Source organism: Bartonella sp. AA78NXGY (assembly GCF_042197005.1).
In the GTDB taxonomy this organism is placed as follows: domain Bacteria; phylum Pseudomonadota; class Alphaproteobacteria; order Rhizobiales; family Rhizobiaceae; genus Bartonella.
This window is the reverse complement of record NZ_JBHIRI010000005.1, coordinates 1-57,671: the sequence shown is the minus strand read 5'-3', so window position 1 is coordinate 57,671 and position 57,671 is coordinate 1. Positions and strand designations below refer to the sequence as shown.

The window sequence follows — 57,671 nt, the reverse complement described above, 5'->3', positions numbered from 1 at the left end:
ATGACATTCGATGCTGGTACAGGGATCTTGCTTTTTGAAATATTGATGCGGAACAAAGCATTGATTGAAACAAATCAAGGTTATCTTCAATTTGATTTGGAGCGTCTTGAAAAAGTAATAATATTGATGATAGCAGATATAGAAGCACTTGAAGCATTAGATGGTGACGCTTATTTGGCAGGAGCTAAAGATTATATCCAAAATAATCTTGGTAAGCCGCAAACTTCACAGTCACGATTTAATTTTTCAACATCATCTTATGCACAGCGAGTGATTAGAGGATTAAATCATTGAGTTTTATAAAAGGACGATTATTATTATTTACTTTTGCCATTCTAGCATTGTTTTCCATAAGTTGGTTATTATCTAAGAATTTGGTTAGCAATATACCCGTCATGCATGCGGTTGGACTTAGGTTGTTTGCCACCGCTGCCACCTTATGGCTGATTGCAATATTTCGTGAGAAAGCTGTTTTCAGATCCCTACCATTGCTTTCCATGATACCTTCTTTTTTAATTCTCTCAGTGTTAGGATTTTCGCTGTATTTTGTATGCAGCTTTGGTGCATTAAAATCGCTCAAAGCCAGTGATTTAACCATGGTGCTCGCTACTATTCCAGGAATTACTTATATATTAGGTGCATTGACAAATGTCCTTAAATTCTCATGGCTGAAGCTTAGTGGAGTGATAATTGTCAGTGTAGCAGCTGTAGTATTCAATATAAATAGTGGAGAAGGTGGATATTATAACCTGATAGGAGTAGTGCTTGCCTTAACAGCAGCACTTTCTTATTCTGCTTATGGCTTATTGTCTAAACGTTATCTTAAAAATCTACCTTTGCTCACCTCACTGGCTTGGATCACGACAATTTCTGCAGCATCATTTATGCCATTATTTATTTTTGATCCTGCCCCACTCTTCTATCTTAAGTTAGAAGATATATTTAAAATATTGATTTTAGGAACTGTTTGCTCGGCACCAGTTTACGTATTATATCAAAAAGTTTTAGCCGAAGGAGGCGTATTATACGCCAACACTATCGGCGTATTATCCCCTTTTGCAGTGATTGCATGTGAATGGATAATCGGCTCGAGCCCTTCTCTCAATATGATCAAAATAATTGCTATGATTGTAGTTGTTATAGGGATGACACTCTTATTTATAGATGCATCAAAGGTATCTACATGGCAACATAAACGCCATTCTCAAAACTCCAAATTTAATGAGGAAACAAAATGAAAAAACTCGCGTTAGTTTGCCAGCGCAATGCAAAATTACCATTTATATTTGAAGCAGCACAAGCAGCTAATATCGAATTAGTAATGATCTATGATACCGCTGAAAGCGTTCCCTCTCAACACCCTGCAGCAGTAACTTCAACTTGGCAACTTCCTGTTTTTGATAACCCAGAGGCAGCTCTAGACACTTTTGCAACAGGAGCAAAAGAACGCAATATTTCTGGGGTTATGACCCTTCGCGAAGAAGCCATCCTATGGACAGCTTTGGCTGCAAAAAAAATCAATACTCCAAGTATTGAACCAGAAGTAGCAGCATTAACCAGAAATAAATATCTCATGCGTCAAACTTTCGCTAAAGCAGGCTTAAGAACACCAGGATTCTTTTATATAGATCATCCAGAAGACCTATCAAAAACACAAGCCTTGGATTATCCAGTCGTTATTAAACCCGTCTCTGGATGGGCAAGTGCAGGCGTCATGTTAGCTAAAAATTCCGCTGAACTTCCTGATCTCATTAAAGCCGTATGGAATGTTCAGCATAAAGACATGGCACGTTTTAATGATAAAAGTAAACCTGTAGGCTTAGTCGTAGAACAGTATTTGCCAGGAAAAGAGTTTGTCGTAGAATGCTTTGTTGATACAGCAGGTGTACACGTTCTATCCGTTGGAGACAAGGGACAGCCTGAGGGACCATGGTTTGAAGAAACAATTTATCGTCAACGATGTGATATAGATGATCCTTTAATTATTGCTTTATGTGAGGCTGCATGCTCTGGAGTTAAAGCTCTTGGTATAAATATGGGTGCTGCCCATGTAGAGCTACGCCTAGATGCTAATAATTTACCTTATATCATTGAGATAGGCGCTCGTATAGGTGGATCAGGTGTTTCCCATTTTATTGTTGAGCAAGGCACAGGAATTTCATTTGCAAAACTATGTATGAATGCCGCTTTAGCTGAAAAAAACTTAGACCTTCCCGATATACTCCCAGCTAAAAAAGTGGCGGCAAATTATATTATTCCTCTTCATGGGTATGGACGGTTTTCTGGATTTTCAGGTCTAGATAAGGTTGCACAGCATCCTCAAACCGCCAGAACTATCATTTTCTTTGAAACCAATCACATTTCACCACCTCCACCAGCATTTGGTGGATATCCTGGTTTTATTTTCTCTGTTCATAACTCAAACGAAGAAGCACGCAATTACCACAAATGGCTCGATGACACCTTAAGCATCGTATGGCAAAACATTGATTTATAATGATAATTTATCTTTATTCATATTGAATAATAACCCCGATATTGTAGGATTTTCTCATTTTAATCTGTTTATCAGATGGACAAATTTTTTAAAGCATTTGAGAAATGCTATAGCAGATAAAAATAAATCAAGGTGATCCTTTCATATTTATTAAAACACATGATACCATTATTAAAAGAAGCAATTAAAATTCTGCACAAACAATGGTTTTAATTCCGATAGTAGAACAAGACTTCGAAAATCACATTTATTATTTTTAAAAAGATTGCTTAAAAATGATAGCGCAATCCACCAGAAAAACGAACTCCAGAAAAACCAGCCTTGGTTAACCTATGCTGATAGCTAAGATCACTGTGAAGTGTAACTTTAGAAGAAAACTGTGAATTGACACCCAAGCCAACTTCTAAGGAAGAACCAAAAGAACTCAACTGAAAAACATCTTTAAAATAAACAAATTGTTCTTTACCAAAACAATGAGCAAGATGAATATTTCCATAAAAAGAAATGATACGATCCTTTTCAGAGGCTGTAAATGTTTTACTTAAACGCCCACCAACACGCATAAACCATTGATCTATTTTTTTCATCTCAACATCAAATCCATCAATATCACGAAACTTATCAAATTGAAGATGTTGATAAATAAGCTGAAGTTGCGGATCAAAAATAAGATCTTTATATCCTGTCATAGACACTTTACCAGCAGAAAACGACACGTTCAAAGGATTTGCTTTTAATGTCGCCGTCTTACCCCAAACACGGCTACGCACATCCCCTTTAAACAAACCATAAGATAAAAAACTATCTATATAAAAATCAGTGTAATGTTTCACACTAGCATATGCCGTAAATGACCATTTATTAAATGTACTCTTTTGACTTTGTTCCACGTTATGAGGTTGTAAGGAAAGCTTTCCATAGGTTCCCATAATCCCAAAAGATGTCGTACTATATGCACGCTCTATTGTTTTGAGCAAAATATCTGTTTTTATAGCGTTATAATCAACATGACCATCGTACCCATATTTAAGTGTAGAAAGATCTGAGACATAACGATAACTCCCACCATAACCGTGAACAGATAAAGCAAAGTTCCCTTCAACTTTTAATAATTTACGAGGAATAGACCGCCTAACTTGCAACTGCTTTTGTTGATGACTCATATCCATGAGTCCAATATGAAATAAAGCATTTGGTAACAAAAGATAGGTCGGAACTTGTGGAACAACCTCTCTGACCTTTAACTCAGAAAGGGGAATAGCAGACACCTCTAAAGCAGGCTGAATATATTTACTTTCAAGGCGGAAATCCCAAAAATCTCCATCTCCTTCAACCAATCTTTGAGAAGTTTGTGCATTTCCAAGAGCAGAAGCTGGACCATAAGCATGAAGATAATATTGGTAAGGCAAACCCTCTAATGCAATATAAGCACGATTTAACTGAAAAGAATCCTCTGCCGCTTTTCCAGAAACCTGAATAAGTGAAATACTATGAGCATTTTCACCGGTTGCTATCTCACCCTGATTTCCTGAAACAAATTGCACATAAACTGTCGTTTTTCCAGAAACATCACCATGTATCAAAAGCCGATCAGTTTTTTTATTATCGAGCAAACCATCACTACTGAGATGTGTATTGAGATAAATATCTGCCCTATCTTGTGCACTATAAACTTCTTTTTCTCCCTTCCCAATATGAAGTGTCTGATACTCCTGAAACATTGGAGTCTCAAAAGCAATAAAACTATCAGAAACTTTCACAAATGAAATAGACGAACTTGTACGGTTTGCAACTTGCAAATCGATCTCTCTTCTTTTTGTCAAAAACCATTTTGATCCCCCTGTTAAATAAAGCTCAGCAATAGAATCATCGGCAACACGAGTCCCTCCTATCAATGAAGAAGAATTAGCCAAAACCGCTACACTTCCCCCCTTTTTAGCTGTTAATAATAAGTCACCAAAAATTTTTGTACCTTCTGTTACTCCAATATAAATACGACTGTTATGACTATGAACAGCTGTCCCATCTGGAACCTCAAAAATCGTCCTTTTCAAAAAGACAAGCCCCTGTTCATATGCATCATTTTCCTCATCCCTCTCAAAATACATACCATGTTTGTTACCTATTGCTTTAATTGTTGAATCTTCAATATTAACCCGCGAAATTAAAATATTTCCTTCCCTGCCGTTATTGGATGGCGTGTTAGAATCTTGTCCAACTGTTAAAACATGAACATCCGTAGAAATAATATTCGTATTTTTTACATAAACAGAACCCTGATGTTTTACATTGAAAACTGTATGTGTAATTTTTTCATTTGTATTTTCTTTGTCTTCTGTTTTTTGATATTTTGAAGCAATGGTAACACCATCTAAAGTCGCACTCCCCCCTCTCCCCACATAAAGCGCAGCAGCATCATTCACATCAATAAATCCACTTTTCATCTGAATACCCGCATCAGCCCTAACGAAAAGAGCACTCTCTTGACCGATACCCAAACCTTCCACTTTAATTTTTGTATTCGTTAACGTAACAGATGCTCCTCGCTTCTCTGCATAAGCAGCAATCTGAGAAGCCTCAATTGTTCCACGATTAACCTCAATCATTCCACTATCAGCTTTAAGACCTATTGATACATTTTTTAAAGCTGAATCGCTCAAAACAATTTTTCCCCCTCGTGATACAAAAACACCATAAATATCTTCTATACCCGCATTAGCTTCAACCTCTACACGCGTTGCCTGAATAACTGTATTTGGCTCCTGCACTACTATAGCAGCAGGTAACATGAGAGAACGATCCTCCCCATTCTTTTCTTTAACAGGCGCCGTGAATTTATATACTTTATCACTAATTGTATGCTTTGAACCATCACTGCATTCATAAGGTAATTTGTTTTTGTCACATGACAGTGATGTATATGAATGAGAATGTGCCTCAATATTTATATTTAACAAAAAAGAAAAAATAGCTGCTGTAAAAACGCACGAATACAAGTGATTGTTAGATACCTTGATTATCATTGTTTTTCAAAACTTTCTTTTTTCAACAAAAACAAAAAATGCTGGCAAAAAAATAAACCACAAATTAAACACAACAAGAATAAAACAAACAAAATTATTTTATTTTTTTTATGATAAAATCATAGCATTCAATAATATGTTTTGTGTTTTATGTAAAGAAAGAACAAAAAGTTTAAAAATACCATTTAGGATGAAAATCCCTTTAAAGAATGCATCTCAAAAACCGCTGGAAACTGCAATTACAAAAGGCCAAAAAACCAATCTTAAAAAAACGTGAAAAAATGCGAATTTTGAAGAGATATAATATTCAATTTATCTCACCACCGAAAAATAAAAATACAACAAAATGAGAATAACTTCTAAGATTAAACGATTAAAACGTTTTAATAAAACACAGCACAAAAAGATACAGTATACGAAATCTATAACCGCATCATCTCTTCAACTACAACAAAAAAACAAGAAATTGCACACTAATGTATAAGCTAATGTACACAATTTCTATATTAAAAATGCTAGATATCTAACAAAGAAATTTGAATAAATAAAAAACTTCTCCTAATACCCTATCATCAATGATTTGAATTAATAAATGTAATATTTTAGATCTTTTGATAAAATCTAAAACACAGTAAAACACTCACCATTCTGAACTTAAAAAACACCAAAATAAAATTTCATCAAAATTAGCTCTATGAAAGCTATCTGTTTATTATCGTTAAAGAAGATATTTTAGCAAAGCTATTATTTGACATTCTTTATATGGAATAAATTTCTCTAAACAACAACTCACTATCCTCCGCTAGCATCATCTGACAACAACACTATTGCCAATCTCGTAGCTGATGAATATAACTACATTAGAGAAAAAGAGCTATATCTCTCTTCTCCCGTTTAATATTTTTATTTAATTATTGCTTTAAAAATTAATGTTCTACTGGTGATGATCACTTGTGCAAAGCTTTTTTTATTTTCTGGCGCTTTTTATCATTTTCAAAACGTAACATCAAATCTCGCTCTTGTTGTGTCGAATTGGTTACACCAAAAGTATCATTGTCCATAACCTGCTGATACCCTGCTACCATTAAATTGACTAAAAATGAATCACTTCGCGGCGTTGATGAAAAATAGATTCCCTTTGAATCTTGTAATTTGTACCGATAACCTGCTTTAGTCATGCACTCATAAACTGCTGCAAAATCACTTGCACGCGAATCCATATTTTTAGAAGAAGCGTAGATTGGTTTCCAACCACATTTTGACAGTGCTTGTTGGACCATAGACTTACTGACACCAGACTTTTCCCATAATTCTAACGTCGATGGGGGAGGTTTGCTAATACACCCAGCAGAGCTTAATAAAATTATAGCAATCAATAATTTCAATGTTTTTTTCATTTCCCCCTCCGTCAATATTTACGATAGAAAGACTGATAAGTCTTCTAATATTTTCTCACACGCAAGATGACTTTTGTTAGCATATAGATATTGAAGAAACAATCCCACCCCCCATGCAAAAACAAGAATGGAAGGATTTTTGATTACAGCAGCCTCAATACTTAAGGTTGACATTCAGGTTGTTCTTTATGCTCTTGACAATGAGGACTATTCAAACGCCTCTCTACACTTCGCTGAGGAATAACTGCATCAGGCTGACAAATTGGAAGATTTTTATATTTCTCACACCACTTCATTCTTCCCAATTTATCTTGGAAACCTGCTTGGATCATACATGCATTCACAGACTCCTCAGCATTGAATTTCTCATCAGTACTTGTTTCTGTATCAAGACGACCATCAAGATGCTGTATTCCACATTCTAACAGAGCTTTTTTGATCTCAAGCTGATCAGCACCGGATTTTTCCCATGCATCTACAGCTGTTCGAGAAGGCTGCTCAGGGTAGCATCCAGCCATAACAAATAAGGTTATCCCGCTTAATAATTTTAAAATCTGCTTCATTTTCCTATCCTTGAGTAATTTTGATATTACGAAACAATCTATAAATTATTTTACATACTGTTTTTTATTTCCAAAACAATGATGAACATTATCAACCTATATTATTTTATCTTTCCGAAGATTATGCCATAATTATTATATCAAAAATACGGTAAAATTATTACTAAAATCATCTATCTATCAACGATATGCTTATAATTATTATCAATATTTTGATTACAACCAAAATAGATATTTTATATTATTGCGCCAACAGTTGTGGTACCCATAAATAAATAGCATTGACATGCTGAATTAAGCCCCCCGCGTACGGGTATGAGAAACATGAAGGTAGGGATTGTGATCGTCACAAACAGCAAGACTTAAGGTTTGCATTCAGGTGCATTTTTATATTTTTTACAAAAAGGGCTGTTCAAGCGCTTCTTGACACTGCGCCTCGGGATGACAGCGCCTGAACGACAAATCGGCAAGTTTTCGGCTCTAAAAGTATAACATGGCCCACCCGCTCTTGCTACCTCTTCATCTTTATAGCGGAAACCTGATTGAAGCATGCAAGCATAAATTGTTGCTTTTGCATTGATGCTCTGCTTTCTATTTTCTGGATCGACATCATAAGGAGTTGGCATACCACATTCTAACAAGCCTTTTCCTATCTCTGTAAAATCTGTTCCTGGCTTTTCCCACGCACTCAAATACCCTCCAGGAGTTTTATTAAACTGACATCCGGCTATACTCAATAGAGTTATCGCACTTAATAATTTTAAAGTTTGTTTCATTTTTTACTCCATGATTTAATTCAAGGCTTTTGTTCTAAATGAAACGTGCCATAAAACTTTTGGCATTTATAATCCACATCTCCAAGACAGGTATGGGAATTTATGGGATTTGTAGCCACTCTCTACCATTCTATCAAAAAGTTACTACCAGCAGGTATTGTCTCGTAGGTATAGCCATTACCGCCAATCCATCGGCTTACAAAGTCATATCTATACCCATCAAAAAACCTGTTTCATGCGTCTGTGAATGGCTGCTATGATGGTCTGTCATGCCAACAATCGTCATACTTTCCCCCATTACATTGATATCTTGACCAGAAATCAGATGAGAAGCAATAATCGTAGCATCTCATTGTACATCCATATCAACATTGCCTGTTGCCTAAAGGATAGAGAGAATTGTTGTTGTGTGTGTTCAGAGCTATTGGAAGATTTCTCGTGTAAAAAGCCACTTTCCGATGATTTTTTTTGCTGGTTGTAGTGTTCTTGAGCGCCTTTTATGGTAATATCAAATAATTTTTCACCGAAATACAGTTGCGGAGTGCATTTTGTCCGCCTCCACTTGTGATAAAAATTACTCTTGTATCAATATTAAAAAAATAAGTTTGATCCTTCCTCTTGTGAGAGCAATAAGAATCGTAAAACTGTCACACGTTCATTGTTCTCTTTAATTTACTCTTCTATGAGATTTTATTGTAATACCTTGCTGCTGTTTATTAAAGTTTTTGTAAAAACAATGATACAATGCCTCATGTAACTTTGTTATCCACTATTTTCTACCAACGCCAATCCTCTTTGAGAAAAAATACATAAAGAACTTTATCTTCGCTTCTAAAAGCAATAGTAATTTTCTAAAGAGCTTAAAAAACAATTCTTATAATAACTTCTTTCGTGAAACAGAACTTCATTAATACGTTTAGAAAAATATATCTGCCTATAATCATGTATCTGGTAAAATCTATTTGCACTGTTAGGCATTTTAACCTGAAAGACTTATATTGATGGCACAGCTCACCATCAAAAAAACGCCTAATATTTATATGATTTTGTCGTTACCGTAAGCAATGGCTCACAAAAACTTCCAAAGCAAAATAATAACGAGCAGATTTTTTCAATCTAGATTGTTCTAACCTTTAGAGAAAACAATCAAACACCTGTTCTCCTGATGACATCAGCTATTTGTTTTGAGTTTTTTCTCTATTCACATTTTATTCAGCTTCTTTTGCTTAAAATTATAAAGTTTAAGTGCATAGAAACAAATAACAAGCCAAGCAATCCAAATAACACCTATAATTAAAACTGGTCGTGTCTCATCAAAGTACCATAGGAGAATAAAAATAAAAACCATAAATAAAATAGAAAAAATCGACCCTATTGGCCAAAATGGAATGGGAAATTTTAAACCATTCTGTGCTTCTTTAGGCATCTTAATTCGCATAGAAAATTGTGAAAGTAGAATCATCATCCAAACAAAAACTGTCGCAAATGTTGCCATTGCGGCAATAAGAAAAAAAAGCTTTTCATGATAAAAATAATTAAGGACAGCACCAAGAAGAAAGATACCGAAGATCATCAAAATAACAAAAACTGGTATACCATTTTTTGATAAATATTGAAACTTTTTTAAAGCATAACCTTCCTGCGATAAACCATGGATCATACGACAAGCACCATACATTCCACTATTCATTGCTGAAATAGCCGCTGTAACAACAACAATATTTAAAATATTTGCTGCATATGAAATCCCAAGATTTTCAAAAATGGATACAAAAGGGCTATCCATGAGACCAATCTCATTCCAAGGATAAAGAGACATTAAAATAGCTAACGTCATGACGTAAAAAAGCAAAATACGAACTGGAGTAGAATTAATTGCCTTTGAAATCGTTTGATGAGGGTTTTGAACTTCCATGACTGCCATGCCAATGATTTCTATGCCACCAAAAGCAAAAACAACAACACTAAAGCAAGCTAAAAAACCAAACCAACCATTGGGAAAAAGTCCACCATTTTTCCATAAATTATGAACAGTAACGGTAGAAAAATCTGTACCTTCACCCCACCCCCAAAAAATAATTGCTATTCCTAAAATAATCATCGCAATGATAGCGATAACTTTAATAGAAGATAGCCAAAACTCTAGTTCACCATAGACTTCTACAGCAGCTAAATTAATACCTGTGATGATTAATGTAATACTCAGTGCCCATACCCAAGGAGCAACATCAGGATACCAAAACCCCATATAAGTCGCAAAAGCTGTAATATCAGCCAAACCAACAAGAATCATCTCAAATACATATGTCCATCCCGTTAAAAAACCTGCTAATGGTGATATGTAATTTGCCGCATAACGAGCAAAAGAACCAGGCAATGGATTATGAAGTATCATCTCTCCTAGAGCCCGCATAACCATAAAAATAGCTAAACCAGCAATACAATAGGCAATCAAAACACTGGGACCCGCAAGCTTAATTGCCTGTGCAGACCCATAAAAAAGACCTGTTCCAATAGCAGAACCAAGAGCTAAAAAAATAACTTGGCGCTTACTCATCCCTCTTTTCAGTTCATTTATTGCCATTTCTTTCCTTACTTTTTGAAATGCTGACAATCCACACCACGATAACAGCTCTATGAGAAATAAAGCCTCATGTTTCTTTCACAAATATATTTCAAAAAACATCGAAGACCAGCCAGTCCAACACTTTGCTCTAAACAATGAAAAAATACTTTTATTGCGAATTATTCAGCTTTTATAGCCTGCAATTTCGTATTATTTTATTCAAATAAAGTGATAATGAATTTTTTCATAATTGTCATTTAATTCATTTCGTATTCTCTAGTTTTTTTACAGAGAAAATTAACCTTAATGTAATCTAAACTTTAGGCTTCTATTTCGGTGCACTGAAATAGAAGCCTAAAAATTCATAACAAACACATTAACTATGCATACAATTAATTTTTTGTTACTTTAAGCAAACTTTCTTTGAGCCCATAAAACAAACTTTTTACGCCAATTGAATAGCTCAATTAATGATAATACGAATCTCGCAAGTTTTCAAAAGCATGAGAAAATCTATCTACAACCCATCTTTTAAGGACTCCAGCTGCCTTAACGACAAGCTTTCCAATGAAAAAAAAATATACGATAAAAAGAGCATCTTTGATTATTGGTCCGATGATAGCGTTCTCATTACCTCTGGGAATTTGCCCTGAGATAGCAATAAAATCTTTGTTTTTCGCTGAAATAAGAGGCTCTTTCTCTTGGGCCACTATCATAATGAAAACTTCCTCTGGAAAGCTAGCTCTCCTAAAATTTGCATGAATCTCAAGAATTTGAGAGAAAAAAAGAAGTGTTATTAAAACACATAATTTAGCACTTTTAAACATTCTTTTCTCCTTTTTTATTTTAAATATCAAAAATGAACTATAAAATTCATAAAGTATTAAAAATAAGAAGAATATAAAATAAAAATTTTATTTTTACTTGATACAATACATATATCATAATTTATATTTATAAAAATACAATATCACGAATATATAATTCGTATATATTATTTAACTTATATTAAAATTTCTGATATAAATCAGAAAATATAGGTGCTTTAATTTTATAGTTTCTATAAAATAACAAAATATCTAGTTAACTACAAAAATCAGATATATACAGTAATAAATATATAATTTATTAAAGTAATAAATATATAATTTATTAAATAATTCAAATATAGCATTTCTCCTCTATATTTTCATATGAGGAATTTTCATATGAGGAAGTTTCAAAATTCAATATCCCCCCTTCAGCATTGACCTTAAAACAAATACTATTGAAAACTTAATGAAGGAAAAATTGTTTCTGGTAAAACAGATAATAAGTGCCCTTCACGCACAAGTATATGTGCTTGATGAAGATCTGGAGCCAGATAGCGATCTTCCTTAAGAGAAGCAACATTTTTTCGTAGACATTCCATAACAGATTGCAAAAAAGTACTTGTTTTTAAAGGTGCACGATATTCAATTCCTTGTGCTGCAACAAGCGTTTCAATGCCAATAAGTGTAAAAAGATTTTCGCTCATTACCAATAACCGACGCGCTCCATGGCAAGCCATTGAAACATGATCTTCTTGATTGGCAGAAGTTGGGGTTGAATCAACGGAAGCAGGATGGGCCATTTGCTTATTTTCAGACATTAAAGCTGCCGCTGTTACTTCAGCAATCATAAAACCTGAATTAAGACCCGCATTATGTGCTAAAAAGGCTGGAAGTCCATAAGAAACTGCTGGATCAACCATAAGAGCAATACGCCGTTGAGAAATAGATCCTATTTCACATAAAGCAAGAGCAATCTGATCAGCAGCAAACGCTACAGGTTCAGCATGAAAATTCCCACCTGATACAACTTCACCATTCCTTAAAATCAATGGATTATCTGTAACAGCATTTGCTTCAATAATCAGTGTTTTTGCTGCTGCCAGCAAAATATCAAAACATGCCCCCATGACCTGTGGCTGGCAACGTATACAATAAGGATCTTGTACACGCTCATCCCCCCGTAAATGTGCTGCACGAATTTCTGAATCCTCTACAAGCTTTTCTAGTGTTTTCGATACAGCAATCTGCCCATAATGTCCTCGTAAAATATGGATATCAGGATGAAATGGCGCCGTTGATCCCATGATAGCATCTGTCGTCAAAGCCCCTGCCAACAATCCACCACACAATGCCCGATAACCTCGAAAAAGACCAGCAAGTGCAAGGGCTGTTGATGTTTGAGTCCCATTAATAAGAGCTAGACCTTCCTTTGCCTCTAAAATAATAGGGGACAATCCCGCTTTCTCTAATGCAACCGCCCCACTCATACGAATATTTTGAAAAAATGCTTCCCCTTCTCCCATCATAACAGCCGCCATGTGAGCAAGTGGAGCTAGATCACCTGAAGCACCAACAGACCCTTTTTCAGGGATGACAGGAATGACGCCCTTTGCAAGCATATTTTCCAGCAAATTTACTAATTCTAGACGAACTCCTGAAGCCCCTCTTCCTAAAGAGATAAGCTTTAAGCTCATTATCAAACGCACAATATTTTCAGCTAAAGGCTCTCCTACCCCACAACAATGGGACAAAATAAGATTTCTCTGTAAAACAGCAACATTGTCCGCATCAATTTTAATGGAAGCCAATTTCCCAAAACCAGTATTAATACCGTACACAGGCTCACTTCCAGCAGCAATTTCAGCAATGCGCTGCGCTCCTTTCTCGATAGCTAAATGCGTGTCATTATGAAGTTTACTCACTTCACCATTAAAATAAATAGCTGCAAGTTCACTAAGCGTCACTTCGCTCGGTTTCAGTATAATAGTCATAATTTACTTTCTTTTTTTATCAAAGTATAATGTTTAGCATTATTGATCCTTCTATAAAACAAAAAAAACTATAACGACTCTTTAAAGCGAGAATGCTTTCTTAAAGGTATTCCTTACAATGAAGTCATTATCCAAAAGTAGAATAGTTGACGATAAATGAAAATGAAATATTGACAAACACAACCAAGTCATGGATTTCAAAAATAGATAAAGCTTTAATTTATAATCATAATCTAGCATGCTTCATATTAAATGAGAGAGCTGAATATCTTAAAACTCTCTCATTCCAAATCTGTGTATGTTGAATCAATCAAAACCATTCGCTTGCACGTCATAAGCGAAATTGGCGTATGGATAAACTGTACAAAAAAGGACTACTCCTCTTATGAGCCGTGTCAAGAGCTGTCGCAACATTGGGAAATGACAAAGTGTGTGATGGTGCAGGCTTATTCTTTTATGAAGCGTAAAGATGAAAAAATCAATGGATTTATTATCAAGCTATTCTTACTAAACTTATAAAAACCTTAAATAGATAGCTGTCACAATCTATCATGATTGCAAAAATCAAACTCTATAGAAAATTAAAAAACTTATTCAACACATCACAACAGAGAAGAAATTGAGCTTTTTTGCTACTTCTAAAATTGTATTTAAAGCGCCAGATTGAAACCTAAAAAGCACATCTTCAATAAAACCACACAAGACTCGCCCTAACTCGTTATTTAAAATAAAAATAAAAGAAGTTTTCTTATATCAAAAATTTTAATTAACATATTGTTTTTATATTATATCTTCAAAAAAGAGAAATGCTCCATATAACATATTTATATTTTACTTTTTTGTTATATTGAATCTGAATTTAGAGATAATTTCAAAATGAGTTGTTTTTTAAAGGTGCTTCCAAGCCATTACCTTTTTTACTACAAATTTCTGATTATGATAATTTTTTGTACTTTTTCAGTTGTTTTTGTCAAAATTTATTAAAAACACTCTCATTTAATAACAAAAAACAATCATAAAAACAAAGAATTATCAAATATTTCTATTCAATCTACCTCTTTCCATTTTATAAAATAATCTGTTGTTAAACTGCAGTAAAGAAAGCGCTTCGATGCTATAATGCAGAGCATAAGTTTTCTATTTAAACTCTCTCATATTAAATGAACAATGAAAATCAGCGGTAATAAGATGTCAATGTGAATGCTGAAGAAGAAAAAACCTTTCTCTCTCAAAGTCTGACTTAATAAGGCGTTAATTTTCTGAATACCGCCCACTCTGATGTGTTAAAAGAGCAAAAGCAATCATCGATATCGGATTATCCTGCATACATATAGAGCTCACTTTGATACAAAAGCTCCAAATTGCCTTGCACTTCATATTGTTTTATCAATGCGACCAATTGCCGCAAATATTCTTTTCCATGGTTCGCAATAGCGCGTTGCGCTTGCGTTGAAGAGCGGCTCATTCCAATAAAAGATTCAGACGGGATCATCATCGTCCAATTATGCGTATGGAAAGAAATTTTTTCTGCTTTTACCCCAAAGCCATCACTCATTTCCTGTAAAAAATCAAAATTACGATAATAACGAGAATAATTTGGACTCATCTTCTCTAACAATGTCTCATAAGCCTCTAGAAATTCACTATGTTTGAAATCACGATTATTTTGGACAATTGCCATGACACCATTGGCTCGAAGTTGATCTGAAATAGCGCAAAGCAACTTAGGGCGATCCATCCATTGAAATGCCTGCGCTGCAATGACAAGATCAACCTTGCCAATTTGAGGCAATAGGTCTTCGGCACGACCCTGATACCACTGCACGTTCGGAAATTTTTTTCGCCCCTGCTTAATCATATCTTCCGATACATCAATAGCATGATATTGGTGCTCGTTGCCTAAAAATTTAACAATCCCCTCTAATGCGATGCCTGTCCCAGCACCCACATCCACAATGGACAAATGCTTTTTGTTCTTAAAAGGATGGAGCATGGTTTTAAATAAAGTAAGGGGATAGCGAGGACGATAACGATCATAATCATTAGCCAATCCATCAAACTTTTCACTTTGCCGCTGAACAATTTCTATCATAGGACTTTCACCCTCCTTCACAATTACTACCATACATAATTAAAAAGCCCTTTTTGTCCAATGTATTAAACATAACTTCTAAAGGAGGAAAATAAGAACTGCCCTTACCTTCTATCTTTCCATAAGATTGATACTTACATTTTTCTCTTTTCCAATTGTTATCTGCACGTTGTGAAACCCAAAACTCCTACGAAAATAATATAATTTTCCGTAATAATAATTGATATAAATATTATTGATCTTTTATAAGATAATATCTATATTACCATTATTATTTTGATATCAACAAGCCACTTAAGCGTATCTAAAACGCATAGAGATATCAATTTATTGATAAATACACCTGTTTATAAAGTTCAAAATACTTTCCACCAAGAAAATAAACCCTATATAATACATAAAATATCTGTGGAGACATCTTTATGTTAAATGTACAAACTTCTTCAATGTTTAAAATATTAAAACAATTGCCAATCGTGATTTTTTTGGCATGGTTAGTGCCATTTTTAAGTGGGTGCGGATTTAATACGATACCAACAAATGAAGAAAAAGCACATGCAGCATGGAGTGAAGTACTCAATCAATATCAACGTCGTACAGATCTCATCCCCAATCTTGTAGAAACAGTTAAAGCTTACGCAGCTCATGAACAAAGCGTTTTCACCAATGTAATTGAAGCACGTGCTAAAGCAACGCAAGTCAACATTAATGCAGATATGTTGAATAATCCAGAAGTTATGCAGCAATATCTCAAAAATCAAGCAAATTTATCAAGTGCACTTTCGCGGCTTATGGCTGTTGTTGAAAACTATCCGGATCTTAAAGCAAACCAGAACTTTCTTGCTCTTCAATCACAATTAGAAGGAACAGAAAACCGTATTTCCGTTGCACGCCGCGATTATATTGAAACAGTACGTGCCTACAATACTGCACTCAAAACAATGCCGACGATGATTTGGGCAAAATTATGGTTTCGTGATGCTAAACCTATGCCAACTTTTACCATCGATACTGATAGCCAACAAACACCAAAGGTTAATTTTAATTAATGAAATCATTTCGATACTCTTTGCAACGTATTGTATTTTCACAATTATGGGTTTTTATCTGCTCTCTGTATTTAGTTGCTGCATTGGGAAGTATCGCTTGTTCGCAAATAAAATTTCCTCATTTAACAGGTTATGTTAATGATGTGGCTCATTTGCTCGATAATGCAACCAAGGAAGACTTGACAAAAAAACTGGCAGCAATCGAAGAGAAAACGGGAGATCAAATTGTTCTTGTGACACTCCCTACTCTTTCGGGCAATGATATAGAAACATACAGCAATTCTCTTTTTCGTACATGGGGATTAGGCCAAAAGAAGATCAATAATGGTGTATTACTGGTCATTGCACCGAATGAACGCACAGCACGTATCGAAGTTGGATATGGTTTGGAAGGAGAGCTAACAGATGCTCTTTCCTCTGTCATTATTAATAGCTTCATGATTCCTAATTTTCGCGAAGGAAATTATCAAAAAGGAATTGCTGAAGCAGTTGATGCAATTATCAAAGTTATTACAGAAAGTGATTCTGATTTTACTTTTCGCATCAAAGAAAAAGCTAAAATCGTTGAAGAACAACGTAAACAAGCTGAAAAAGAAGAAATGATTATAAATACAATCATGTTTCTCATACTCTTTATAGTCGTTGGTTTGCCCATTCTTGCAATGATTTTTGGTAAAAAAGTGGGTCCACAAAAGTATCTCTGGCTGGGGATCATCTTCACACCTTGGTTTCTTAACTTAAGTGCCGGTGGCAGATATCCTGGTGGAAGGTTCGGAGGTCCTCGAGGTGGAGGGGGATTTAGGGGTGGTGGTGGATCATCAGGTGGTGGCGGTGCAACAGGAAGATGGTAACAGGAACGTGGATTTTTAAGCGTAGCAAATCTTCTTAAGATAAAATTTTATGAACGTATTCTCTTTTATTCAACAATTCTATACCTTACTCTGTAATCACTTTTATTGAGTACAATACAAACTCAAACATCAAGATAAATATTACCCATGACATGTGAATTGAAACATACAGATCGTAATCACTTATCACATCATTTTAATGCAATTCTAGAAAATCCACCAGTTGAATGGAAGATAAGTGATCATCTAGTTGAGTATCCTGAAGCTTTACGTTACATGCAAGAACGTGTAGAAAAAATTCTTGCAAAAACTGCGCATGAACAAGTTTGGCTTCTCGAACACCCTTCCCTTTATACAGCGGGGACGAGTGCCAATAAAAAAGATCTTTTGGCGCCTAATTTATTCCCTGTTTATGAAGCAGGACGTGGAGGTGAATTTACATATCACGGTCCAGGACAGCGTATTGCTTATATCATGCTTGATCTTAAACGCCGGAAACAAGACATTCGTGCTTTCATCAGTGCATTAGAAGAATGGATCATACAGATGCTTGCCAACTTTAATATTAAAGGCGAACGCAGAGAAGATCGCGTTGGTGTCTGGGTTAAACAGTCTCATTGCCCATCAACACAAAATGATCTTTCTTCCGAAGATAAAATTGCAGCTATTGGCATTCGAGTGCGCAAATGGATAAGTTTTCATGGAGTTTCTATCAATGTTAATCCTAATTTAGCCCATTATTCAGGAATTGTTCCTTGTGGAATTACAAACCACGGTGTAACAAGCTTTCTTGATCTAGGTTGCCCTGTAGCAATGCATGATATTGATATTGCTCTCAAACACGCTTTTGAAAAAATTTTTGGTCCAACAATTGATGTTTCCTAAGTGCATTGATTTTTAAATAAAAAACAGGCATAAAATTTATTTTAATGAATATTTTATTTGATGAGGTGGATAGTTAAACGCTATGAGCGATAACAAAAAGGATCTTTTTAGTGTTTTAAATAAAGCCCAATCTCGGGTAAATACAAAAGAAAACACTCTGCAGTCTCCAATGAAATCAAACGCGATGATTTCAAGAAAAAGTGCAAAAGATACGCAAGAAGATGACTATAATGCCCTCTCTATTCGAGTTCTTGAGGGTTTAGAGCCGGTACGTTTACGCCCTGGAATGTATATTGGTGGAACAGACAGTAAAGCGCTTCATCATTTATTTGCCGAAATTATTGATAACGCGATGGATGAAGCTGTTGCGGGTTATGCAGATTCTATTGAGGTCTCATTAGATAGGAACGGTTATATAACCGTTACAGATAATGGACGGGGTATTCCTGTCGAAAATCATCCTCAAATGCCTGAGAAATCGACTCTTGAAGTTATTATGACACAACTCCACTCAGGGGGAAAATTTGATGGAAAGGCTTATCAAACTGCTGGTGGACTTCATGGAGTAGGAATTTCTGTCGTCAATGCTCTTTCTGATGATATGGAAGTTGAAGTTGCACGAGAACGAAAACTTTACCGCCAACGTTTCTCACGTGGTATTCCTCAATCTGGATTGGAAGATCTGGGAGATGTTTATAATCGTCGTGGTACGCGCGTTCGTTTTCATCCTGATCATGAAATTTTTGGTGAAAAAGCAGCTTTTGATCCAGAAAAAATCTATAAGATGACATGCTCCAAAGCCTATCTTTTTGGTGGCGTAAAAATTCGCTGGTCTTGCGATCCCGTCATACTTGAAGGCGCAAAAAATATTCCTGAAAAAGCTGTTTTTCATTTTCCCGATGGGCTTAAAGACTATTTACTTTCGTCACTAAAAGATGAATATCGAGTAACGTCAGAAATTTTTTCTGGCAAAACACAACACAATAATGGCCATGGCTCCGTTGAGTGGGCTATCGCTTGGCATGGTGGTGATTCTTGTGTGCAATCTTATTGCAATACGATTCCTACAGGAGAAGGCGGAACACATGAAATAGGATTACGTCAAGCTCTTTTGCGTGGATTGAAATCCTACGCTGAGTTAATAGGAAACAAGCGCGCAACGATTATTACGTCTGACGATATTATGATTTCAACAGCCGCAATACTTTCAGTCTTTATCAGTAACCCTGAATTTGTTGGACAAACAAAAGATCGATTAGCAACCATTGAAGCACAGCGTATCGTTGAGAATGCAATCCGCGATCCTTTTGATCATTGGTTAGCAAATTCCCCACAAGAAGCAACAAAACTTCTCGATTGGGTTATCGAACGTGCTGAAGAACGTATTAGACGACGCCAAGATAGAGAAATAAGTCGAAAAACTGCTGTCCGTAAATTACGTCTGCCCGGTAAACTTGCAGATTGTAGCCAAAACCATGCTTTGGGTGCTGAACTATTCATTGTTGAAGGGGATTCTGCAGGAGGATCTGCTAAACAAGCAAGAAATAGAGCAAACCAAGCAATTTTACCTCTTCGTGGTAAAATCTTAAATGTCGCCAGTGCTGCACATGAAAAAATGAACTCAAGCCAAACAATTAGCGATCTTATCCTTGCTCTTGGATGTGGAACACGCTCCAAGTATCGTGAAAAAGATCTCAGATATGAACGTATTATCATCATGACAGATGCTGATGTTGATGGTGCTCATATTGCGTCACTGCTCATTACCTTCTTCTTTCAAGAAATGCCTGACCTTATTCATCAGGGACATTTATATCTTGCCGTCCCTCCCCTTTATAGAATATCGCAAGGAGGAAAAGTTGCTTATGCTCGTGACGACATTCATAAGGATGAATTGCTCAAAACTGAATTTACTGGAAAAGCTAAAATCGAAATCGGGCGTTTTAAAGGGCTGGGTGAAATGCGCGCAGAACAACTTAAAGAAACGACTATGCATCCTCAAAAACGTACATTGCTTCGTGTTTCTATTGATGCCGTGGAAATGCAAGAAACGAAAAAGACTGTAGAAAGTCTCATGGGAACAAAACCAGAAGCACGATTTCGTTTCATACAAGAAAATTCTACTTTTGCTTCTAATCTAGACATCTAATGTAAAAAATATCCATTTCAAACCACTGCAGCTGCGTCAATCACGCGCAGTTGCGGATTGATCGTTCCATTCCAATAATTCAAACTAAGATGACCAGCTAAATGAATCATTTCACCAATATTTTCAAAAAGAAAATCACCTAGCGATGTCCCTACAGCACGAAAAGCTATTCCTTGTAGTTTTTTTCCTTCAACATTAGATACAATGAGGCGAAGATGTCCTTTACCAACTTCAGATAGATTCACCAGTCGATGAGAGGGAAGAACAAAAACAGGTGTTGCATTCCCTGCCCCAAATGGCCCTGCTTTTTCAAGCAATTCAAACAGCGCTTCATTAACACCAGAAGCAGAAAGAGAACCATCTATACTAAGAGATTTTTTTGCACGCAACTGTGAAACCATTAAAGAAACTTTTTCTTCTAGCCATTTTCGAAAAATTTCAATTTTTGTTGATTGAATTGTAATTCCTGCTGCCATACTATGTCCCCCTCCTTTTTCTAATAAATTTAATGTAACAGCTTCACGAACGAGTGCTCCTAAATCTATACCATTAATTGAGCGTCCCGACCCTACGCCATTTCCATCTTCTTTCAAAGCAATAGCAAAAACAGGGCAAAAAAAACGCTCTTTAAGGCGGGAAGCAAGAATACCAATAATTCCCGGATGCCATTCTTTATGAGAAATTACAAGTGACAATGGTATTTCTTGATCTTGATAAAGAGAAGAAATGTAAGATTCCGCTTGTGCTAATTGAATGTTCTCCATTTCTTGGCGTTCTTGATTAAGCCGATCTAATTGTTCTGCTATTCTGTCCGCTTCATCTTTATTCTCACAGCTAAGCAAACGTGCTCCCAAAGCTTGATCACCAATGCGCCCTCCTGCATTAATTCTAGGACCTAATAAAAAGCCTAAATGAAAACTATTAAGCGGCTCCCCTATTCGTGCAACCTTTGTTAAAGCTGTTATTCCTAGATTATGCATAGAACGAGCAACTTGAAGCCCTTTTAACACAAAAGCACGGTTAACCCCCTGTAATGGAACGACATCACATATGGTTGCCAATGCAACAAGATCAAGCATACTTAAAAGATCAGGCAGCGGTCCTTGGAATTGTTTTTTCCGCAGCAAATGATGAACCCAAGCTAACGTAACAAAAACAACGCCAGCTGCACATAAATGCCCCTGTTTAGAAAAATCATCAGGACGATTAGGATTGACAAGAGCAACAGCTTCTTGATGAATCTCTGACATTTGATGATGATCTAAAATCACAACATCAGCACCAGCAAGCCTCGCTGCTTTTACGGCATCAGGACTGTTTGCACCACAATCAACAGTGATGATTAACCGAGCGCCTTCTTGCACAAGCATCCTCATTGCTTGTTCATTCGGACCATAACCTTCAACAATACGATCAGGAATATAAATTTTGACTTCAATACCAAAATAACGAAAAAAACGTGCTATGAGTGCCGATGAACAAGCACCATCAACATCATAATCACCAAACACAGCAACCTGTTCTTGATTGAGAAGAGCCTTAACAATGCGCTCTGCAGCGCATTGCATATCCCTAAAACTTTCTGGATCAGGCATAAGCGTACGTAATGTTGGATTAATAAAAGCAACAGCCTCAGCTTCATCCACATCTCTTGCTGAAAGTACTCGAGCTAACTGATCTGGAAAGCCAAATTTTTGAGAAATAGCGCGCGCGTTATTTATCCCTTGAACATCAAGGGCATCTAACCAAGCTTGACCACAAGCAGAAGATTCAACATTGAGAAAATAACGAGACCACTGCATTATTTCTTATTTTATAATGAAGAACGATAAAAGACAATCATGCGTTAAAGATAAAATAGTCTTTTGCAACATTCATTTTAAGTTTAAATGGTCTACAAACTTCTTTTAATGGGGTATTATAATACCTTTCTTGTAACATATTGTTTTATAAAGTTTTTATTTTCTCTTGACGTCAATCAAAAGACATTATATCAGAGCAAGTAGTATGCGTTAAATATTTCGCTATGGTAACAATTTTCAACGCAAAACAGTAAAAATTCCCTTATATTAAAAGGGTTCTAATAAAGGATACTTCTATGGCAACTTTTTCACAAAAGCCAACTGAAGTGGTGAAAAAATGGGTTATTATTGACGCAGAAAACCTTGTTTTAGGTCGTCTTGCCACATTTGTTGCTAACCGCTTACGTGGCAAACATAAAGCTACATTTACTCCACATGTTGATGATGGTGACAACGTTATTGTCATTAATGCAGATAAAATAGCTCTCACTGGCAAAAAATATACGGATAAAAAATATTATTGGCATACCGGCTATATTGGTGGAATCAAACAACGTACAGCACGTCAACTTCTTGAGGGGCGTTTTCCCGAACGCGTTATTGAAAAAGCGGTAGAGCGTATGATTCCTCGAGGGCCCCTTGGTCGCCGTCAATTGAAGAATCTACGTGTTTACGCTGGAAGCCAACATCCACATGAAGCACAACAGCCTGAATCTCTTGACGTTGGTGCTTTAAACCGCAAAAACAAAAGGATTGCTTGATTATGGCTGAAATTAATTCTCTTTCTGAGCTTAGCATAGTAACAAGTATTACAGAAACACATGAAAATGTTGTTCCTGTTCACGTGCAGAAGCTTGATTCACAAGGACGTGCTTACGCAACAGGAAAGCGTAAAGACGCTGTTGCGCGTGTATGGATTAAACCAGGTTCTGGAAAAATCACGATCAACAATAAGGAATTTGACAAATATTTTGCTCGTCCTGTTCTTAGAATGATTCTTCGTCAACCAATTGTTGCAACAAATAGGGATACCCAGTTTGATATTATTGCAACCGTTGCAGGCGGTGGTCTTTCTGGACAAGCCGGTGCAGTGCGCCATGGCATTTCCAAAGCTTTAACCTATTACGAACCAGAACTTCGCTCAATCTTGAAAAAAGGTGGGTTTCTTACCCGTGATAGTCGTGTTGTTGAACGTAAAAAATACGGTAAAGCAAAAGCACGTCGTTCTTTCCAATTCTCAAAGCGTTAATTTCAATTTTTGCAATGCATAAAGCCTCGGACAAAAACGGGGCTTTTTAAAACTGCTAAAACAGACTTTTAGATGAATGTAGGAACAAATCTATACCGATTAGAAAAAACAAGAATGCAAAACAACCTCTTCTCTTAAGATAAAAGGCAAGAAAAATAGACCGAAAAAATTCAAAACTTCAGTTTCAATTTTTTAAATCTGTTTTACTAACTTGTAATATATCGACGTGCTAAAGCACAAAAATCTTTACGCGACAACTTTAGCAATCTTATAAGCTTTTCAATATTTTTTCTATCATCACTTAACAAGCTTTAGTCCAAGAAATGCTTTACCATTGTAATAAAATGAGGGACAGAAATAGGCTTTGACATATATTCTTCACATCCACTGGCACGAATTCGCTCCTCATCGCCTTTCATAGCAAAAGCTGTTACAGCAACAACGGGGATTGATCGAAGTTCTTCATCTTCTTTTAATTGTTTAATAACATCTATTCCAGAGACCTCTGGCAACTGGATATCCACAAGAATAAGAGATGGCATTGATGAACGCGCCAAATCTAATGCCATAAGACCATTACGTGTTTCAACGGTTTCATAACCACTCGCTTCTACAAGATCGCGAAATAACTTCATATTAAGCTCATTATCTTCCACGATCATGACTTTTTTTGACATTCGTATAACTCCACCCTTCTCAGATAAAATAGAGAAATAGAAATGAATCCACATTCTCTTTGCTTAAGATAAAATGATAAAATGAATTGTAAACCACAAAGAGATTAAAAGAGTCCAATAAAAGCATTTTTGCAAATATTTGTAAGACGCATCGCTATACTTATTCAGTTCATCAACATAAAACCCACAAATAGTCGTAAGATTGTGTGACCTTGTATTTTTTGAGTTGATATACAAAGTTTATGGATATCTCAATTAATGCATTCGCGTTTTCATCATAAAAAAAATATCAACCACAAACTTAGCTCAAATGCGCATTTTGAAGAGAAAAAAATTTAAGTAAATTTAAAAAGCAACTGATTAGCTGAATTTAATGCACCATATACAGGCATCCACAAAACAATATCTTAATGATATAAAAAGATAAACTTATCAATGTCATTAAGATTAAAAAAAATAAATAAACCGTGATTAAATATCACGATTTATTTAATATAAAACATTCAATAACAGCATAATTCAAATTTGATCAAGGATAATATCTTTTAATTCAAAGCCCATGAACTATGAGCAAAAGCATCGAATGTTCTTCCACCTGTCTCTCTGTTAGGACTGGGCGGCTTTCTAGTAAAGAAATATACAAAATATGCGATTAAAGCAAAAATCGCTGTCTCCATCCCCATTAAACCCGCGACTTTTTGGACATTTTTCTCAGCCCCTTGTCCTCCAAACTGGCTAATAACCATATCGACAGCTTTAATAACTCTATTTTCCTGTGTCATTACAGAAATAAAACCAGCATTTTGAAATCTGCCATTTAAAGAATCAGCATTGGCTCTTAAAATCTGTGAAAAGAAAATCGCTACTGCAACAAAACATACTATACAATGCTTGAATATTTTCATCATAACCACCTAATTACAATATTTAGTAAAATAAATTTTCTTTACCGCCCCCTCTAGATAGAAAACATTCCGTTATCTATCTATAAAGTATATTTATTTTCTGATAATAAAAATATAATACAAAATTCAATTAATAATTTTATTTTAATTGTTATTTTTATATTATATTACACTTACAATATTCCGTTACATGTTTATTTAACGATTGTCAATTATTTTATTTGTACTTTACATTTAGTAATTTAAATATAAAAATATATTAAAATAAAGTTATTTTATTGTTTTTATTATAAATTTAGCTTTATTATCATAAATATTATTATGATTTTATAATATAAAAAATATCAATGTGTTGTTTTTTTAGTTACACGCAATGTTTTTATTTTTTTGTATAATATATTAAAATAAATATTTTTATAAAATATTTTTCCTTAGTATAGATTGAGAAAAAATATTTGCCCCAGCTACAATTAGCGTAAGAACCAGCTTAACTCTTTGATTGAAAAAGCTAAATTAGATAAGATAAGGGATAACTTTGGTGAATGCGCTAAATCTAATGCCATAAGCTATTACACATTTCAACGTTTTCACAGCCATGCGTTTCTACCAGAACATGGAATAATTTTAATAAAGTTCATTGTCTTCCACAATTATAACTTTCTAACATTAATATAATTCCACGACTTTAAGATAAAATAGAGAAATAAAAATGAGTCCACCTTTTTTCTAACCAAGATAAAATGATTAAAATATAAATCATAAAAAATTTAATAATGTCCAATAAAAGCATTTTTGCACAAACCTTTGTAATGCTAATCGTTATACTTCTTCAGTTTATCAAAATGATAATCTAGAATAGCCATAAAATTATATGATCGTATATTTTTTGAGTTAATACGAAAAATTTATGGATATTTAAATCAGCTCATGCCCCTTTTCATCTTAGAAAAGATATCAATCACGAAAATTAACATAGATATATATATTTTGGAAAAAAATTTAAATAACGTTGATATGGATAGATTATTTGCTAGCAAACAATCTTCTCTATTAAATCAGAGTGTTCACTACTGTGATATTGTAATCTCAATCACGACAACACTTCAATAACAGACTAAAATATAGATTCACTATAAGCTTAAAATAAAAATTTTGGAATTGATCATACATACAATGAATGAACCGTAAAATACAAAAGTAATCATAACACTAGAAAATGAAAAAGCTTATCACTCTTGTTCACTATTCCTTCCTCTCTCATTTTTTCTGTGTTATTTTTAAAGTCTTGTAAAAGATATGAATTACATGCAAAAAAAATTAGCCCTTTGTAATCTCTACGCCATCAATCACATTAGTTTTATTAATGATAAGCAATAACATTTGTATAGCTCTAAGCTTAGAGAGCAAAACCAGATTAAAGTATCATTTTTATTTATTGTAAAAGAGGATGTAAAACTCCATTTTTCTCTTATCATTGTTAAGAAAAATTGAAAAGTGAACTTATTAATATTTAAAAAATAGAAAATAATTTTTTACAAAATAATATCTTATTTAATTAATTTTTAAAATAACCTATTTAAAATAATATAAATATATTATGTTTATATTGTATGTGTTTAAATTGTATATTTTTAATTAAATAATATTATTTACAATAACACTAAAATATTACATAATAATTATCTTTATATTAAATAAAATCATAACATAAAATAAGAAATTCACAATAAAATTAAGTATAATTCTCTTAGTTTACAAGAACAATAAAGAAATATATTTAATTATGTTATTGAACTCAGTTGCGTTGCCATCGTTTTTTCCTGCTTTGCTTAGTGGATCCTTTTATTTCCAAGCAATTATTAACTGAATTTTGACTGCTCAGCATGCTGAAAAATCTCTATGTGATTGTTTTCTTGATAATTGCTATCATGTTGTTTAACGCAGCTCTTAGCTTTCTATCGGGCAACTTAAAAGCTTTATTCTGTCAATTTTCTTATTGTTTAAGCAAAAACTCATCCACGTAATAATATATTGAATGCAGCAACAAAATCCGTACGAATAACCACATTCTGCACATATAAAAATTACCCATCTTTGACAATTTTTTAGCACTATAAATGCAACAAAAATAAATTTTGCTCAGATGAGAAAGCACTACTAATATTGTACACCATCTTACCATTGGCTTGTGTCATCAAGCAGCCATCTAAACTCAAACTAATCTAAAACCAAGAAATTTAATTCTCTGATTTTTATTGTAAATTCTTTGCTCATAGCTATAGAAATACAACCGATTTTATGCATGAATATGTCTAATAAAAAATCCTCATGTGTAAATTTTACATGCCTTATACCGCCAGCATAAATAACGATATTTTACAGTACGATAGAATTTTTACTCAATTTTTTATTTTTATAATCATGATGACTTTTATATTATCCCCCTAATCCATTAAATTTACGCATTGTTTTCTTATAACTTATGAAAGTCATGACCATGGAAAGAAAAGCGCTCAACAGAAGATATCCAATATTCCATTCGCCTTTACCAAGCAACAATGACACAGGCAAGGAAGCAGAAAAAGCCATGGGAAGCATAAACAAAAGCCATTTTACGATGCTTAAAGGATAAATTCCTATTGGCACAAATGAAAGCTCATAAATCATTTCATGAAAATATTCGACAGGCATCTTACGGCTAATAATAAATGTTATAAAATTGAACATCAGAAAAAAACAAATATTGACAATAAAAACACAAAATATTGCAACAACAAAAGAGATCCATCTTAGCTTAAGATCAGAAATATTCGGTAATGATACAAATAAATAGGCACTAACATAAAGGACAAAGAGCTTGATCAAATTAAGAGGTTTACACCAACCAAACAACATCAACAACCAAATTGAAACGGGCTTTATCAAGTATGGTTCAATTTTACCATCCGCTACTTTTTCAAAAAACGTTTCAATAGAATTAATAAAAATATTCAAAAATATTCCAAGTAAAACAAAGACAACAAAGATAAAATGGATTTCATCTCTGCTATAGTTACCGATCTTTCCTGAAAAAGAAGATACTCTATCAATAAATATGAATTGAATAAAATAATAGCATAGAGAAAGAATAAACTCCCCAGCCAAATTCTTACCATAAACAATCTGTCGGCGGATATTCAGACTGATAAAATGAAGGATGATTTTCATCTCAACCACCTGCTCCATTATATGCTTTCATCCCTTTATTCCAAGCGATATAAATTAAGAATAAAAAACACAAAATATAAGTAAAACTTCCGAAAATAAACTGCTGAAACAACGCTAAATTTTGCGTCGCGAAAAACTCGGCAGGAGCGGATATCATGAAACGATAAGGATTAAATTGCATAAGCGGAATAAGCCACACCGGCCAAAAAGATGGTGGTAAAAGAACACCCCCAAGAAGCGCTGAACTAAGAATACTAAAAGAGAGTAATATATTGTACTCAATCACCCAAAAGCTTAATAAAGCAATTCCAAAAGAGATTAAAAAACAAAGCAATTGTGATAGAATAACAACCAGAAAAAAGAACAGAAAAGCGATGACCAATCCCAGAATATTTTCATAGGATAAAACAAGCTTAACAATAAAAAGAGCCAATAATGGGATGCTATATAATACACTCTCCCCTAAAAAAGTAAAAAGCATTTGTGTCATATAACTAAAGGGCTTTGTAAGATATACTTCTAATTGGCCTTCTTTAACATGATGAGAGAAAAACTTAATCACATTATAACCATTATTTAAGCGACCTAGGACTAAAGCAAAAGCATAATAATACATCATATCATAAAAGCTAAAGCCATTTATGGTGTTGCCCGTATCAGAGAAAAGTGCATTCCATAATAGAAGTTGAATAACAAATGGCGAAAGTGTCCCAATGATAATATCGGTAAAAAACATTGCTCTATCACTTAGAACAGTGAGTAATCCATTCTTGGCAAAAAGAAACATACCAAAGTAGTGGTTAGATAAATTCTTTAAATTTAACACGGAGCATCTCTTCAAGCGAGGGAGTGGATACAGAGAACGTACAGTTCAATTTGGTTGTAATTTCGCGTACAAAACGCGCAAAATCCTCACGGGGCAGCGAAACCTCCAGCGAGCATTCTTCAGCGTTAAAGTGCTTATCTTTTAAAGAAGTAGATAATTTCAACGCAATCTCATCAATTTTTTCTACAACAGCTGAAGGTACAGCCATGTGTTCACAAAAAAACGTTATTCTCACCAAAGAAGGGATGACATTTTTAAGCGCGTGAAGATTACCATGAAACTGTTTCTTTCCTTTATGCAAGAGAATAATATCATCAACGTATCCATCAATATCTCCCATATCATGACTTGTGATGATATATCCAGTGCCACGCTCCTTTTTCAGTTTTTTAAGAAGCTCCCTGATTTCATGCTTAGATGTAATATCAAGACCAATACTTGGCTCATCGAGAAACAACAGTTTAGGTCTAAAGGAGAGATTAAATGCCAATTCACTTTTCACTCTCTCACCCAGACTAAGCATCCGCACTGGCTTATCCATAATATGCTCAAGGCCCAGTAACTCAGCGATCTCTTTAAGATCACGGGTAAAAGAGGCGCGTTCAAGACCATATAATGGTTGAACCATATCCAAACTGTAGCGTAAGGGCAAATCCCACCATAAACAATTCTTGTGACCAAAGACCACACCCAAAGACTTGAACAGATTTTTCTTCGCTTTATAAGGATCAACACCAAGGACTTTAACACATCCCTCATCAGCGTATTGTATACCAGAAAGTATTTTAATCAGTGTCGATTTACCCGCTCCGTTAGGGCCAAGAATTGCTAACGATTGCCCTGAAAAGAGGGTGAAACTCATATCTTTTAACACATGATGATTTGTATAAACCGGCTTGAAGAGAGAAAACACCTTGTTTTTAAAACCAATTCCTCTGTCAATGTTGCGATATATTTTTGAGACGTTATTAACGTCAATCAATAATGATCCCATCAGTCACTCCTAATTTCAACTTATCTCCCCTTTGAATGTTCCCATAATAAATATCTGTTTTGTTCACTAGAAAAAACAAAAGTGTTCAAGCCCTCCCTAGAGCAATAAAACGCGCCTGACGTTTTATCTCCAATTTTTTGTCTAGATATTTTTTAATGTGATGAGTTCACTTCAATGAAGCATTAAGATACTAAAAACTTATTTCTTCTTTTATGAAAGATGATCTTTTGGATAAACTAAGTAAGTAGAAAAATAATTGCTCATTAAAAAGAGAACTTTGCTAAGAAGGCTTCATTGTGTAAGTAAAGCATAAATCTATACTATAAGCATATCAAACCACATTTATAACAGAACAAACTTCCTTGACAACAGGATTTTTTTGAGAGTCTACTTTTCCTAAGCATTACTATAAAATGCCTTCATTATTCCCCATAAAAAACTAAAATCGCTTTCTCTATTTTAGTAAATATCTTTCAGATTTTATCTAACTCATCTCCCTCAACAGACACGCCTTCCCAATATATGACCTCTATAGATAATTCAAAGAAGCAGCTTCATAAACTCAGATTATTAAATGATACACCATATCCAAAAAATAACAATACAATCAATATGGATAAAGAGCTGTAGAAAGAAAGCCATGATATTCGAAAATTTCATCACTCAAAAACACAATTTTCTCATAGCGATCGACTTATCAAAAACTTTCTTCAAATAATGCCCTATTCATCTTATCAAATTTATAGACAAAATTTGTATCAATCAAAAAGAACAAATGAAGTTTGTTTAGTCGGTTTCAGCATCACTCTCATTAAAAGATAAAAGATTAAAACTTTGGACCATATGAGGTGGTAAAGGTGCAACAATGTCCAATATTCCTCCTGAAGGATGCGGAATACGAATACGACGTGCATGAAGATGAAGACGATTTTGAATTCCTCCTAGTAATGTCCAATTACTATCAGAAAAAAAATACTTTGTATCGCCAATGATAGGATGATCCATATGGGCTGCATGCACACGAAGCTGATGTGTTCTCCCTGTATAGGGTTCCATTTCAAGCCACGAAAGAGCCCGCCCTCGTGTATCTAAAACGCGATAGTAGGAAACCGCATGATGTGAATCTGGCTCCCCATGTTCACAAACACGCATTTTGTCACCTTGTGTAGTCATTTCCTTAACCATCCACGTTGAAATTTTGTCCTGCTTTTTTTTAGGCACGCCACGAACCAACGCCCAATAAGTCTTTTTTGTTTCTCGCGCTCTAAAAGCAGCTGTTAAGGACTGAGCAGCTCCCCTTGATCGTGCAACAATAAGCACCCCCGACGTCTCACGATCAAGACGATGAACCAAACGCGGCTTTTCACCTTTTTTATTGCGCCATACCTCAAGCATACTATCCATATGACGTGTTAAACCAGAGCCTCCTTGGACAGCCAACCCAGCGGGTTTATTAAAAACAAATACCTTTGGATCTTCATAAAGCAGCATTTTTTTCAAAACGGTCCCATCATCCTGCCCACGAAGTGTTTTATCCGTTATTGAAAAATTTTCCTTGTCATTAATAGGGAGAGGTGGAATACGAACAGCCTGTCCTATACAAAGACGCGTATCGGCTTTAACACGTCCACCATCAACCCGTATCTGACCAGAACGCAACAATTTTTGCAAAGCTCCAAAACCAAGTCCTGGATAATGCACTTTAAACCAACGATCTAAGCGCATTCCATCTTCATCTGCCTCAACTTTTTTTATTTCTACGCCTGCCATGAAAGTTCCCTTGCCTGATAATTTTATTGATCTATTTTTGCGCCTTTATAAGCACAAATATAAACACAAAAATTCATATTTTAGTTGGCTTTATCACACCATATTACAGTTAGTATCCAAAATTGCCTTTTCTTAACGTCCAAATTTTATTAGCTAAAAATTAAGCGTTATAAAAAAAATCAATAGCCTTTACGCTTAACAGCGAATGGAGATAATTAACAGTGTCCTTATTCAAAACCTATGCACGTGTTCTCACTTACCTAAACAGAGAAAAAAATGCATCCCTTTTAATCTGTACCGCTAATGTTATGTTAGCGATTATCACCATTGCAGAACCTATTTTATTTGGACGGGTTATCGATTCTATTACAGAAAAAACAGGTATCATCTCTACTCTTGCCATTTGGGTTTGTTTTGGACTTTCACATATTATCGCTTATGTCCTTGTTGCTCGCGGTGCAGACCGCTTAGCCCATAGACGTCGCTTAACGGTTTTAACAGAATCTTTCGAACGTATCATTGCCATGCCGTTAATTTGGCATCAACAACGCGAAACATCTAACGCACTCCATACACTTTTGCGCGCTATAGATTCCATGTCAACCATATGGCTTGATTTTATGCGCCAACATCTCTCAACGCTTGTCGCCTTATTGGTTCTCATCCCCATAGCCTTTAATATGAATTGGCGCCTTTCAATAGTCTTGGTTGTGCTTGCCATCATCTATGTATTAATTGCACGTTTAGTGATGCGAAAAACAAAAGACGGACAAGCCGCTGTAGAATGCTATCATCATAACCTTTTTAAACATGTCAGTGATTCAATCTCTAATGTTTCCATTGTACAAAGTTATAACCGAATAAAAGAAGAAACTTCCATACTGCACCAACATACAAATGCTCTGCTTAAAGCACAAAATCCTGTTCTCAATTGGTGGGCGCTCGCCAGTGGCTTAAATCGAATGGCTTCAACGATTTCAATCGTTTGTGTTCTTCTCCTTGGAGCTTTTTTTGTTGCAAAAGATCAATTACGAGTAGGTGAAGTCGTTGCTTTTGTTGGATTTGCACAACTCATGATTAGCCGCCTAGACCAAATGAGCAATTTTATTAATTGTGCAATATCCTCACAAGCAAAACTGCAAGAATTTTTTGAAATGGAAGACTCAACCTTTCATATTAACGAACCGCAAAATCTTCCTTTCCTCCAAAATGTTAAAGGCACCATACAATTTCATCACGTGACCTATCAATTCCCAAATTCTTCTCAAGGTGTTTTTGATATTTCCTTTGAGGTTAAAGCAGGACAAACTGTTGCAATTGTAGGACCAACAGGGGCTGGAAAAACAACATTGATCAATCTGTTACAGCGCGTATACGACCCTACCCTTGGGCATATCTCCATTGATGGAATAAATATATGCTCGATCAATCGCGAATCTTTACGCAAATCTCTAGCAACAGTATTTCAAGACTCGGGTCTTTTCAACCGTACTATTCATGACAATATTTCAATAGGAAAAGCGAGCGCAACGAATGAAGAACTTTATGAAGCAGCAAAAATAGCAGAAGCTCACGATTTTATTCTAAAAAAAGCTGATTGTTATAACACAATGGTGGGCGAACGAGGATCTCAATTATCCGGTGGAGAAAAACAGCGACTAGCAATTGCACGCGCTGTTTTAAAAAATGCCCCTATCCTCATTCTAGATGAAGCAACAAGCGCTCTTGATGTTGAAACAGAAGCACGTGTCAAAGATGCTCTCGATTGCATAAGCCATAACCGTACTACTTTTATTATAGCACATCGCCTCTCAACAGTACGCAATGCTGATGTGATACTCTTTCTGGATCATGGTCACTTAATGGAAAAAGGAAACTTTCAAGAATTGATCGATAAAGGGGGACGTTTCTCTAATTTTTTAAAGGCAAGTGGTCTAACAATCAAACCACCAGAAAGAGAAGGAGAAAATGTTATTCCCTTACATGAAGCCATAGCTTCATAAAAACGATACTCTTCATAGATCTTATGCAAAAAATGCCTCTTCAATACAATAAGAGTTCTTATATATGATACAAGTAAAAAGATTTCTAAAAATGCCACAATCCATTTTAGGTATTTAAGAAAAATATTAAAACAGTTTAGTATTTTCTCTGCTATTGCAATTTTACTAGATTAGAACAAAAATATTTTCCTATATCTGTGCATACTGACGAGTATACATTCTCATTTAGGGAAAATGTAAAGATGTAAAGGTAAAAACAATTTCCAGTTTTACCGTCTTCCTTTCACTCAGCTTTACGAATTTCAAAACGAACTAAAGTAATATCTTTTAAATAATGAATATTATGTATTGCGTTGCACTTTTGTTTATCACTTTCTTTATAGTCCTCTCATAAAGAACAGAACATCATTGTTTTGCACATTCATATAACTTTTTTTAAGAAACATTTCTCAATGCTCTTAAGCCCATTTCACAACGACATTCGTGAGTGGTTTTGATTAATTTAACATACACAGAATTTGAAATAATAAAATCCTACGAATATTCGTAGCTCTTATTCAAAAGATAAAACGATAAATTATCATTATAATTCAATATATTAAAGCAATTTTATCATAAATAAATTAGATGTTAATCTAAATCTTTAGATTTATGTGATATTCATTTGATTTATATTGATAATTCATTACTTTATAAATTGAAATAAAGATTTATAAAGATAGGAGAATATTCTTTTCCAAACCTTTTAATAATAAACCAAAAAACTGTTTTCTTGTACATAACAAGCAAAATAAAAACAACACAATAGCTCTAAGATACAACAACTCTTTTATAAGCCTTTTCAAGGAAAGAAATTTTATTCATTTGAAAACTAATCGAATAATGATAGCTTATAACTTTATAAGGATAATCGTATGCAATAAATCTTGTATTTTTCCTTTCATAAAAAGAGATGTTTCTTCAAAAAATCTATAAGAGCAACACAATAACTAGTCTTCCTAGTAAAAGAATACACAGTAAAGCATGAAGTGCTGCATAATCTATCTTATCTTAAAAAGGTAACTCCTGAAACGCTTGGAAGCTATAAAGCCAAATGATAAAGTGGTGATAAAGACAAACACTGTTTTTATCTTTAACAATTATATTTTCCCCAATTACGCTGTATCTGCATTTCAGAAATACACCAGACAGATATTCATGATACATAGATGCCAACCAAATATAACAATGTGAAAAATACCTATGCAGAATGATTTCATTCTTTAATTTTTTTCAAGAAAATCTTTTAGTGCCGCAAATGCCTCATCAGCTTTGTTCCCCTCAGGACCACCAGCCTGCGCCATATCAGGACGGCCACCTCCACCTTTACCACCAAGCATCGCTGAAAGAATACGAACGAGATCTACAGCATTTAACTTATCCGTTAAATCATCCGTAACACCGACAACAGCACTCCCTTTTCCATCCTCCGAGACACTAATAAAAGCAACCACTCCAGATCCAATTTGTTTTTTCTCAGAATCGACGAGCGCCTTAAGATCCCGTGGTAAAATATTTTTAACAACGCGTCCGGTAAAAGAAAACCCATTGATGATGATAATATCATCTTGGCTCCTTTCTGTTACTCCACCACTCAACATCATTTTCTTGCGTACATCATTCAATTCTTTTTCAAGTTTACGACGATCATCAAGCAAAATTCGCACCCGTTCTTCCACACCAGCAGAAGAAGTTTTTAAAAGATCAGCGATTTCATGAATACGTTCATCTTGGCGGCTAAGATAAAGACGTGCTTCTTTGCCTGTTAAAGCTTCAATACGCCGCACTCCAGCTGAAACAGAACTTTCAGAAACAATATGAATTAAACCAATATCACCTGTTCGCTCCACATGTGTCCCTCCACAAAGCTCAATTGACCAACGCTTTTTTAATCTTTCCTGTTCAAGTGGCTCCCCCATAGAAACAACGCGAACTTCATCACCATATTTTTCACCAAACAATGCCATGGCTCCTTCAGAAATGGCCTCATCTACAGCCATGAGGCGCGTTATTACTTTACTATTTTGCAAAATAATCTCATTGGCTAAATCTTCTATTTTTTTCAACTCTTTTGGTGAAACGGATTTTGGATGGGAAAAATCAAAACGCAACCGATCTGGCGATACAAGAGAACCCTTTTGTGTAACATGGTCCCCCAATGTTTGGCGTAAAGCTTCGTGTAACAAATGAGTAGCAGAGTGATTCGCACGAATTTTCTTACGACGAACAATGTCAACCGTTAATTCTACACAATCAGACCTCGATGCCTGACCAGATTTCACCTCCCCAATATGGATAAAAACACCATCACCCTTTCTTTGGGTATCATGCACCTTAAAAATAAAATTTTCACCAGAAATGATACCGCTATCACCAATTTGCCCACCAGATTCACCATAAAAAGGTGTCTGATTAACAACAAGCATAGCTTTCTGATCTGAAGAAATATGATCAACAATTTTACCATCACATACAAGAGCTGTAAGAATACCTTTCGCTGTCTCAGTTTCATAACCTAAAAACTCTGTGGCCCCCACTTGATCACGAACAGAAAACCAGACCTTCTCTGTTACAGCTTCTCCAGAACCAGACCAATTGGCACGTGCTTCCTCTTTTTGGCGTTCCATCGCTTTATCAAAAGCACCAACGTCAACAGATATTCCGCGACGACGAAGAACATCTTGCGTCAAATCAAGCGGAAAACCATAGGTATCATAAAGTTTGAAAGCAACTTCACCATTCAAATAGTCCCCTTCTTTAAGATCGGTACTTGCTTCGTTCAACAAACCAAGTCCTCGTTCAAGCGTTTTACGAAAACGTATTTCTTCTAACCTTAAAGTTTCTGAAATCAAAGATTCAGCACGCACCAACTCAGGATAGGCTTGTTCCATTTCGCGAATTAAAGCAGGCAAAAGTCGCCACATTAAGGGCTCTTTAGCACCAAGAAGATGCGCATGACGCATAGCACGACGCATAATACGACGTAAAACATATCCTCTTCCTTCATTAGAAGGAAGCACACCATCAGCAATCAAAAATGCAGATGAGCGAAGATGATCAGCAATGACACGATGGCTGGCAATAAAATCACCCTTTGCCTCAATCCCTGTAATTTCTTCTGATGCAGCAATTAATGCACGAAAAAGATCAATGTCATAATTATCATGAACGCCCTGTAAAACAGCAGCAATACGCTCTAATCCCATGCCTGTATCAATAGAAGGGTGAGGTAAGTTAACACGTTCTTCCTTGGAAACTTGCTCATACTGCATAAAAACAAGATTCCAAATCTCAATAAAGCGATCCCCATCTTCATTAGCACTTCCAGGAGGACCGCCCCATATTTCATCACCATGATCATAAAAAATCTCCGAACAAGGCCCACAAGGGCCTGTTTCTCCCATCGACCAAAAATTATCAACCGTCGCAATACGGACAATTTTTTCATCTGGAAGACCAGAAATTTTACGCCACAGTTCAGCAGCAACATCATCACTCTGATAAACTGTCACCAACAATTTATCTTTTGGCAGGCAAAATTCCTTTGTTAAAAGATTCCATGATAAAAAAATGGCTTCTTCTTTGAAATAATCACCAAAAGAAAAATTACCCAACATTTCAAAAAATGTATGATGGCGCGCCGTATAACCAACATTATCAAGATCATTATGCTTTCCACCCGCACGAACACATTTTTGTGCCGTTGTTGCCTGCGTATAAGAAGGTTGTTCAAGTCCAGTAAAAACATTTTTAAACTGCACCATCCCTGCATTTGTAAACATAAGTGTAGGATCATTCCGCGGAACAAGCGGACTAGACGAAAGAACTTTATGCCCATTACGATGAAAATAATCCAAAAATATTGACCGAATATTATTAACACTATTCATGTTGACACCTGCTCAATACAGCACAAAACCATAAAAGAAAAATCCCCCTCATTAAATTCTCTTCGCCACGCATGGAGTCAATTTAATCAAAAATGGAATATTTGTTTTAAAAAATTGAGAAAAAAATGACTGCGTATTTAAAAACTCAAACAAAAAAACAGAAAAATCTGAAAGGGAAAAAATTATAGACGAAAAAAACACTCCATCAAATGGCTTCATCACTTTCTATATTTTCTGACCCTGCATTTTCTAACAGTTCAATCGCAATCAAACCAGCATTTTGGCGCAAAGCTGCTTCAATCTCTGTAGCTATTTCCACATGTTCACGTAAAAACTGCTTTGCATTCTCACGCCCCTGTCCTAAACGCTGAGAATTATAAGAAAACCATGCACCAGATTTTTCCACAACACCAACCTTGACACCCAAATCAATCAATTCACCTACTTTGGAAATACCTTCACCATAAATAATATCAAACTCAACCTGCTTAAATGGAGGTGCCAATTTATTTTTCACCACTTTAACGCGCGTCTGATTACCAACGATTGAATCCCTATCTTTAATGGATCCAATGCGACGAATATCTAAACGAACAGAAGCATAAAACTTTAAAGCGTTTCCACCCGTTGTCGTTTCAGGAGAACCAAACATCACACCAATTTTCATGCGAATTTGATTAATAAAAACAACCATACAGTTAGAGCGAAAAATTGCTGCGGTTAATTTTCGTAACGCTTTACTCATTAACCGAGCTTGCAATCCGGGCAAAGCATCACCCATTTCACCGTCAATTTCTGCTCGCGGTGTTAAAGCTGCGACAGAATCCACAACAAGCACATCAACGGCACCAGAACGAACCAACGTTTCTGTAATTTCCAATGCCTGTTCACCGGTATCTGGCTGAGAAATGAACAAGTTTTCTAAATCAACACCAAGCTTACGCGCATAAATAGGATCAAGCGCATGCTCTGCATCAATAAAAGCACAAATGCCACCACCTTTCTGTGCCTCAGCAATAGCATGGAGAGCCAATGTTGTTTTCCCAGAACTTTCTGGTCCATAAATCTCAACAATACGCCCCTTCGGTAATCCACCAATCCCTAAAGCAATATCCAAGGATAACGACCCTGTTGGAATTGTTTCAATTTCAACAACCTGCTCTTTTTGCCCAAGACGCATAATCGAGCCTTTACCAAAAGAACGTTCAATTTGTGAGAGAGCAGCATCGAGAGCTTTTGTTTTATCCACGATTATATCCTTGACCGAATTCATAATAACCTAAAACTTTAGTGTATACTGTACTTTTAATTTAACTAAAGGCTTGAGTTTAGAGTTTCACAGACTATTTCCATTCCTATCTCCACATTATGTCCATAAACATTCATGACCATCACAATAAAGAATTGGCATTGCTTATCTTATGACACATAATAAACTCCAATAAAGTAATATCTCTATGGGAGCATAGTTAACATATTTATATCTCTCTAGAAAAGGAACAATTTAATTTTAAACACAATGTTCTACAACCCTTCTGCTTATCCCTTTGATTAAATACTTGAGAGACTAAGAATTCTCCCGCTATTGATCACACAAAAAACGCATCATCAATCAACCTCATACCCTATTGCATCGAAGAACAAAACGCTATTGTGTTGCATATTCATGCACTTGATTTAAGAAACATCTCTCAAAACTTCCAAGCTCATTTTGTGACAACACCTATGAATGTGGTATACTGCAAAACCCTTTAGGCACCACCATCTTTACTCTATAGAAGGAGCAAGCCGGCACCATCACACTATTTATCATCCTCCAATATTGCAACAGCTCTCGGCACTTGAGACAATTCATAGGAGGGATTTTTAGTCCTTTCTTGTACAGTTTTTATCACACGCTAATCCTGCTTGTAACATGCAAGCGAATAACTTGATTGCTTCAACAAATAACAGACTTGGGATGAGAGAAATTTACGGTATTTGAAACTTTCATTCAACTTACGAAACAGTCAATCATCATTATAAGTCAATATATTATTTAATAAAAACCAAAAAAAATAGAGCAGCTTAAAAGTTGAATGACATATTTAAATTTGAAAAAACATGCACTTTTGAAAATATCAAAAAAAATCTCTACAAGCAATGCAATAAATGTTTAAAATATAAGCTAAATTTCTCATACAATAACATAAGAGATCAATAAAAAACGTATTTCAACTCAAATTTTATTTTGATCTTTACGTTTTTTGCGCAACTGTTGCCACCACTCAAGACGTTTCACAATTTCACGCTCAAAACCACGCTCAACTGGTTTATAATAACTCTGACGTCCAAGTTTTTCGGGAAAATATTCTTGTCCTGAAAAAGCATCTGGTTCATCATGGTCATAACAATAACCACTTCCATACCCTTCTTCCTTCATAAATTTCGTAGGAGCATTAAGAATATGCTTAGGAGGTGGTAAAGAGCCATTTTTGCGTGCACAACGCAGTGCTGCTTTATACGCAAGATATGCTGCATTTGACTTTGGCGCAGTTGCAACATAAAGACATGCTTGCGCCAAGGCCAACTCTCCTTCTGGTGATCCTAAATAATCATAGGCATCTTTTGCTGCATTACAAATGACAAGAGCTTGAGGATCCGCCAAACCAATATCTTCAACGGCCATACGAACCAATCTTCGCCCAATATAGAGAGGATCTTCACCAGCATCCAACATACGTGCCAAATAATAAAGCGCAGCATCAGGATCAGATCCACGAACGGATTTATGCAACGCTGAAATGAGATTATAATGCCCATCTCGTCCTTTATCATAAATAGGCGCACGACGCTGAATAACTTTTTGCAAAGCAACAACATCAAGAATCTCTCCCAATGGCGCAATAGACCAAACTTCCTCTGCCAATGTTAACGCAACCCGCGCATCACCATCAGACATCTCTATCAAAACGTCTCTGGCATCATTATCCAAGGGAAGAGTTTTTCCCTCCACTTCTTCAGCACGCCTCAAAAGCATGTCCAAACTTTCATGATCATGAGAAAGAAATGTTAAAACACGTGCACGCGAAAGAAGGGCAGCATTCAGTTCAAAAGAAGGATTTTCGGTTGTTGCACCTATAAGTACCACAGTACCCTCTTCCATCACAGAAAGAAAACTATCCTGCTGTGCACGATTAAACCGATGAATTTCATCAACAAAGAGAAGTGTTTTATCCCCAGATATAAAACGCCTCTGCGCAACTTCAAAAATCTTTTTAAGTTCAGAAACTCCTGTAAAAATAGCAGAAACCTGTTCAAACGCGAAATTTGTTTCAAGGGCTAACAAACGTGCAACGGTCGTTTTTCCCGTCCCTGGAGGTCCCCAAAAAATCATCGATCCAATTGAGCCTGTTGCCGCCATACGTGAAAGCAAACCATCCTCTCCAATCAAATGCTTTTGTCCCACAACATCATTGAGAGAACAAGGGCGCATTCTTTCTGCAAGTGGCTGATTTTTATTAACTTGAAAATCAAACGACGAAGTAAAAAAATCTTTCTTCAAAAAAAAACCTCAACGAATAAATTGGCGAATATACATACCATCACGTTCATATTCCAATTGCCACATATTTGAGCGACCTTGCATAAGAACCTTTTTCAACTGATGAACTGTTTGAATTTTATGGCCATTTACAACACGTAGAATATCTCCTGACTGAAAAATTCCAGCTGCATTGCTCATTTTATCAAGATTGATAATCACAACCCCTTTTGCAGATATAGGAAGATGAAAACGTCGACTATTTTGCGGTGTCAAATCTAACACTTCAGCACCAGCAAGAGGACTGTCACCCGTAATTTTTTCAGATTTTAAAAATGCAGTTTCTGATATCGATGAAACTGTTATTTGTGTTTTTAAAGTTTTTCCACTTCGTAAATATTCCAAAGCAAGACTATGCTCAACGTCAGCTGTCATCAAACGATAACCAAGACTATCTGGACTGTCAACGCGTACCCCCTGCACACTCAAAATAACATCACCTACTTTCAATCCAGCTTTTTCAGCAGGACTATCTTTGATAACTTCAATAATCAGAGCACCATAGGGACGTTCTAAACCTAAACCACCAGCAATATCAGCTGTAACATTTTGAAAAGAAGCCCCAATATAAGGCGGCACAAAATATTTTCCACCGCGTTTAACAGTATCAAGCATCACTTTTACAAGATTAACTGGAATAGCAAAACCAATCCCTACAGAACCACCGGAACGCGAATAAATAGCCGTATTAATTCCGATTAACTGACCTTTCATATCAATTAAAGCGCCACCAGAATTCCCTGGATTAATGGCTGCGTCTGTTTGAATAAAAAAGTCAAAATCAGAAACCCCAACACGTGTACGCGCTTGCGCTGAAACAATACCACTTGTAACTGTTTGACCAACACCAAAAGGATTACCAATAGCAAGAACAAGATCACCAACTTCAACAGCATCAGAATTTCCCAAAGAAAGAACCGGAAATTGAGCATCTTTTTCCTTAACTTCAAGAATTGCAATATCAGTTGCTTCATCTTTGAGCACGACCTTACTCTCAAACTCCCGTCCATCAGAAAAAGCCACTTTAATTTCACTTGCATCTTTAATGACGTGGTAATTTGTAACGATCAAACCACGTGCATCAACAATCACCCCTGATCCTAATGACGATTGCTTACGAACAGGAAATTTATTTTGAAAACGACCAAAAAATTGCTCAAAAAATGGATCGCCTTCAAAAGGTGATCGAGCTCTAATTTGTCGAGCTGCATAAATATTTACAACAGATGGAACTGTCTTTTTAACTAAAGGAGCAAATGAAAGAGTGATTTCTGTTTGTGTTCGAGGAACATGAGCATATACATGATCAAATGATATCTGCATCATAATTGCAAAAAAAATCCGCACCCAAAAAGAATACCTCATAATCCACTCCTTATAAAATCAGCACATTCTGTTGAAGATTAATAGAATAAAAAAACGTATCCCCGCAAATTAAGGACCTCTATTAATATTTCATAATAGAGAATAAAAACAACCTATTTGAACAATAAATATTATAAAAATAAGATAATTCAATATTCTATAATTTTCTCTCTGCACCTATTTCTCAACTAAAACAAACTTAAAAATGCTCACAAAAAAACCGCCCAAGACAAGGCGGCCTTTAAAAATCCAACAGAATAAAAAACTCTACGAAGATGTTCCCTTTTCATTCTCAGAAGCTTCCATGCGAGCACGATCCCCAGCACCCTTCGCTTCAACATCACGATCAACAAATTCTATAACAGCCATGGGCGCATTATCACCGGTACGAAACCCCGCTTTCATAATACGCAAATACCCACCGTTGCGTGATGCATAACGTGGCGCAAGCGTATCAAATAATTTTGCAACCTTTCCTGCATCACGAAGTGCTGCAATAGCTTGCCGACGCGCATGCAAACCACCACGCTTACCAAGAGTAACGAGTTTTTCAACAATAGGACGAATTTCTTTAGCCTTTGGAAGCGTTGTCACAATCTGCTCATGCTCGATCAACGAAGTTGCCATATTTGCAAACATCGCTTTACGGTGACTGGCAGTACGGTTCAACTTGCGTCCTGACTTACTATGGCGCATAAGCCCTCTCCTTAAATTCTAATTTTAATATTGATCTTCATAACGTTTTGCAAGATCATCAATGTTTTCAGGCGGCCACGCAGGAATCTCCATCCCAAGATGTAAACCCATACACGCCAAAACTTCTTTAATCTCATTCAACGATTTGCGACCAAAATTCGGTGTCCGAAGCATTTCAGATTCTGTTTTTTGAATCAGATCACCAATATAAACAATATTATCATTCTTAAGACAGTTTGCTGAACGAACTGAAAGTTCTAATTCATCTACTTTTTTGAGAAGTGCAGGATTAAAAGAAAGCTCAGAATCAGCCTCTTCAACAGGCTCCTTCTGTGGCTCTTCAAAGTTAATAAATAACGATAATTGATCCTGAAGAATGCGTGCTGCAAAAGCAACAGCATCCTCACCATTAACAGCACCGTTTGTTTCAATCGTGAGCGTTAATTTATCATAATCGAGAACTTGACCTTCGCGTGTATTTTCTACTTTATAAGATACCTTACGGATCGGTGAATAAAGACTATCAATTGGAATAAGCCCTATACGTGCATCATCAACACAATTACGATCAGATGGAACATACCCCTTTCCTGTGTTGACAATAAATTCCATACGAATTTCAGCTTCTTCATCAAGAGTACAAATAACATGATCTGGATTTAGAATTTCCATATCTCCAACTGTACTGATATCTCCCGCTTTCACGACACCAGGCCCCTCTTTATAAACGACGACACGTTTGGGCCCTTCTTCTTCCATACGAAGTGCAATTTCTTTTATATTCAGAATAATATCCGTAACATCCTCACGCACACCTGGAATCGATGAAAATTCATGCAAGACACCGTCAATCTGCACAGCAGTAATAGCAGCACCACGAAGCGAAGATAACAAAACGCGACGAAGCGCATTTCCTAACGTTAAACCAAAACCACGCTCAAGAGGTTCAGCAATCACACTTATAATATTTGGATTATCATGTGCACATGATTCAACCTTATTGGGTTTAATAAGTTCCTGCCAGTTTTTCTGGATCATATTTTTATTCCCGTTCTTTAGTTCCGTTACCATTCAATCGTAACGACCAATGTGAACATCAGAGAAATCTCCGACAACAAAAAACAACACCCAATTAAACACGCCGCCTTTTCCGCGGACGACATCCATTATGAGGAATTGGTGTTACATCGCGAATAGAAGTAATGACAAAACCAACAGATTGCAATGCACGTAAAGCAGATTCACGCCCTGATCCAGGTCCACAAACTTCAACTTCCAAAGAACGCATACCATGCTCTTGCGCTTTTCTTGCACAATCCTCCGCAGCAACTTGAGCAGCAAAAGGTGTCGATTTACGCGCACCTTTAAACCCCTGAGCTCCCGCAGATGACCAAGCAATTGCATTACCCTGAGCATCAGTAATAGTAATCATTGTGTTATTAAATGTTGAATTAATATGCACAACACCCGATGAAATATTTTTACGTTCGCGACGACGAACACGTGTGGCTTCCTTGGCCATAATTTCCCTTTCAACGATCTCATCACTGCCGTAACATCAGCAGCTCCACCTTTTTTCCTTGTCAAAAAAATCAAACAAGAAAAAGAATATATAAAAAACCTTCCACAAAGGCCCTTATTTCTTCTTACCGGCGATTGCCTTAGCCGGACCTTTACGTGTACGGGCATTCGTATGTGTACGCTGTCCTCGGACAGGCAAAGACCGGCGATGACGCAATCCTCGATAACAACCAAGATCCATCAAACGCTTAACATTCATAGCAACCTCACGACGAAGATCACCTTCAACTTGATACCCCTGATCTATTGCCTCACGAATCTGCAGCACCTCAGCATCTGAAAGCTCATGCACACGACGCCCCAAAGGAATGCCAACTCTTTCAATAATTTCTTGAGCAAATTTTGGTCCAATCCCGTGGATATATTGAAGCGCAATAATTACACGCTTATTTGTCGGGATATTGACGCCAGCAATACGAGCCACGCCTACTCTCCTTAGTTATTTTGACAAATTGTTATAAAATACCTGATATACCTTACAGAAAAAAATAGACTCAGAAAAAAATTCTTCCGAATCCTATTATTTCACTAAAATAAATTAAATTCACTTCTGATAGATTTCATCTCAAAAGTCAACTCTTTTCATTTATTTCTAAAAAAAATCTCATGAAAAAAAACCTCTAATCATACGTGTCACTTCAGAAACACCAATCATTCCATCAATAACCTTCAACATTCCCCTCTCTGAATAAAATTTTGATAAGGGAGCTGTTTTTTCACGATATTCTACTAATCTTTTTGCAAAAGCAACAGGATTGTCATCTAAACGAACCTGTCCACCAGTCGCTATTGTTTCCTCAACGCGCTTCTTCATACGTTCAATCAACACGTCTTCATCAACACACAATTCAATAACAGCATTAAGCCGCATATTTTTTGAATCCAGTATCTGTTGCAACGCTTCTGCTTGCCCCACAGTTCGCGGATATCCATCCAAAACAAAACCGTTTACACAATCAGCTTCATCAATCCGATCTGATACGATTTGATTAACAATACTATCAGGTACCAAAGCACCAGAACTTATAATAGCTTTAGCTTTTTTACCAATCTCCGTTTCTTTGGCAATCACCTCACGCAACATATCCCCTGTTGATAAATGAGGAATGTTATATTCCTCAGTCAACATTTTTGCTTGCGTACCTTTTCCCGCTCCAGGAGGACCTAAAAGAATAACTCTCATCGATTCCTTCTACCTCCACGAAGTTTTGATTTTTTTATCAACCCTTCATATTGGTGGGCAACAAGATGCCCCTGAATTTGAGCAACCGTATCAAGTGTAACAGTAACAACAATCAACAAGGATGTTCCCCCAAGATAAAAAGGAACCTGTAATGCAGATATCATAAATTCAGGTAACAAACAAACCAAGATAATATAAATAGCGCCCACAACAGTAATACGCGTCAAAACGTAATCAATATATTCAGCTGTACGCTCACCTGGACGAATCCCTGGAATAAAACCAGAATGTTTTTTCAACTGATCTGCAGTATCACTTGGATTAAACACAATAGCTGTATAAAAAAAGCAAAAAAACGCCATTAAAAATGCATAAACAATCATATAAAGTGGCTGTCCATGACCAAGAGCATAAGAAATCTCCTGAACCCATTGTGGCATTTTATCAGAAAAATTATTAATAGTGGCAGGTAATAATAATAAAGATGAAGCAAAAATAGGTGGAATAACACCAGCAGTATTCAACTTTAAAGGAAGATGCGACATATCTCCTTGAAACATTTGATTACCGACCTGACGTTTCGGGTATTGGATAAGAATTCGCCGTTGCGCACGCTCTATAAAAACAATAAGCCCAATAACCAAAACAGCAATAAGAACGATTCCTATTAAAAGAAAAGTTGATAAATCAGCCTGACTATGAGCTGTCAAAAGCTGAGCAAAAGTAGAAGGAAAGTTGGCTACAATCCCTGTAAAAATGATAAGAGAAACCCCATTACCAATACCACGTGACGTAATTTGCTCGCCAAGCCACATAAGAAACATCGTTCCGCCAACAAGCGTAATAACAGAAGAAATACGAAACATAAGACCTGGTTCTAAAACAATTTGAAGCCCCGACCCTATACCGCTTTCAAGCGCAACCGCAATACCAAAAGCTTGTAGAATTGCCAATACGACTGTTACATAACGCGTATATTGATTGATAATCTTACGACCTAAATCCCCTTCTTTTTTAAGAGTTTCCAAAGAAGGAATAATAGATGTTAACAATTGCACAATAATAGATGCCGATATATAAGGCATGATACCCAGCGCAAAAATAGCCATACGCCCAACAGCACCTCCAGCAAACATATTAAAGAGTCCTAATACACCCGACGCGTGATGTTCAAATGTTTGCCGCAAAGCATCGATATTGATACCTGGAAGAGAGATGTAAGTGCCAAAACGATATACAAGAAGCGCCAACAGAGTAAACCAGATGCGTTTCTTTAATTCAGTTGCACGCGAAAAGGTGCCGAAATTTATATTGGAAGCAAATTGCTCTGCTGCTGATGCCATAAAACGTCTCCACTTTACACTCCAGTTCTTCAAATCACAGAAGTATAATCCTAAAATTCATATATGCATACACAAACAAATGCAGAACTTAAACAATTCTCCACAAAAGATCCCACAAAACAGATATTATTCTTCTTTAGGTCTCTATTCATATTAAAAAATTATCGAGCAATATCAGGAAGAATAACCTGACCACCCACTTTTTCAATCTTAACACGAGCAGCTTGTGAAGCACCAGAAACATGAAAGGTAATCTTAGCCTTCAAATCACCATCAGAAAGAAGACGAACCCCATCTTTTTCACGACGAATAATACCAGCCTCTTTCAAAGAAACCATATCAACAGGCTTTTCAATATTCAACTTACCTGCATCAACTGCCAACTGAATACGTCCTAGTGAAACTTCATTGTAGGTTTTAGTAAAGAAATTCCTAAATCCACGTTTTGGCAAACGACGATAGATGGGCATTTGCCCACCTTCAAAACCATTAAGGGAAACACCAGAACGTGACTTTTGCCCTTTTACACCACGACCGCCAGTCTTACCCGTACCGGAACCAATACCACGCCCAACACGCTTACGATTTTTTGTTGCGCCTTCGCAATCACGCAGTTCATTGAGTTTCATATCTAATACTCCCGCAACCCTTAACCTTCATCTATAACGCGAACAAGATGCCGAACCCGAGCAATCATACCCCGCACACAAAGTGTATCATCTAAAACGCGCCGACGACGCATTTTATTTAGTCCAAGCCCCTTTAAGGTTGCACGCTGAATCTGTGAGTTTCGAATAGGGCTTCCAATTTGTTCCACCGTCACAGTTTTACCACTCTGAGATTTTTTCTGAACCATTTCCTAATTCCTTTTCTGATAATCTCAGAAACTACCCTTCTAGGTCGACTAAATGGCGACGACGCGCCTGCAAAGTCGAATACTTTATACCACGTTGAGCAGCAATATCTCTAGGATGCATTTGATGTTTCAATGCATCAAATGTTGCACGAACCATGTTATAAGGATTCGACGATCCTAGTGATTTTGCAACGACATCCTGCATACCAAGAGCTTCAAAAATAGCACGCATTGGCCCCCCAGCAATAATACCAGTACCAGCAGAAGCCGAGCGTAGCAAAACACGCCCAGCTCCGTGACGACCTTCAAGATCATGATGCAATGTACGCCCAGACCGAAGTGGAACATAAATCATCCCACGTTTTGCAGATTCCGTTGCTTTACGAACAGCTTCTGGAACTTCACGGGCTTTACCATGTCCAAAACCCACACGGCCTTTTTGATCTCCAACGACAACAAGAGCAGCAAAACCAAAACGCCGACCACCCTTTACAACTTTAGCAACACGATTGATATGAACGAGCCTATCGACAAATTCATTATCGCGTTCTTCTCTCTCACCACGTTCTTTTTGTGCCATTCCTCATTCCTTTTTCTTTTCCGGAAGCACGATAACAAAGTCCCTCATCAAACTGGAAGAACTTAAACGAAATACTCTAAACTCTCCTTACTCATTCATAAATAAGAAATTTTAGAAACTCAAACCACCTTCACGAGCAGCTTCAGCTAAAGCTTTGACGCGACCATGGTACACATACGCTCCACGATCAAAAACCACCTCATTAACACCCGCTTTCTTCGCACGCTCAGCAATTAACTTACCAACAGCAAAGGCCGCCTTTTTATCAGCACCACTCTTTAACGATTTTTTCAAATCACTTTCAAGGGTAGAGGCTGAAACAAGTGTACATCCCCGCAAATCATCGATAACTTGAGCATAAATGTTCTGATTTGAACGATAAACACTAAGCCGAGGACGATCATGAGAAACCATTTTAATTCTACGACGAACGCGCCTTGCACGACGTTGGATAATGTCCTTAGATGAAACCATAATACAAAATCCTTATTTCTTTTTACCTTCTTTACGGAAGATACGTTCATCTGCATGCTTAACACCTTTACCTTTATAAGGCTCAGGCTTACGATACTCACGAATTTCCGCTGCAACTTGTCCAACTTGCTGTTTATCAATTCCAGAAACAACAATTTCCGTTGGCTTAGGAACAGTCACAGTAACACCCGACGGAACTTTATAAACCACATCATGCGAAAAGCCCAGAGATAGTTGAACATCCTTACCCTGCAAAGCAGCACGATAACCAACCCCATTAATCTCCAACCTCTTTTCAAAACCATCTTTCACACCACAAAAAATGTTCTCAATCATTGAGCGCGACATACCCCATTTAGAACGCGCATCTTTTGACTGATCCCGCGGCATAACTGATATGATATTCTCCTCAAGTTTGACTAAGACTTCATCATTGACGACGTAACTCAGCTCACCTTTTGGACCTTTTGCCTTAACCAGCTGTCCTTCAACAGTAGCAGTAACTCCAGAAGGAATTGAAATGGGTTTCTTTCCAATACGAGACATTGTTCTAACCTACTTTTTCTTCCGTTTTCTTGACATAACTTAGAAAACACGACAAAGGAGTTCTCCACCAACATTCTGTTCACGCGCCTCATGATCTGCCATGACGCCTTTAGGAGTCGATAAAATCGAAATACCAAGGCCATTTGCCACCTGAGGAAGTGACTTAGCAGAAACATACACACGACGCCCTGGCTTTGATACACGTGAAATCTCACGAATAGCAGCCAGCCCTTCAAAATACTTCAATTCGATTTCAATCTCCGCTTTCCCATCACCTAAATCAATTCGATTATATCCGCGAATATAACCCTCCGACTGAAGAACATCAAGAACGTGCGCACGAAGCTTCGAATCTGGAGTAACTACTTTACCTTTTTTACGACCAAGTGCATTACGAATACGTGTTAACATATCACCAAGAGGATCTGACATAGACATTAAATAATCTCCTCTTACCAACTAGACTTTACAATACCAGGAATATAGCCAATAGAGCCAAGCTCACGCAACGCAATTCGCGACATTTTTAATTTACGATAATAAGCCCGCGGACGACCTGAAACCTCACAGCGATTACGAATACGAACTTTCGAAGAATTACGCGGCAACTCTGCCAACTGAACAGAAGCTTTAAAACGTTCCTCAAGAGAAACCTTCTGATCCATAACTATTGCTTTCAAACGTGCACGACGGGCAGCATAGCGCTTTACCATCACCTCACGACGCTTATTTTTTTCAACGGCACTTACTTTGGCCATAATTTCACCTCACTACGTTTGCCGTTACGAACGAAAAGGAAAATTAAAAGCACGCAATAACTCACGAGCTTCATCATCCGTTTTTGCTGTCGTACAAACGATAATATCCATGCCCCAAATTTGATCAACTTTATCATAGTTGATTTCTGGAAACACAATGTGTTCTTTAATACCCATAGCAAAATTGCCACGACCATCAAAACTCTTTGGATTTAAACCACGAAAGTCACGAACCCGCGGAAGAGCAATCGTCACAAGACGATCTAAAAACTCAAACATACGATCTTTACGCAATGTAACTTTAGCCCCAAGAGGCATTCCTTCACGAACCTTAAAGGTCGCAATAGAATTACGCGCACGCGTAACAACAGCCTTCTGACCCGTTATTAGCCCTAAATCCTCAGCGGCAAGGGAAGGCTTCTTCGAATCAGCAGTTGCTTCACCTATCCCCATATTTATTACAACTTTATCAATCCGCGGAATTTGCATCGCATTTCTGTAATTAAACTTCTCTTGAAGCACTTTACGAATCACTTCAAAATAATGCGCTTTCATACGCGGTATTTGTCTTTCCTCAGCCATTAATCAACTCTCCCGAACGCTTGGCAAAACGAACTTTATTACCATCTGCATTCACACGAAAGCCTACACGTGTAGGCTTACCATCTTTAGGATCAGCAATCGCCAAATTAGACAGATGAATCGGAGCTTCTTTAGAAATAATTCCAGCTTCTTGCTTCTGCGTTTGACGTTGATGACGTTTAATCATATTAATCCCACGAACAAAAGCCTTATTCTCTTTTGGATTAACCTTAATTACTTCACCACTACATCCTTTATCCTTACCGGACAAAACAACAACTTTATCACCTTTTCGAATCTTTTGCATAACATTTACTCCTTACAGAACTTCAGGAGCAAGCGAGATGATCTTCATATGATTCCTACCACGCAATTCACGAGGAACAGGTCCAAAGATACGAGTACCGATCGGCTCTTTTTTGTTATCCACTAAAACCGCAGCATTACTATCAAAACGAATGACACTACCATCTGCGCGACGAATATCCTTAGCAGTACGAACCACAACAGCTTTCATAACATCACCTTTTTTAACACGGCCACGAGGAATTGCATCCTTAACCGAAACAACAATAATGTCACCGACCGAAGCATATTTCCGCTTTGAACCGCCTAACACTTTGATGCACATGACACGACGCGCTCCAGAATTATCAGCAACGTCGAGGTTTGTTTGCATCTGAATCATGACTGGCCACCTTCTCTTAACACATATATCCGATTGAATCTTTTACACACTCGGATTTGCCTGCCAAATAACGATAAAGTTATCGCCTTCAAATTTATCAATGATAACCACACTGTTAAATTCTAAAACAATAAGCTTAACTCATTACGCTACATTGTCTTTTACAACAATCCAACATTTATCTTTCGAAATTGGTCTAGATTCCTGAATAGAAACTTGATCCCCAATCTTGAATTGGTTGTTTTCGTCATGCGCTTTATAATTTTTAGACTGCCGAACAGTCTTCTTAAGAAGCGGATGAGAATAACGGCGTTCAACTTTGACAACAACAGTCTTATCACTTTTGTCGCTAATAACAACACCCTGCAAAACGCGTTTAGGCATCTCTTATTTCCTTAAACCTTACTTTCACTTATCTTTTGACGAAGAAAAGTTTTAATACGCGCAATATCACGACGAACTTGTCTAACGCGCGCAGTCTTTTCTAATTGACCTGTTGCTTTTTGAAAACGCAAATTAAATTGCTCTTTCTTTAACTTAGCCAATTCATCTTTCATTTGGTCGAGCGTTTGCGCCCGTAATTCTGTGGCTCTCATCGCTTATAACCTCATTATTCAGCAATACGCTGGATGAAACGCGTTTTTATAGGCAACTTTGCAGCACCCAATCTTAGTGCTTCACGTGCAACATCCTCCGGAACTCCATCAAGCTCAAACATGACGCGCCCAGGAGCAACACGTGCAGCCCAATAATCAACACTTCCCTTACCTTTACCCATACGAACTTCAGTCGGTTTAGATGTAACCGGAAGATCTGGAAAAATGCGAATCCACACACGACCAGAACGCTTCATATAACGTGTAATCGCACGACGCGCCGCTTCAATTTGACGAGCAGTAACCCGCTCCGGCTCAACAGCCTTCAAACCGTAGGCACCGAAATTCAAATCCGTACCACCCTTCGCAAAACCGTGAATACGGCCTTTGAACTGTTTACGGAACTTTGTGCGCTTTGGCTGCAACATTGTTCTCTACTCCAAATTTTAGTTCAATCTCAAAAACTAAGCATTTTCGCGGCGACGATTCGATGAAGAACCAGATTGATCAGCTTCCGTAGCACGACGTTCTGAAGCCATCGGATCATGCTCAAGAATCTCACCCTTAAAGACCCAAACTTTAATACCACAAATACCATAAGCGGTCTTAGCTTCTGCTGTACCGTAATCAACATCAGAACGCAAGGTATGAAGTGGAACACGACCTTCACGATACCATTCCATACGAGCAATTTCAGCACCACCAAGACGGCCAGAACAATTGATACGAATACCTTCCGCACCAAGACGCATAGCAGACTGAACAGCACGCTTCATTGCACGACGAAAAGCAACACGACGCTCTAACTGTTGAGCAATTGATTGCGCAATAATTGTCGCATCAATCTCCGGTTTACGAATCTCCACAATATTCAATGAAGTTTCAGCATCCGTCATTTCTGAGAGTTTACGACGAAGCTTTTCGATATCAGCACCCTTTTTACCAATAATCAAACCAGGACGTGCAGAATGAATTGTAATACGACACTTTTTATGAGGACGCTCAATAACAACCTTAGAAATAGCCGCCTGTTTAAGTTCCTCAAGCACATATGAACGAATTTTCAAATCTTCGTGAAGAAGGCGCCCATATTCACCACTATCAGCATACCAACGAGAGTCCCAAGTCCGATTAACACCAAGACGAAGTCCTATTGGATTGATCTTCTGCCCCATTACGCGGCCTCCACTTTTTCGGTAACTTCACGAACAATAACAGTAAGATGCGAAAATGGACGTTCAATTCTACTAGCACGCCCTCGACCACGAACATGAAAGCGCTTCATCACTATCGACTTACCAACATAAGCTTCCGCCACAACAAGCGAATCAATATCAAGATCGTGGTTATTTTCTGCATTTGCAATTGCTGATTCAAGCGTTTTTTTCACAGTAGCAGCAATTCGCTTGCGTGAAAACATCAAATCAGCGAGCGCTACATTAACTCTTTTACCACGAATCATTGCAGCAACTAAATTAAGCTTCTGCGGACTAACACGAATTGTCCGCGTGACAGCTCTTGCTTCATTATCTTTAAGCTGGCGCGAAACTTTAGCTTTTCCCATTCCTACTTCCTCTTCGCTTTCTTATCGGCACCATGACCATAATAAGTCCGGGTAGGAGCGAACTCACCAAACTTATGCCCAACCATCTCTTCAGAAACAGAAACAGGAATATGCTTATTACCGTTGTAAACACCAAAAGTTAAACCAACAAATTGCGGTAAAATAGTAGAGCGACGACTCCATATTTTTATAACTTCGTTGCGCCCACTTGCACGTACCTTCTCTGCTTTACCAAGAAGATAGCCGTCAACAAACGGACCTTTCCACACTGAACGAACCACCTCAGACTACCTTTCTCATTTCTTGCGTTGATGACGCGTACGCATAATAAATTTATCAGTGGCTTTATTGGAGCGCGTACGCTTACCTTTCGTAGGTTTACCCCAGGGAGAAACTGGATGGCGCCCCCCCGATGTACGACCTTCACCACCACCGTGTGGATGATCAACGGGGTTCATAGCAACACCACGAACATGTGGACGTTTACCACGCCAACGTGACCGCCCCGCCTTACCATCATTAATATTCCCATGATCAGGATTTGAAACAGCGCCAACAGTTGCAAAACAGCTACTCGGAACCAAACGCTGCTCACCAGAATTTAAACGAAGAATAGCCATACCATGATCTCGTCCAACCAACTGCGCATAAGCACCTGCTGAACGTGCAATCTGTCCGCCTTTCCCTGGCTTCATCTCAACATTATGAATAATTGTACCTACAGGCATATTAGCAAGAGGCATAGCATTACCTGGTTTAACATCCACATTTAAACCAGCCATAACAGAATCACCAACACCAAGACGCTGTGGTGCAAGAATATAACTCAATTGCCCATCCTCATAGCGGATTAAAGCAATAAAAGCGGTACGATTAGGATCGTATTCTAAACGCTCAACCTTTGCTGAAACATCACGTTTAAGACGCTTAAAGTCGACAAACCGATAACTACGTTTATGTCCACCACCCTGAAAACGAGCAGTAACACGACCGCGATTATTACGTCCACCCTTTGAAGACAAACCTTCAGTTAACATCTTTACAGGTTTTCCCTTATAAAGACAAGAACGTTCCACAATAACAAGCTGACGCTGCCCAGGTGTCGTTGGATTAAACTGCTTAAGTGCCATTATTCCTATCTCCGAGCCTCTTAAAGACCTGTCGAAACGTCGATAGTCTGACCACTGGCCAGAGTTACGATCGCTTTTTTGACATCACTCTGCCGACCAACTATACCTTTGAAACGCTTCACTTTACCCTTACGGACTATCGTGTTAACTGCTTTAACTTTTACGCTAAAAAGCGCTTCAATAGCAGCCTTAATCTCAGGCTTCGTCGCTTTCGGCGCGACATTAAAAGCAACTTGATTATATTCAGAAATCATAGTCGCCTTTTCAGTAATAACTGGACTAATAATTATATCATAATGGCGAAGATCTGTCATTTAAAACGCTCCTCAAGAGCCTCAACAGCTGCTTTTGATAAAACAAGTTTGCTGCGACGCAAAATATCATAAACATTAATTCCCTGAATAGGCAAAATGTCAATATTAGGGATATTAGAGGCTGCACGAAGAAAGTTAATATCAATCTCTTTACCATCAATCAAGAGAGCGTTATTAAATCCAAGCTTAGAAAAATGAGAAACAAGCATTTTCGTTTTAGCATCCTTAACAGTCAACTCATCCACAATAATTAAATCTTTTGCTTTTAATTTTGCAGATAAAGCAAGACGTAACCCAAGAGCACGAATCTTTTTAGGAAGATCATGCGCATGGCTACGAACCACCGGTCCATGTGCCTTACCCCCACCCCTAAACTGCGGTGCACGTGCAGATGAATGTCGAGCACGCCCAGTTCCTTTCTGTTTAAACATTTTTGCCCCTGTTCGCGACACATCAGAACGACCTTGGGATTGATGACTTCCCTGCTGACGACGTGCAAGCTGCCAACGAACAACACGTTGCAAAATATCCTCACGCGGAACAAGATCAAAAATAGCTTCAGAAACCTTTAATTTGCCAGCTTCATTACCATCAAGAGTTTTAATTACAAGATCCATTATTAGGCTCCCTCAACCTCAGAGGTTTCCGTCACCGGAGTAACCATTTCCGCTTTCTCCTTCACAAGACGGCGAATACCAGCAGGCTTTGGAGCATTATCAGGAAGACGCTTCTTCACAGCATCCCGTATCAAAATCCAAGAACCTTTAGAACCAGAAACAGCACCACGCACTAAAATTAAACCACGCTCACTATCAGTGGAAATAACTTCAATATTCTGTGTTGTTACACGCACTTGCCCCATATGGCCAGCCATTTTTTTACCTTTAAAAACTTTACCAGGATCTTGGCACTGCCCTGTAGAACCATGAGCACGATGTGTAATCGAATTACCATGAGAAGCACGATGTCCACCAAAGTTATGTCGTTTCATAACACCAGCAAACCCCTTACCAATACTGGTACCAGTCACATCAACTCTTTGTCCTGGAACAAAATGTTCCACTGTAATCTCAGTACCAACATCAAGAAGATTGTCGGGACTCACACGAAACTCTGCTATTTTGGCTTTAGGCTCAACAGAAGCCTTAGCAAAATGTCCACGAAGAGCTTGTGAAGTATTCTTAACCTTAGCAAAGCCTACACCTAATTGAACAGCAGTATAACCATTCTTTTCAACTGTACGCTGAGCAACGACTTGACAATTCTCCAAACGAAGTACCGTCACCGGCACATGCTCACCAGCATCATTATAAATACGGGTCATGCCCAGCTTCTGTGCTATTACACCTGAACGCATCGGGTCTGTTCCTTCTGTCCTCAAACCTCAGAGCTTAATTTCTACATCCACACCAGCAGAAAGATCGAGCTTCATAAGCGCATCCACTGTTTGCGGCGTTGGATCAACAATGTCAAGAAGACGCTTATGTGTTCGCATCTCAAACTGCTCACGACTTTTCTTATCGATATGCGGTCCACGATTGACCGTAAACTTCTCAATCCGCGTCGGAAGCGGAATGGGACCACGGACATTTGCACCGGTACGTTTAGCAGTCGATACGATCTCACGCGTCGACGTATCAAGAATTCTATGATCAAACGCTTTCAAGCGAATGCGAATATTTTGACTGTTCATGCTCTTTATTTCCCTGTTATATAAAGTGCCTTCAATAATCAAAGCACTCAACAAGCATTATTTATTCAATGATCTTAGAGACGATACCGGCACCAACAGTACGACCACCTTCACGAATAGCAAAAC

57 protein-coding genes and 2 pseudogenes (1 of these 59 running past the window's edge) are annotated in these 57,671 nt (G+C 37.0%); 11 read left to right on the top strand and 48 right to left on the bottom strand.

Going from position 1 to position 57,671, the window contains the following annotated elements:
* The 3 genes in view from ACFINL_RS04280 to ACFINL_RS04270 are tightly spaced (each overlapping or abutting the next) and all read left to right on the top strand, a layout consistent with a single transcriptional unit that may run on beyond the window.
* On the top strand, positions 1-294 hold the end of the coding sequence (locus ACFINL_RS04280; RefSeq protein WP_375650500.1) for a DUF6421 family protein. The gene continues 912 nt to the left of window position 1, outside the view; 294 of the gene's 1,206 nt are visible here — the last part of the coding sequence; its start codon lies off the left edge, out of view; its stop codon occupies positions 292-294.
* Entirely contained in the window at positions 291-1,238 is a 948-nt protein-coding gene (locus ACFINL_RS04275; RefSeq protein ID WP_375613117.1) for a DMT family transporter, read from the top strand. The genes ACFINL_RS04280 and ACFINL_RS04275 overlap by 4 nt, the downstream gene beginning before the upstream one ends.
* Entirely contained in the window at positions 1,235-2,497 is a 1,263-nt protein-coding gene (locus tag ACFINL_RS04270) for an acetyl-CoA carboxylase biotin carboxylase subunit family protein (RefSeq protein ID WP_375650495.1), read from the top strand. Before ACFINL_RS04275 ends, ACFINL_RS04270 begins: the two co-directional genes overlap by 4 nt.
* A gap of 269 nt (positions 2,498-2,766) precedes the next feature.
* On the opposite strand, the gene ACFINL_RS04265 is transcribed toward ACFINL_RS04270, so the two are convergent.
* Positions 2,767-5,520 (bottom strand): autotransporter outer membrane beta-barrel domain-containing protein, encoded by a 2,754-nt coding sequence (locus tag ACFINL_RS04265; protein ID WP_375650490.1) that lies wholly within the window; start codon positions 5,518-5,520, stop codon positions 2,767-2,769.
* Between ACFINL_RS04265 and ACFINL_RS04260 the strand changes: the two genes are divergently transcribed.
* Positions 5,498-5,797 carry a hypothetical protein gene (locus tag ACFINL_RS04260; RefSeq protein WP_375650624.1) on the top strand — a complete coding sequence of 100 codons (300 nt, stop codon included), beginning with the start codon at positions 5,498-5,500 and terminating at the stop codon, positions 5,795-5,797. The genes ACFINL_RS04265 and ACFINL_RS04260 overlap by 23 nt on opposite strands.
* A 670-nt stretch (positions 5,798-6,467) precedes the next feature.
* Here the strand turns inward: ACFINL_RS04260 and ACFINL_RS04255 are convergent.
* From ACFINL_RS04255 to ACFINL_RS04220, 8 genes and pseudogenes are all read right to left on the bottom strand, one after another.
* The gene (locus tag ACFINL_RS04255) at positions 6,468-6,917 is read right to left on the bottom strand and encodes a hypothetical protein (protein ID WP_375611505.1); all 450 of its coding nucleotides are present in this window, start codon (positions 6,915-6,917) and stop codon (positions 6,468-6,470) included.
* Between the two features lie 161 nt (positions 6,918-7,078).
* A complete protein-coding gene (locus tag ACFINL_RS04250; protein ID WP_375611504.1) occupies positions 7,079-7,480 on the bottom strand; it encodes a hypothetical protein in 402 nt (133 codons plus the stop codon).
* 362 nt (positions 7,481-7,842) lie between these two features.
* On the bottom strand, positions 7,843-8,256 hold the full coding sequence (locus tag ACFINL_RS04245; protein ID WP_375650486.1) for a hypothetical protein: 414 nt from the start codon (positions 8,254-8,256) through the stop codon (positions 7,843-7,845).
* Positions 8,257-8,470: 214 nt separating this feature from the next.
* Positions 8,471-8,766, bottom strand: a pseudogene (locus ACFINL_RS04240) (hypothetical protein); the annotation flags it as partial.
* Between the two features lie 691 nt (positions 8,767-9,457).
* Positions 9,458-10,840 (bottom strand): amino acid permease, encoded by a 1,383-nt coding sequence (locus ACFINL_RS04235; RefSeq protein WP_375650482.1) that lies wholly within the window; start codon positions 10,838-10,840, stop codon positions 9,458-9,460.
* Between the two features lie 449 nt (positions 10,841-11,289).
* Positions 11,290-11,649 (bottom strand): hypothetical protein, encoded by a 360-nt coding sequence (locus tag ACFINL_RS04230; protein ID WP_375633777.1) that lies wholly within the window; start codon positions 11,647-11,649, stop codon positions 11,290-11,292.
* A gap of 437 nt (positions 11,650-12,086) precedes the next feature.
* A complete protein-coding gene (gene hutH, locus ACFINL_RS04225) occupies positions 12,087-13,625 on the bottom strand; it encodes a histidine ammonia-lyase (RefSeq protein WP_375650475.1) in 1,539 nt (512 codons plus the stop codon).
* A 1,315-nt stretch (positions 13,626-14,940) separates the two neighbouring features.
* Positions 14,941-15,717, bottom strand: a complete 777-nt coding sequence (locus ACFINL_RS04220; RefSeq protein ID WP_375650470.1) for a class I SAM-dependent methyltransferase — start codon at positions 15,715-15,717, stop codon at positions 14,941-14,943.
* Positions 15,718-16,139: 422 nt separating this feature from the next.
* Between ACFINL_RS04220 and ACFINL_RS04215 the strand changes: the two genes are divergently transcribed.
* The 4 genes from ACFINL_RS04215 to parE all read left to right on the top strand — a co-directional run bounded on the left by ACFINL_RS04215 (position 16,140) and on the right by parE (position 20,651).
* Entirely contained in the window at positions 16,140-16,766 is a 627-nt protein-coding gene (locus tag ACFINL_RS04215) for a LemA family protein (protein ID WP_375616198.1), read from the top strand.
* Positions 16,766-17,617 carry a TPM domain-containing protein gene (locus tag ACFINL_RS04210; RefSeq protein ID WP_375616197.1) on the top strand — a complete coding sequence of 284 codons (852 nt, stop codon included), beginning with the start codon at positions 16,766-16,768 and terminating at the stop codon, positions 17,615-17,617. Before ACFINL_RS04215 ends, ACFINL_RS04210 begins: the two co-directional genes overlap by 1 nt.
* Before the next feature lie 147 nt (positions 17,618-17,764).
* Positions 17,765-18,502 (top strand): lipoyl(octanoyl) transferase LipB, encoded by a 738-nt coding sequence (gene lipB / locus ACFINL_RS04205; RefSeq protein ID WP_375616196.1) that lies wholly within the window; start codon positions 17,765-17,767, stop codon positions 18,500-18,502.
* Between the two features lie 82 nt (positions 18,503-18,584).
* On the top strand, positions 18,585-20,651 hold the full coding sequence (parE, locus tag ACFINL_RS04200) for a DNA topoisomerase IV subunit B (protein ID WP_375611495.1): 2,067 nt from the start codon (positions 18,585-18,587) through the stop codon (positions 20,649-20,651).
* Between the two features lie 17 nt (positions 20,652-20,668).
* Here parE and recJ read toward each other — a convergent pair whose 3' ends face one another.
* Complete coding sequence (gene recJ, locus ACFINL_RS04195; protein WP_375611494.1) at positions 20,669-22,453, bottom strand: single-stranded-DNA-specific exonuclease RecJ; 1,785 nt, start codon at positions 22,451-22,453, stop codon at positions 20,669-20,671.
* Positions 22,454-22,749: 296 nt separating this feature from the next.
* Here recJ and rplM point away from each other — a divergent pair, with 296 nt between their 5' ends.
* The gene (rplM, locus tag ACFINL_RS04190) at positions 22,750-23,214 is read left to right on the top strand and encodes a 50S ribosomal protein L13 (protein WP_015856544.1); all 465 of its coding nucleotides are present in this window, start codon (positions 22,750-22,752) and stop codon (positions 23,212-23,214) included.
* Positions 23,215-23,216: 2 nt separating this feature from the next.
* Positions 23,217-23,702, top strand: a complete 486-nt coding sequence (gene rpsI, locus ACFINL_RS04185) for a 30S ribosomal protein S9 (RefSeq protein ID WP_015856545.1) — start codon at positions 23,217-23,219, stop codon at positions 23,700-23,702.
* Positions 23,703-24,013: 311 nt separating this feature from the next.
* Here the strand turns inward: rpsI and ACFINL_RS04180 are convergent, their stop codons facing one another.
* The 6 genes from ACFINL_RS04180 to ACFINL_RS04155 form a co-directional block, all read right to left on the bottom strand.
* Positions 24,014-24,379 (bottom strand): response regulator, encoded by a 366-nt coding sequence (locus ACFINL_RS04180; protein WP_273724078.1) that lies wholly within the window; start codon positions 24,377-24,379, stop codon positions 24,014-24,016.
* Between the two features lie 545 nt (positions 24,380-24,924).
* Entirely contained in the window at positions 24,925-25,284 is a 360-nt protein-coding gene (locus ACFINL_RS04175; RefSeq protein WP_375650620.1) for a hypothetical protein, read from the bottom strand.
* 2,436 nt (positions 25,285-27,720) lie between these two features.
* Positions 27,721-28,509: an ABC-2 family transporter protein gene (locus tag ACFINL_RS04170; RefSeq protein WP_375613131.1), complete on the bottom strand. Its 789-nt coding sequence runs from the start codon at positions 28,507-28,509 to the stop codon at positions 27,721-27,723.
* Positions 28,493-29,317, bottom strand: a complete 825-nt coding sequence (locus tag ACFINL_RS04165; RefSeq protein ID WP_375650466.1) for an ABC-2 family transporter protein — start codon at positions 29,315-29,317, stop codon at positions 28,493-28,495. Before ACFINL_RS04165 ends, ACFINL_RS04170 begins: the two co-directional genes overlap by 17 nt.
* Positions 29,292-30,311: an ATP-binding cassette domain-containing protein gene (locus ACFINL_RS04160; RefSeq protein WP_375629017.1), complete on the bottom strand. Its 1,020-nt coding sequence runs from the start codon at positions 30,309-30,311 to the stop codon at positions 29,292-29,294. The genes ACFINL_RS04165 and ACFINL_RS04160 overlap by 26 nt, the downstream gene beginning before the upstream one ends.
* 786 nt (positions 30,312-31,097) lie before the next feature.
* Positions 31,098-32,081 (bottom strand): RluA family pseudouridine synthase, encoded by a 984-nt coding sequence (locus tag ACFINL_RS04155; protein ID WP_375650461.1) that lies wholly within the window; start codon positions 32,079-32,081, stop codon positions 31,098-31,100.
* A gap of 221 nt (positions 32,082-32,302) precedes the next feature.
* On the opposite strand from ACFINL_RS04155, the gene ACFINL_RS04150 reads away from it, so the two are divergent.
* Entirely contained in the window at positions 32,303-34,084 is a 1,782-nt protein-coding gene (locus ACFINL_RS04150; RefSeq protein ID WP_375611489.1) for a glucan ABC transporter ATP-binding protein/ permease, read from the top strand.
* Positions 34,085-35,346: 1,262 nt separating this feature from the next.
* On the opposite strand, the gene alaS is transcribed toward ACFINL_RS04150, so the two are convergent.
* The 32 genes and pseudogenes from alaS to ACFINL_RS03990 all read right to left on the bottom strand — a co-directional run.
* On the bottom strand, positions 35,347-38,013 hold the full coding sequence (alaS, locus tag ACFINL_RS04145) for an alanine--tRNA ligase (protein ID WP_375650457.1): 2,667 nt from the start codon (positions 38,011-38,013) through the stop codon (positions 35,347-35,349).
* Between the two features lie 205 nt (positions 38,014-38,218).
* On the bottom strand, positions 38,219-39,262 hold the full coding sequence (gene recA, locus ACFINL_RS04140; RefSeq protein WP_273791424.1) for a recombinase RecA: 1,044 nt from the start codon (positions 39,260-39,262) through the stop codon (positions 38,219-38,221).
* A 969-nt stretch (positions 39,263-40,231) separates the two neighbouring features.
* Entirely contained in the window at positions 40,232-41,557 is a 1,326-nt protein-coding gene (locus ACFINL_RS04135; RefSeq protein ID WP_375613137.1) for a replication-associated recombination protein A, read from the bottom strand.
* Between the two features lie 9 nt (positions 41,558-41,566).
* The gene (locus tag ACFINL_RS04130) at positions 41,567-42,961 is read right to left on the bottom strand and encodes a DegQ family serine endoprotease (protein WP_375650453.1); all 1,395 of its coding nucleotides are present in this window, start codon (positions 42,959-42,961) and stop codon (positions 41,567-41,569) included.
* Positions 42,962-43,228: 267 nt separating this feature from the next.
* Positions 43,229-43,657 carry a 50S ribosomal protein L17 gene (gene rplQ / locus ACFINL_RS04125; RefSeq protein WP_273791421.1) on the bottom strand — a complete coding sequence of 143 codons (429 nt, stop codon included), beginning with the start codon at positions 43,655-43,657 and terminating at the stop codon, positions 43,229-43,231.
* Between the two features lie 24 nt (positions 43,658-43,681).
* On the bottom strand, positions 43,682-44,695 hold the full coding sequence (locus ACFINL_RS04120) for a DNA-directed RNA polymerase subunit alpha (protein WP_375611485.1): 1,014 nt from the start codon (positions 44,693-44,695) through the stop codon (positions 43,682-43,684).
* A gap of 94 nt (positions 44,696-44,789) precedes the next feature.
* A complete protein-coding gene (gene rpsK / locus ACFINL_RS04115) occupies positions 44,790-45,179 on the bottom strand; it encodes a 30S ribosomal protein S11 (protein ID WP_007347762.1) in 390 nt (129 codons plus the stop codon).
* A 114-nt stretch (positions 45,180-45,293) separates the two neighbouring features.
* Positions 45,294-45,662: a 30S ribosomal protein S13 gene (gene rpsM / locus ACFINL_RS04110; protein WP_026500557.1), complete on the bottom strand. Its 369-nt coding sequence runs from the start codon at positions 45,660-45,662 to the stop codon at positions 45,294-45,296.
* Between the two features lie 180 nt (positions 45,663-45,842).
* A complete protein-coding gene (locus ACFINL_RS04105) occupies positions 45,843-46,421 on the bottom strand; it encodes an adenylate kinase (RefSeq protein ID WP_375611484.1) in 579 nt (192 codons plus the stop codon).
* The gene (gene secY, locus ACFINL_RS04100) at positions 46,418-47,764 is read right to left on the bottom strand and encodes a preprotein translocase subunit SecY (protein WP_375611483.1); all 1,347 of its coding nucleotides are present in this window, start codon (positions 47,762-47,764) and stop codon (positions 46,418-46,420) included. Before secY ends, ACFINL_RS04105 begins: the two co-directional genes overlap by 4 nt.
* 161 nt (positions 47,765-47,925) lie before the next feature.
* Positions 47,926-48,393, bottom strand: a complete 468-nt coding sequence (gene rplO, locus ACFINL_RS04095) for a 50S ribosomal protein L15 (protein WP_375611482.1) — start codon at positions 48,391-48,393, stop codon at positions 47,926-47,928.
* Positions 48,394-48,413: 20 nt separating this feature from the next.
* Complete coding sequence (gene rpmD / locus ACFINL_RS04090; RefSeq protein ID WP_375611481.1) at positions 48,414-48,620, bottom strand: 50S ribosomal protein L30; 207 nt, start codon at positions 48,618-48,620, stop codon at positions 48,414-48,416.
* Positions 48,621-48,651: 31 nt separating this feature from the next.
* Positions 48,652-49,200 carry a 30S ribosomal protein S5 gene (gene rpsE / locus ACFINL_RS04085; RefSeq protein ID WP_015856574.1) on the bottom strand — a complete coding sequence of 183 codons (549 nt, stop codon included), beginning with the start codon at positions 49,198-49,200 and terminating at the stop codon, positions 48,652-48,654.
* 111 nt (positions 49,201-49,311) lie between these two features.
* Positions 49,312-49,674 carry a 50S ribosomal protein L18 gene (gene rplR / locus ACFINL_RS04080; protein ID WP_375611480.1) on the bottom strand — a complete coding sequence of 121 codons (363 nt, stop codon included), beginning with the start codon at positions 49,672-49,674 and terminating at the stop codon, positions 49,312-49,314.
* Positions 49,675-49,686: 12 nt separating this feature from the next.
* Positions 49,687-50,220 carry a 50S ribosomal protein L6 gene (gene rplF / locus ACFINL_RS04075; RefSeq protein ID WP_375621436.1) on the bottom strand — a complete coding sequence of 178 codons (534 nt, stop codon included), beginning with the start codon at positions 50,218-50,220 and terminating at the stop codon, positions 49,687-49,689.
* 39 nt (positions 50,221-50,259) lie between these two features.
* Positions 50,260-50,658, bottom strand: a complete 399-nt coding sequence (rpsH, locus tag ACFINL_RS04070; RefSeq protein ID WP_375611478.1) for a 30S ribosomal protein S8 — start codon at positions 50,656-50,658, stop codon at positions 50,260-50,262.
* A 14-nt stretch (positions 50,659-50,672) separates the two neighbouring features.
* Positions 50,673-50,978: a 30S ribosomal protein S14 gene (gene rpsN / locus ACFINL_RS04065; protein ID WP_273791412.1), complete on the bottom strand. Its 306-nt coding sequence runs from the start codon at positions 50,976-50,978 to the stop codon at positions 50,673-50,675.
* A gap of 24 nt (positions 50,979-51,002) precedes the next feature.
* A complete protein-coding gene (gene rplE / locus ACFINL_RS04060; RefSeq protein WP_375611477.1) occupies positions 51,003-51,560 on the bottom strand; it encodes a 50S ribosomal protein L5 in 558 nt (185 codons plus the stop codon).
* Positions 51,553-51,867: a 50S ribosomal protein L24 gene (gene rplX / locus ACFINL_RS04055; RefSeq protein ID WP_375650448.1), complete on the bottom strand. Its 315-nt coding sequence runs from the start codon at positions 51,865-51,867 to the stop codon at positions 51,553-51,555. The genes rplE and rplX overlap by 8 nt, the downstream gene beginning before the upstream one ends.
* A 12-nt stretch (positions 51,868-51,879) precedes the next feature.
* Positions 51,880-52,248 (bottom strand): 50S ribosomal protein L14, encoded by a 369-nt coding sequence (gene rplN, locus ACFINL_RS04050; protein ID WP_004855715.1) that lies wholly within the window; start codon positions 52,246-52,248, stop codon positions 51,880-51,882.
* A 144-nt stretch (positions 52,249-52,392) separates the two neighbouring features.
* Positions 52,393-52,632, bottom strand: a complete 240-nt coding sequence (gene rpsQ / locus ACFINL_RS04045; RefSeq protein WP_012231991.1) for a 30S ribosomal protein S17 — start codon at positions 52,630-52,632, stop codon at positions 52,393-52,395.
* Positions 52,633-52,643: 11 nt separating this feature from the next.
* The gene (gene rpmC / locus ACFINL_RS04040; RefSeq protein WP_375606714.1) at positions 52,644-52,844 is read right to left on the bottom strand and encodes a 50S ribosomal protein L29; all 201 of its coding nucleotides are present in this window, start codon (positions 52,842-52,844) and stop codon (positions 52,644-52,646) included.
* Positions 52,845-52,858: 14 nt separating this feature from the next.
* Positions 52,859-53,272: a 50S ribosomal protein L16 gene (gene rplP, locus ACFINL_RS04035; protein ID WP_375611475.1), complete on the bottom strand. Its 414-nt coding sequence runs from the start codon at positions 53,270-53,272 to the stop codon at positions 52,859-52,861.
* A gap of 36 nt (positions 53,273-53,308) precedes the next feature.
* Positions 53,309-54,019, bottom strand: coding sequence for a 30S ribosomal protein S3 (gene rpsC, locus ACFINL_RS04030; RefSeq protein ID WP_273791408.1), 711 nt, complete (start codon positions 54,017-54,019; stop codon positions 53,309-53,311).
* On the bottom strand, positions 54,019-54,408 hold the full coding sequence (rplV, locus tag ACFINL_RS04025; protein WP_273791407.1) for a 50S ribosomal protein L22: 390 nt from the start codon (positions 54,406-54,408) through the stop codon (positions 54,019-54,021). The genes rpsC and rplV overlap by 1 nt, the downstream gene beginning before the upstream one ends.
* A 2-nt stretch (positions 54,409-54,410) precedes the next feature.
* Complete coding sequence (rpsS, locus tag ACFINL_RS04020) at positions 54,411-54,689, bottom strand: 30S ribosomal protein S19 (protein WP_004855734.1); 279 nt, start codon at positions 54,687-54,689, stop codon at positions 54,411-54,413.
* A gap of 15 nt (positions 54,690-54,704) precedes the next feature.
* Entirely contained in the window at positions 54,705-55,538 is an 834-nt protein-coding gene (gene rplB, locus ACFINL_RS04015; RefSeq protein ID WP_375611474.1) for a 50S ribosomal protein L2, read from the bottom strand.
* Positions 55,539-55,558: 20 nt separating this feature from the next.
* The gene (locus ACFINL_RS04010) at positions 55,559-55,852 is read right to left on the bottom strand and encodes a 50S ribosomal protein L23 (protein ID WP_273723987.1); all 294 of its coding nucleotides are present in this window, start codon (positions 55,850-55,852) and stop codon (positions 55,559-55,561) included.
* Positions 55,849-56,469: a 50S ribosomal protein L4 gene (gene rplD, locus ACFINL_RS04005; RefSeq protein WP_375650443.1), complete on the bottom strand. Its 621-nt coding sequence runs from the start codon at positions 56,467-56,469 to the stop codon at positions 55,849-55,851. Before rplD ends, ACFINL_RS04010 begins: the two co-directional genes overlap by 4 nt.
* A gap of 2 nt (positions 56,470-56,471) precedes the next feature.
* Complete coding sequence (gene rplC / locus ACFINL_RS04000) at positions 56,472-57,209, bottom strand: 50S ribosomal protein L3 (RefSeq protein WP_273791404.1); 738 nt, start codon at positions 57,207-57,209, stop codon at positions 56,472-56,474.
* Positions 57,210-57,236: 27 nt separating this feature from the next.
* Positions 57,237-57,545 (bottom strand): 30S ribosomal protein S10, encoded by a 309-nt coding sequence (gene rpsJ, locus ACFINL_RS03995; protein ID WP_005773267.1) that lies wholly within the window; start codon positions 57,543-57,545, stop codon positions 57,237-57,239.
* Between the two features lie 61 nt (positions 57,546-57,606).
* A pseudogene (locus ACFINL_RS03990) lies at positions 57,607-57,671 on the bottom strand (elongation factor Tu); the annotation flags it as partial.

Excerpts from the sequence above, each read along its gene's own strand:
- ACFINL_RS04105 (WP_375611484.1), bottom strand. The coding sequence starts at position 46,421 with ATGAGAGTTATTCTTTTAGGTCCTCCTGGAGCGGGAAAAGGTACGCAA.
- ACFINL_RS04175 (WP_375650620.1), bottom strand. The coding sequence starts at position 25,284 with ATGAAAATATTCAAGCATTGTATAGTATGTTTTGTTGCAGTAGCGATT.
- rpsJ (WP_005773267.1), bottom strand. The coding sequence starts at position 57,545 with ATGAACAGTCAAAATATTCGCATTCGCTTGAAAGCGTTTGATCATAGA.
- secY (WP_375611483.1), bottom strand. The coding sequence starts at position 47,764 with ATGGCATCAGCAGCAGAGCAATTTGCTTCCAATATAAATTTCGGCACC.
- rplQ (WP_273791421.1), bottom strand. The coding sequence starts at position 43,657 with ATGCGCCATAGTAAGTCAGGACGCAAGTTGAACCGTACTGCCAGTCAC.
- ACFINL_RS04180 (WP_273724078.1), bottom strand. The coding sequence starts at position 24,379 with ATGTCAAAAAAAGTCATGATCGTGGAAGATAATGAGCTTAATATGAAG.
- ACFINL_RS04220 (WP_375650470.1), bottom strand. The coding sequence starts at position 15,717 with ATGATAGAAATTGTTCAGCGGCAAAGTGAAAAGTTTGATGGATTGGCT.
- rpsK (WP_007347762.1), bottom strand. The coding sequence starts at position 45,179 with ATGGCCAAGGAAGCCACACGTGTTCGTCGTCGCGAACGTAAAAATATT.
- ACFINL_RS04245 (WP_375650486.1), bottom strand. The coding sequence starts at position 8,256 with ATGAAACAAACTTTAAAATTATTAAGTGCGATAACTCTATTGAGTATA.
- rplN (WP_004855715.1), bottom strand. The coding sequence starts at position 52,248 with ATGATTCAGATGCAAACAAACCTCGACGTTGCTGATAATTCTGGAGCG.
- ACFINL_RS04170 (WP_375613131.1), bottom strand. The coding sequence starts at position 28,509 with ATGGAGCAGGTGGTTGAGATGAAAATCATCCTTCATTTTATCAGTCTG.
- ACFINL_RS04155 (WP_375650461.1), bottom strand. The coding sequence starts at position 32,081 with ATGGCAGGCGTAGAAATAAAAAAAGTTGAGGCAGATGAAGATGGAATG.
- rplC (WP_273791404.1), bottom strand. The coding sequence starts at position 57,209 with ATGCGTTCAGGTGTAATAGCACAGAAGCTGGGCATGACCCGTATTTAT.
- rplR (WP_375611480.1), bottom strand. The coding sequence starts at position 49,674 with ATGGTTTCATCTAAGGACATTATCCAACGTCGTGCAAGGCGCGTTCGT.
- recJ (WP_375611494.1), bottom strand. The coding sequence starts at position 22,453 with ATGCAGTGGTCTCGTTATTTTCTCAATGTTGAATCTTCTGCTTGTGGT.
- rpsC (WP_273791408.1), bottom strand. The coding sequence starts at position 54,019 with ATGGGGCAGAAGATCAATCCAATAGGACTTCGTCTTGGTGTTAATCGG.
- ACFINL_RS04265 (WP_375650490.1), bottom strand. The coding sequence starts at position 5,520 with ATGATAATCAAGGTATCTAACAATCACTTGTATTCGTGCGTTTTTACA.
- ACFINL_RS04010 (WP_273723987.1), bottom strand. The coding sequence starts at position 55,852 with ATGACAGATCTTCGCCATTATGATATAATTATTAGTCCAGTTATTACT.
- ACFINL_RS04255 (WP_375611505.1), bottom strand. The coding sequence starts at position 6,917 with ATGAAAAAAACATTGAAATTATTGATTGCTATAATTTTATTAAGCTCT.
- rpmD (WP_375611481.1), bottom strand. The coding sequence starts at position 48,620 with ATGGTTCAGAAAAAATCTCAGAGTGGTAAAACTGTGACGGTGGAACAA.
- rpsN (WP_273791412.1), bottom strand. The coding sequence starts at position 50,978 with ATGGCCAAAGTAAGTGCCGTTGAAAAAAATAAGCGTCGTGAGGTGATG.
- ACFINL_RS04270 (WP_375650495.1), top strand. The coding sequence starts at position 1,235 with ATGAAAAAACTCGCGTTAGTTTGCCAGCGCAATGCAAAATTACCATTT.
- ACFINL_RS04210 (WP_375616197.1), top strand. The coding sequence starts at position 16,766 with ATGAAATCATTTCGATACTCTTTGCAACGTATTGTATTTTCACAATTA.
- rplD (WP_375650443.1), bottom strand. The coding sequence starts at position 56,469 with ATGGATCTTGTAATTAAAACTCTTGATGGTAATGAAGCTGGCAAATTA.
- rplV (WP_273791407.1), bottom strand. The coding sequence starts at position 54,408 with ATGGGAAAAGCTAAAGTTTCGCGCCAGCTTAAAGATAATGAAGCAAGA.
- ACFINL_RS04230 (WP_375633777.1), bottom strand. The coding sequence starts at position 11,649 with ATGTTTAAAAGTGCTAAATTATGTGTTTTAATAACACTTCTTTTTTTC.
- rplE (WP_375611477.1), bottom strand. The coding sequence starts at position 51,560 with ATGGCTGAGGAAAGACAAATACCGCGTATGAAAGCGCATTATTTTGAA.
- ACFINL_RS04130 (WP_375650453.1), bottom strand. The coding sequence starts at position 42,961 with ATGAGGTATTCTTTTTGGGTGCGGATTTTTTTTGCAATTATGATGCAG.
- ACFINL_RS04235 (WP_375650482.1), bottom strand. The coding sequence starts at position 10,840 with ATGGCAATAAATGAACTGAAAAGAGGGATGAGTAAGCGCCAAGTTATT.
- ACFINL_RS04120 (WP_375611485.1), bottom strand. The coding sequence starts at position 44,695 with ATGATCCAGAAAAACTGGCAGGAACTTATTAAACCCAATAAGGTTGAA.
- ACFINL_RS04250 (WP_375611504.1), bottom strand. The coding sequence starts at position 7,480 with ATGAAGCAGATTTTAAAATTATTAAGCGGGATAACCTTATTTGTTATG.
- alaS (WP_375650457.1), bottom strand. The coding sequence starts at position 38,013 with ATGAATAGTGTTAATAATATTCGGTCAATATTTTTGGATTATTTTCAT.
- ACFINL_RS04215 (WP_375616198.1), top strand. The coding sequence starts at position 16,140 with ATGTTAAATGTACAAACTTCTTCAATGTTTAAAATATTAAAACAATTG.
- parE (WP_375611495.1), top strand. The coding sequence starts at position 18,585 with ATGAGCGATAACAAAAAGGATCTTTTTAGTGTTTTAAATAAAGCCCAA.
- lipB (WP_375616196.1), top strand. The coding sequence starts at position 17,765 with ATGACATGTGAATTGAAACATACAGATCGTAATCACTTATCACATCAT.
- hutH (WP_375650475.1), bottom strand. The coding sequence starts at position 13,625 with ATGACTATTATACTGAAACCGAGCGAAGTGACGCTTAGTGAACTTGCA.
- rplB (WP_375611474.1), bottom strand. The coding sequence starts at position 55,538 with ATGGCACTTAAGCAGTTTAATCCAACGACACCTGGGCAGCGTCAGCTT.
- rplF (WP_375621436.1), bottom strand. The coding sequence starts at position 50,220 with ATGTCTCGTATTGGAAAGAAACCCATTTCAATTCCTTCTGGAGTTACT.
- rpmC (WP_375606714.1), bottom strand. The coding sequence starts at position 52,844 with ATGAGAGCCACAGAATTACGGGCGCAAACGCTCGACCAAATGAAAGAT.
- rpsQ (WP_012231991.1), bottom strand. The coding sequence starts at position 52,632 with ATGCCTAAACGCGTTTTGCAGGGTGTTGTTATTAGCGACAAAAGTGAT.
- rpsE (WP_015856574.1), bottom strand. The coding sequence starts at position 49,200 with ATGGCACAAAAAGAACGTGGTGAGAGAGAAGAACGCGATAATGAATTT.
- rplO (WP_375611482.1), bottom strand. The coding sequence starts at position 48,393 with ATGAAACTCAATGAACTGCGTGATTGCGAAGGCGCAACAAAAAATCGT.
- rplM (WP_015856544.1), top strand. The coding sequence starts at position 22,750 with ATGGCAACTTTTTCACAAAAGCCAACTGAAGTGGTGAAAAAATGGGTT.
- rpsI (WP_015856545.1), top strand. The coding sequence starts at position 23,217 with ATGGCTGAAATTAATTCTCTTTCTGAGCTTAGCATAGTAACAAGTATT.
- rplP (WP_375611475.1), bottom strand. The coding sequence starts at position 53,272 with ATGTTGCAGCCAAAGCGCACAAAGTTCCGTAAACAGTTCAAAGGCCGT.
- ACFINL_RS04160 (WP_375629017.1), bottom strand. The coding sequence starts at position 30,311 with ATGGGATCATTATTGATTGACGTTAATAACGTCTCAAAAATATATCGC.
- rplX (WP_375650448.1), bottom strand. The coding sequence starts at position 51,867 with ATGCAAAAGATTCGAAAAGGTGATAAAGTTGTTGTTTTGTCCGGTAAG.
- rpsH (WP_375611478.1), bottom strand. The coding sequence starts at position 50,658 with ATGTCTATGTCAGATCCTCTTGGTGATATGTTAACACGTATTCGTAAT.